Origin of the sequence: Pedobacter gandavensis (assembly GCF_032678465.1) — a bacterium.
Lineage (GTDB): Bacteria > Bacteroidota > Bacteroidia > Sphingobacteriales > Sphingobacteriaceae > Pedobacter > Pedobacter gandavensis_B.
Map to the genome: position 1 here is coordinate 57,672 of NZ_JAVTSK010000013.1, position 57,671 is coordinate 115,342.

The 57,671-nt window shown below is 39.4% G+C and carries 52 protein-coding genes and 2 tRNA genes (2 of these 54 cut by a window edge); 33 read left to right on the top strand and 21 right to left on the bottom strand.

Features of this window, described 5'->3' with window-relative positions:
• A protein-coding gene (locus R2Q94_RS19825) for a tRNA pseudouridine synthase A (RefSeq protein WP_316823227.1) crosses the window boundary here: on the top strand, window positions 1–53 show its end. 682 nt of this gene lie to the left of the window's left edge; only the last 53 of its 735 coding nucleotides appear in the window; the start codon falls outside the window, past its left edge; its stop codon occupies window positions 51–53.
• Here R2Q94_RS19825 and R2Q94_RS19830 read toward each other — a convergent pair.
• Window positions 46–705, bottom strand: a complete 660-nt coding sequence (locus tag R2Q94_RS19830; RefSeq protein ID WP_316823228.1) for a TetR/AcrR family transcriptional regulator — start codon at window positions 703–705, stop codon at window positions 46–48. The genes R2Q94_RS19825 and R2Q94_RS19830 overlap by 8 nt on opposite strands.
• A gap of 800 nt (window positions 706–1,505) precedes the next feature.
• On the opposite strand from R2Q94_RS19830, the gene R2Q94_RS19835 reads away from it, so the two are divergent.
• Both R2Q94_RS19835 and R2Q94_RS19840 read left to right on the top strand, forming a co-directional pair.
• Window positions 1,506–1,955: a DoxX family protein gene (locus R2Q94_RS19835; protein ID WP_316823229.1), complete on the top strand. Its 450-nt coding sequence runs from the start codon at window positions 1,506–1,508 to the stop codon at window positions 1,953–1,955.
• A gap of 90 nt (window positions 1,956–2,045) precedes the next feature.
• On the top strand, window positions 2,046–2,444 hold the full coding sequence (locus R2Q94_RS19840) for an acyl-CoA thioesterase (RefSeq protein WP_316823230.1): 399 nt from the start codon (window positions 2,046–2,048) through the stop codon (window positions 2,442–2,444).
• 16 nt (window positions 2,445–2,460) lie between these two features.
• Here R2Q94_RS19840 and R2Q94_RS19845 read toward each other — a convergent pair whose 3' ends face one another.
• The 4 genes from R2Q94_RS19845 to R2Q94_RS19860 are packed head-to-tail and all read right to left on the bottom strand — an operon-like array spanning window position 2,461 to window position 5,726.
• Window positions 2,461–2,967: a shikimate kinase gene (locus tag R2Q94_RS19845; RefSeq protein ID WP_316823231.1), complete on the bottom strand. Its 507-nt coding sequence runs from the start codon at window positions 2,965–2,967 to the stop codon at window positions 2,461–2,463.
• A gap of 3 nt (window positions 2,968–2,970) precedes the next feature.
• Entirely contained in the window at window positions 2,971–4,029 is a 1,059-nt protein-coding gene (locus R2Q94_RS19850) for an ABC transporter permease (protein ID WP_316823232.1), read from the bottom strand.
• Window positions 4,030–4,032: 3 nt separating this feature from the next.
• Window positions 4,033–5,184 (bottom strand): BT_3928 family protein, encoded by a 1,152-nt coding sequence (locus R2Q94_RS19855; RefSeq protein WP_316823233.1) that lies wholly within the window; start codon window positions 5,182–5,184, stop codon window positions 4,033–4,035.
• A complete protein-coding gene (locus R2Q94_RS19860) occupies window positions 5,184–5,726 on the bottom strand; it encodes a DUF1599 domain-containing protein (protein ID WP_316823234.1) in 543 nt (180 codons plus the stop codon). The genes R2Q94_RS19855 and R2Q94_RS19860 overlap by 1 nt, the downstream gene beginning before the upstream one ends.
• Before the next feature lie 56 nt (window positions 5,727–5,782).
• Here R2Q94_RS19860 and folP point away from each other — a divergent pair, with 56 nt between their 5' ends.
• Both folP and cdaA read left to right on the top strand, forming a co-directional pair.
• The gene (folP, locus tag R2Q94_RS19865) at window positions 5,783–6,640 is read left to right on the top strand and encodes a dihydropteroate synthase (protein ID WP_316823235.1); all 858 of its coding nucleotides are present in this window, start codon (window positions 5,783–5,785) and stop codon (window positions 6,638–6,640) included.
• Window positions 6,641–6,667: 27 nt separating this feature from the next.
• Window positions 6,668–7,459, top strand: coding sequence for a diadenylate cyclase CdaA (gene cdaA, locus R2Q94_RS19870; protein ID WP_265843151.1), 792 nt, complete (start codon window positions 6,668–6,670; stop codon window positions 7,457–7,459).
• Between the two features lie 71 nt (window positions 7,460–7,530).
• On the opposite strand, the gene R2Q94_RS19875 is transcribed toward cdaA, so the two are convergent.
• The gene (locus tag R2Q94_RS19875) at window positions 7,531–7,941 is read right to left on the bottom strand and encodes a BrxA/BrxB family bacilliredoxin (protein ID WP_316823236.1); all 411 of its coding nucleotides are present in this window, start codon (window positions 7,939–7,941) and stop codon (window positions 7,531–7,533) included.
• Window positions 7,942–8,262: 321 nt separating this feature from the next.
• On the opposite strand from R2Q94_RS19875, the gene R2Q94_RS19880 reads away from it, so the two are divergent.
• Window positions 8,263–8,336, top strand: a tRNA-Asn gene (locus tag R2Q94_RS19880).
• A gap of 581 nt (window positions 8,337–8,917) precedes the next feature.
• Entirely contained in the window at window positions 8,918–10,234 is a 1,317-nt protein-coding gene (gene ahcY / locus R2Q94_RS19885) for an adenosylhomocysteinase (RefSeq protein WP_316823237.1), read from the top strand.
• 112 nt (window positions 10,235–10,346) lie between these two features.
• Here ahcY and R2Q94_RS19890 read toward each other — a convergent pair whose 3' ends face one another.
• Entirely contained in the window at window positions 10,347–11,927 is a 1,581-nt protein-coding gene (locus tag R2Q94_RS19890) for a mechanosensitive ion channel family protein (RefSeq protein ID WP_316823238.1), read from the bottom strand.
• 69 nt (window positions 11,928–11,996) lie between these two features.
• Between R2Q94_RS19890 and R2Q94_RS19895 the strand changes: the two genes are divergently transcribed.
• From R2Q94_RS19895 to R2Q94_RS19915, 5 genes are all read left to right on the top strand, one after another.
• Complete coding sequence (locus tag R2Q94_RS19895; RefSeq protein ID WP_316823239.1) at window positions 11,997–12,716, top strand: pyridoxine 5'-phosphate synthase; 720 nt, start codon at window positions 11,997–11,999, stop codon at window positions 12,714–12,716.
• A gap of 12 nt (window positions 12,717–12,728) precedes the next feature.
• A complete protein-coding gene (locus R2Q94_RS19900; protein WP_316823240.1) occupies window positions 12,729–13,301 on the top strand; it encodes a hypothetical protein in 573 nt (190 codons plus the stop codon).
• A gap of 75 nt (window positions 13,302–13,376) precedes the next feature.
• Entirely contained in the window at window positions 13,377–16,253 is a 2,877-nt protein-coding gene (gene gcvP / locus R2Q94_RS19905) for an aminomethyl-transferring glycine dehydrogenase (protein ID WP_316823241.1), read from the top strand.
• A gap of 95 nt (window positions 16,254–16,348) precedes the next feature.
• Entirely contained in the window at window positions 16,349–16,939 is a 591-nt protein-coding gene (locus R2Q94_RS19910; RefSeq protein WP_316823242.1) for a YceI family protein, read from the top strand.
• A 145-nt stretch (window positions 16,940–17,084) separates the two neighbouring features.
• Window positions 17,085–17,501 carry a response regulator gene (locus R2Q94_RS19915; protein WP_316823243.1) on the top strand — a complete coding sequence of 139 codons (417 nt, stop codon included), beginning with the start codon at window positions 17,085–17,087 and terminating at the stop codon, window positions 17,499–17,501.
• On the opposite strand, the gene R2Q94_RS19920 is transcribed toward R2Q94_RS19915, so the two are convergent.
• Window positions 17,488–18,252 carry an MBL fold metallo-hydrolase gene (locus R2Q94_RS19920; protein ID WP_316823244.1) on the bottom strand — a complete coding sequence of 255 codons (765 nt, stop codon included), beginning with the start codon at window positions 18,250–18,252 and terminating at the stop codon, window positions 17,488–17,490. The genes R2Q94_RS19915 and R2Q94_RS19920 overlap by 14 nt on opposite strands.
• Window positions 18,253–18,424: 172 nt before the next feature.
• Between R2Q94_RS19920 and recJ the strand changes: the two genes are divergently transcribed.
• The 4 genes from recJ to R2Q94_RS19940 all read left to right on the top strand — a co-directional run bounded on the left by recJ (window position 18,425) and on the right by R2Q94_RS19940 (window position 22,933).
• Window positions 18,425–20,125 (top strand): single-stranded-DNA-specific exonuclease RecJ, encoded by a 1,701-nt coding sequence (recJ, locus tag R2Q94_RS19925; RefSeq protein ID WP_316823245.1) that lies wholly within the window; start codon window positions 18,425–18,427, stop codon window positions 20,123–20,125.
• A gap of 40 nt (window positions 20,126–20,165) precedes the next feature.
• Window positions 20,166–20,900 (top strand): LPS export ABC transporter ATP-binding protein, encoded by a 735-nt coding sequence (lptB, locus tag R2Q94_RS19930; protein WP_316823246.1) that lies wholly within the window; start codon window positions 20,166–20,168, stop codon window positions 20,898–20,900.
• 18 nt (window positions 20,901–20,918) lie between these two features.
• Window positions 20,919–22,433 (top strand): GH3 auxin-responsive promoter family protein, encoded by a 1,515-nt coding sequence (locus R2Q94_RS19935; protein ID WP_316823247.1) that lies wholly within the window; start codon window positions 20,919–20,921, stop codon window positions 22,431–22,433.
• A gap of 71 nt (window positions 22,434–22,504) precedes the next feature.
• Window positions 22,505–22,933, top strand: coding sequence for a CBS domain-containing protein (locus R2Q94_RS19940; protein WP_316823248.1), 429 nt, complete (start codon window positions 22,505–22,507; stop codon window positions 22,931–22,933).
• 85 nt (window positions 22,934–23,018) lie between these two features.
• Here the strand turns inward: R2Q94_RS19940 and R2Q94_RS19945 are convergent, their stop codons facing one another.
• Both R2Q94_RS19945 and R2Q94_RS19950 read right to left on the bottom strand, forming a co-directional pair.
• Window positions 23,019–25,061, bottom strand: coding sequence for a M13 family metallopeptidase (locus R2Q94_RS19945; RefSeq protein ID WP_316823249.1), 2,043 nt, complete (start codon window positions 25,059–25,061; stop codon window positions 23,019–23,021).
• A 67-nt stretch (window positions 25,062–25,128) separates the two neighbouring features.
• The gene (locus tag R2Q94_RS19950; RefSeq protein WP_316823250.1) at window positions 25,129–25,587 is read right to left on the bottom strand and encodes a GyrI-like domain-containing protein; all 459 of its coding nucleotides are present in this window, start codon (window positions 25,585–25,587) and stop codon (window positions 25,129–25,131) included.
• Window positions 25,588–25,779: 192 nt separating this feature from the next.
• Here R2Q94_RS19950 and R2Q94_RS19955 point away from each other — a divergent pair, with 192 nt between their 5' ends.
• From R2Q94_RS19955 to R2Q94_RS19985, 7 genes are all read left to right on the top strand, one after another.
• Window positions 25,780–26,910 carry a metallophosphoesterase family protein gene (locus tag R2Q94_RS19955; RefSeq protein ID WP_316823251.1) on the top strand — a complete coding sequence of 377 codons (1,131 nt, stop codon included), beginning with the start codon at window positions 25,780–25,782 and terminating at the stop codon, window positions 26,908–26,910.
• A 65-nt stretch (window positions 26,911–26,975) separates the two neighbouring features.
• Entirely contained in the window at window positions 26,976–27,584 is a 609-nt protein-coding gene (locus R2Q94_RS19960) for an RNA polymerase sigma-70 factor (RefSeq protein WP_316823252.1), read from the top strand.
• Window positions 27,585–27,619: 35 nt separating this feature from the next.
• On the top strand, window positions 27,620–28,690 hold the full coding sequence (locus tag R2Q94_RS19965) for a FecR family protein (RefSeq protein WP_316823253.1): 1,071 nt from the start codon (window positions 27,620–27,622) through the stop codon (window positions 28,688–28,690).
• Between the two features lie 105 nt (window positions 28,691–28,795).
• Window positions 28,796–31,441: a TonB-dependent receptor gene (locus tag R2Q94_RS19970; protein WP_316823254.1), complete on the top strand. Its 2,646-nt coding sequence runs from the start codon at window positions 28,796–28,798 to the stop codon at window positions 31,439–31,441.
• 21 nt (window positions 31,442–31,462) lie between these two features.
• Window positions 31,463–32,257, top strand: coding sequence for a DUF4249 domain-containing protein (locus R2Q94_RS19975; RefSeq protein WP_316823255.1), 795 nt, complete (start codon window positions 31,463–31,465; stop codon window positions 32,255–32,257).
• 2 nt (window positions 32,258–32,259) lie between these two features.
• Window positions 32,260–33,153, top strand: coding sequence for a sterol desaturase family protein (locus R2Q94_RS19980; RefSeq protein ID WP_316823256.1), 894 nt, complete (start codon window positions 32,260–32,262; stop codon window positions 33,151–33,153).
• A 145-nt stretch (window positions 33,154–33,298) separates the two neighbouring features.
• Window positions 33,299–34,579, top strand: coding sequence for an acetyl-CoA hydrolase/transferase family protein (locus R2Q94_RS19985; protein WP_316823257.1), 1,281 nt, complete (start codon window positions 33,299–33,301; stop codon window positions 34,577–34,579).
• Window positions 34,580–34,690: 111 nt separating this feature from the next.
• Here the strand turns inward: R2Q94_RS19985 and R2Q94_RS19990 are convergent, their stop codons facing one another.
• The 3 genes from R2Q94_RS19990 to R2Q94_RS20000 form a co-directional block, all read right to left on the bottom strand.
• Window positions 34,691–34,972 carry a GNAT family N-acetyltransferase gene (locus R2Q94_RS19990; RefSeq protein ID WP_316823258.1) on the bottom strand — a complete coding sequence of 94 codons (282 nt, stop codon included), beginning with the start codon at window positions 34,970–34,972 and terminating at the stop codon, window positions 34,691–34,693.
• A 62-nt stretch (window positions 34,973–35,034) separates the two neighbouring features.
• Window positions 35,035–35,925 carry a pirin family protein gene (locus tag R2Q94_RS19995; RefSeq protein ID WP_316823259.1) on the bottom strand — a complete coding sequence of 297 codons (891 nt, stop codon included), beginning with the start codon at window positions 35,923–35,925 and terminating at the stop codon, window positions 35,035–35,037.
• 130 nt (window positions 35,926–36,055) lie between these two features.
• Complete coding sequence (locus R2Q94_RS20000) at window positions 36,056–36,676, bottom strand: NAD(P)H-dependent oxidoreductase (RefSeq protein ID WP_316823260.1); 621 nt, start codon at window positions 36,674–36,676, stop codon at window positions 36,056–36,058.
• A 195-nt stretch (window positions 36,677–36,871) separates the two neighbouring features.
• On the opposite strand from R2Q94_RS20000, the gene R2Q94_RS20005 reads away from it, so the two are divergent.
• Entirely contained in the window at window positions 36,872–37,789 is a 918-nt protein-coding gene (locus R2Q94_RS20005) for a LysR family transcriptional regulator (RefSeq protein ID WP_316823261.1), read from the top strand.
• Between the two features lie 49 nt (window positions 37,790–37,838).
• On the opposite strand, the gene R2Q94_RS20010 is transcribed toward R2Q94_RS20005, so the two are convergent.
• Entirely contained in the window at window positions 37,839–38,168 is a 330-nt protein-coding gene (locus tag R2Q94_RS20010) for a multidrug efflux SMR transporter (RefSeq protein ID WP_316823262.1), read from the bottom strand.
• Window position 38,169: 1 nt separating this feature from the next.
• Window positions 38,170–39,057 carry a DUF3078 domain-containing protein gene (locus R2Q94_RS20015; RefSeq protein WP_316823263.1) on the bottom strand — a complete coding sequence of 296 codons (888 nt, stop codon included), beginning with the start codon at window positions 39,055–39,057 and terminating at the stop codon, window positions 38,170–38,172.
• Window positions 39,058–39,406: 349 nt separating this feature from the next.
• Here R2Q94_RS20015 and R2Q94_RS20020 point away from each other — a divergent pair, with 349 nt between their 5' ends.
• Entirely contained in the window at window positions 39,407–41,800 is a 2,394-nt protein-coding gene (locus tag R2Q94_RS20020; RefSeq protein ID WP_316823264.1) for a TonB-dependent receptor, read from the top strand.
• A 55-nt stretch (window positions 41,801–41,855) separates the two neighbouring features.
• Here R2Q94_RS20020 and R2Q94_RS20025 read toward each other — a convergent pair.
• Window positions 41,856–41,932: transfer RNA gene (locus R2Q94_RS20025), tRNA-Asn, on the bottom strand.
• Window positions 41,933–42,077: 145 nt separating this feature from the next.
• Here R2Q94_RS20025 and R2Q94_RS20030 point away from each other — a divergent pair.
• Entirely contained in the window at window positions 42,078–42,998 is a 921-nt protein-coding gene (locus R2Q94_RS20030; protein WP_316823265.1) for a PfkB family carbohydrate kinase, read from the top strand.
• A 127-nt stretch (window positions 42,999–43,125) separates the two neighbouring features.
• Here the strand turns inward: R2Q94_RS20030 and R2Q94_RS20035 are convergent, their stop codons facing one another.
• The 4 genes from R2Q94_RS20035 to murB all read right to left on the bottom strand — a co-directional run bounded on the left by R2Q94_RS20035 (window position 43,126) and on the right by murB (window position 45,868).
• Window positions 43,126–43,362 (bottom strand): cytochrome b5 domain-containing protein, encoded by a 237-nt coding sequence (locus R2Q94_RS20035; RefSeq protein WP_316823266.1) that lies wholly within the window; start codon window positions 43,360–43,362, stop codon window positions 43,126–43,128.
• Window positions 43,362–44,033 carry a lycopene cyclase domain-containing protein gene (locus R2Q94_RS20040; RefSeq protein ID WP_316823267.1) on the bottom strand — a complete coding sequence of 224 codons (672 nt, stop codon included), beginning with the start codon at window positions 44,031–44,033 and terminating at the stop codon, window positions 43,362–43,364. Before R2Q94_RS20040 ends, R2Q94_RS20035 begins: the two co-directional genes overlap by 1 nt.
• A gap of 118 nt (window positions 44,034–44,151) precedes the next feature.
• Complete coding sequence (locus R2Q94_RS20045; RefSeq protein WP_316823268.1) at window positions 44,152–44,682, bottom strand: RNA polymerase sigma factor; 531 nt, start codon at window positions 44,680–44,682, stop codon at window positions 44,152–44,154.
• 169 nt (window positions 44,683–44,851) lie between these two features.
• Window positions 44,852–45,868 carry a UDP-N-acetylmuramate dehydrogenase gene (murB, locus tag R2Q94_RS20050; RefSeq protein ID WP_316823269.1) on the bottom strand — a complete coding sequence of 339 codons (1,017 nt, stop codon included), beginning with the start codon at window positions 45,866–45,868 and terminating at the stop codon, window positions 44,852–44,854.
• Between the two features lie 153 nt (window positions 45,869–46,021).
• On the opposite strand from murB, the gene R2Q94_RS20055 reads away from it, so the two are divergent.
• From R2Q94_RS20055 to R2Q94_RS20075, 5 genes are all read left to right on the top strand, one after another.
• Complete coding sequence (locus R2Q94_RS20055; RefSeq protein WP_316823270.1) at window positions 46,022–46,633, top strand: TetR/AcrR family transcriptional regulator; 612 nt, start codon at window positions 46,022–46,024, stop codon at window positions 46,631–46,633.
• Window positions 46,634–46,745: 112 nt separating this feature from the next.
• Window positions 46,746–47,351, top strand: a complete 606-nt coding sequence (locus R2Q94_RS20060) for a TetR/AcrR family transcriptional regulator (protein ID WP_316823271.1) — start codon at window positions 46,746–46,748, stop codon at window positions 47,349–47,351.
• A 106-nt stretch (window positions 47,352–47,457) separates the two neighbouring features.
• Window positions 47,458–48,792 carry a TolC family protein gene (locus R2Q94_RS20065; RefSeq protein ID WP_316823272.1) on the top strand — a complete coding sequence of 445 codons (1,335 nt, stop codon included), beginning with the start codon at window positions 47,458–47,460 and terminating at the stop codon, window positions 48,790–48,792.
• Window positions 48,789–49,853 (top strand): efflux RND transporter periplasmic adaptor subunit, encoded by a 1,065-nt coding sequence (locus R2Q94_RS20070; RefSeq protein WP_316823273.1) that lies wholly within the window; start codon window positions 48,789–48,791, stop codon window positions 49,851–49,853. Before R2Q94_RS20065 ends, R2Q94_RS20070 begins: the two co-directional genes overlap by 4 nt.
• Window positions 49,854–49,940: 87 nt before the next feature.
• Window positions 49,941–53,132 (top strand): efflux RND transporter permease subunit, encoded by a 3,192-nt coding sequence (locus tag R2Q94_RS20075; protein WP_316823274.1) that lies wholly within the window; start codon window positions 49,941–49,943, stop codon window positions 53,130–53,132.
• Window positions 53,133–53,329: 197 nt separating this feature from the next.
• On the opposite strand, the gene lpdA is transcribed toward R2Q94_RS20075, so the two are convergent.
• Complete coding sequence (gene lpdA / locus R2Q94_RS20080; RefSeq protein ID WP_316823275.1) at window positions 53,330–54,736, bottom strand: dihydrolipoyl dehydrogenase; 1,407 nt, start codon at window positions 54,734–54,736, stop codon at window positions 53,330–53,332.
• 148 nt (window positions 54,737–54,884) lie between these two features.
• Here lpdA and R2Q94_RS20085 point away from each other — a divergent pair, with 148 nt between their 5' ends.
• Both R2Q94_RS20085 and R2Q94_RS20090 read left to right on the top strand, forming a co-directional pair.
• Window positions 54,885–56,762, top strand: a complete 1,878-nt coding sequence (locus tag R2Q94_RS20085; RefSeq protein ID WP_316823276.1) for a CocE/NonD family hydrolase — start codon at window positions 54,885–54,887, stop codon at window positions 56,760–56,762.
• Between the two features lie 7 nt (window positions 56,763–56,769).
• Window positions 56,770–57,671, top strand: partial view of a M1 family metallopeptidase gene (locus R2Q94_RS20090; protein ID WP_316823277.1) — the 5' portion only. The gene runs 757 nt beyond the window's last position; 902 of the gene's 1,659 nt are visible here — the first part of the coding sequence; the start codon lies at window positions 56,770–56,772; its stop codon lies off the right edge, out of view.

The following is a 57,671-nucleotide window of genomic DNA, read 5'->3' on the forward strand; positions in this document are numbered from 1 at the left end:
TAAGAACAACTTTTTCGGCCATTTTACAGCCTCAATTTGAAACCTTTAGATAGTTTTACTTTTAGTCTTTCCAGCCTGAAATGCCCATTCGATAATGTGTCGGATGGATTTCTGAACTTCCGCTCTTCCATCTGCTGAATTGATATCCAGTCCGCAGATGGTGCTATCATTTTTCTTGGCATGGAGCACCATGTAATAAATTCCGGAAACCAGTAATGCTGATACTCCCCTAAGGCTCACCAATGAGCCCTTAAAATGGGCATCAGAGATTTCGAACAATTCGGTTCCTACTTCTTCCCGAACTTTACATACACTATCTAGTAAATCAGTTCTTTCTGAGATTTCCCAAAGAATAATCTTTTGCATTTCTTCTTCGTTCCAAAAAAATTCCAGCTGTTTCTCCAGAAGAGAGGATAAAGTATTGATCAGCGTACTCTTTTTATGAAGATTTTCAATATCATTCGGCACAGTCATTTTATGAGATAACCAATAATCCTTTTCAATCACATACGTTTCAATCAAACCCTCGACATTTTCAAAATACCTGTAAATTAATTTCTTACTAACTTTAGCCTCTCTGGCAATTTCATTAACGCCAAGTGCACGATAGCCTTTGGATTTAATAATCGTACCAACTGCATCAATCAGCTTACGTTCCGTCAATAAACGGCTTTTAATTGCTTCTGTAGGTTCTTTTTTTACCATATAAATTAAGTTTCATGTAAGGGACAAATGGAAAATAGCTAAAACGAATGGCGAAGAAGAATATTTTAATACAATAAATAAGTATTAGGCTTAAATACAAAAACCATGCAACAAAAAAGAATTTTATTTAAAATCATCCTGAATTCTTCGGAAAAATAAGAATAATAAATTATTTATTTAGTTAAAATAAACATTAAAATCTAATAGAAACAAGGTTTAAGCCATCAAATAGCTGATTTTCATAATGGTATATTTATCATTGATTTTAAACATACTGACCATAATCTAATGCAAAAAGATAAAAACAAACTTCATGGCATTCTCCTGAATGCCATGAAGGGGGATAATTCAATATAGGGGGGACATATTGAATGTTTAATATGCGTTCTAATCACCCGATTTACAATAACGCACACTTGTAAATCGGCAAATCAACAAATAATTGAGAACGTCGATTATTGTATTAGAATCTCAAGATAATAGGGGATTACTTTTTAATTCATACCTGACAAATATAAACTACAAAATCTGTCGAAGTGGTGACATTGCAAATTATTTTATCGAACATTAATCACTATGAATCAGCACATTAAAATAATTACAAATAATAAAAAAACAAAATGGCTATAAAAAACCATTTTCAGAACAGAATTGTCATTTTAATTTCATTTCCGGGAAACAATTCATTTAGCGAAAAATAAACAACTGACAAACAATGAATTAACAGGAAAATCAACTTGATAATGTCGTTTATTCTGCTTAACTTCAAATAGCACTTTTTTAAACCAAGGAGGTATATCATGACTGTTATTCAAAGGATTGAACATTGGGGAGACTTGCACCATGCTAAATGGCTGGATGGAGTTCGGATCATTTTAGGTTTATTGATATTTGGCAAAGGCATTGCGATTGTGAGCAATACTGCTGCTTTGCAGGATTTGCTCTTGCAAAACAATGTATACAGCTTTTCAGGAATGATGGCGAGCTTATTGATACACATCGTCGGATTTGTTCACCTTGTGGGTGGCTTGCTGATCATGCTTGGACTACTTACGCGGTTTGCAGTAGTTATCCAGATTCCAATTTTACTTGGTGCCGTCTTCTTCGTGAACCTATCCAGGGGTTTTTCATTTTTAAATTCAGAATTATGGCTTTCGCTAATTGTTCTGGCATTATTAATCTTATTCTGGGTAATAGGTTCAGGTCCCTACTCTGTAGACTACCAGATGAAGAAAAAAGCACGGTGGTAAACTTGATCTCAAAGTATTAGAAAAGATTCTTTTACACCGATCTGAGATTCATAAAGTCTTAAATGATTAATTTTGAACAAAATAAGGCTTATGAATTTTCATACTAGAAAATGGGTAAAACCAGAAGACCTAAATCCTAATGGGACTTTATTTGGCGGTAGCTTGCTCCGTTGGATCGATGAAGAAGCTGCGATTTATGCGATTGTGCAATTGGGTAATCCGAGAGTGGTAACGAAATACATTTCAGAAATCAACTTTGTGAGTTCTGCCAGACAGGGCGACATTATAGAGATGGGCATCACGGCTACCGATTTCGGAAACACCTCTTTAACCATGCGTTGTGAAGTGCGGAATAAGATCACCAGAAAGAGCATCCTGACCATTGACAAAATGGTTTTTGTTAATGTAGATGAAGATGGAAACCCTACTCCTCATGGCAGAACACATATTAAGTACATTGAGGAACAGTTTGAAAAAGAAGACCTCTAGTCCCAGAAGTTTGCTTTTATACCTCAGATAAGATCAATACCCTTAAGGCATCGGGCGTAAGACTGATGCCATTTACAATCTTGTGGGCCTGTTGATAAAAAGGATTGCGTTCTTCCAGTTTATGACTGATGAAAGTAATCAGTTCTTCTTCGTTCATGTCTTTTAGCAGGGGTCTTTTATCCTTTCCACTTTCTAAACGTTTCGCGAGCGCGGCTGGGGTCATTTCTATATAGATGGAGATTCCATGATCATTGATCCATTGCATATTGTCAAAATAACAGGGTGCCCCTCCCCCGGTAGCGACTACACAATTATCCGGATAACTGAAGTCTTTTAAAGTCTTGCTTTCAAATATTCTGAAGCCTGATTCTCCATTTGCGGCAAAATACTCAGTGATTGGCATCCCCGCCAACCTTTCAATCTGGTGATCCAAATCCACAAAATCATACCCTAGTTTAGTGGCTAGTCTTTTACCTATGGTACTTTTACCACAACCCATAAATCCAATCAGAAATATCTTCATTTTTTATTCAGCAAGTTTAACTCTGGGATCAATAGCAGCATACAATAGGTCTACCAGAATATTGATCAGTACAAATATAAAGGCAATAAAAAGAATTGAGCCCATCACCACAGGAAAATCTGACATTTCCAATGCGGTGACAGTAGTTCTTCCCAAACCATTGTATCCAAAGATGTATTCCACAAAAAAAGAACCGGCAAGCAGGCCGGCAAACCAACCAGAAATTGCAGTAATGACTGGATTTAATGCATTTTTAAGCGCATGTTTATAAATAATGGCATTTCTGCTGAGACCTTTTGCTTTGGCAGTTCTGATGTAATCCTGAGCAAGCACATCGAGCATAGCACTCCGGGTTAGCTGGACAATAATCGCCAGAGGTCTTAGGCCCAGGGTTAACATCGGCAACCAAAGATTCCTCAGGGTCATCATTTCTCCTTTAAATGGATCATAACTATAAAGACTTCCAGACATACTTAAGCCTGTATAATCACTCCAGACAAAACCAAATAACCATGCGATGATGATTCCTGCAAAGAATGATGGGGCAGAAATCCCCAGAATAGCAAAAGTGTTTGCGGCCTTATCGATCCAGGTATCCTTGTTTACCGCAGAAACTACCCCAAGAAAAACACCAATTACCGTGGCAAAAATCATAGCAGATAAAGCGAGAACAAAGGTATTTGGAACAGTTTCTTTTAAAATGCTGGTCACCTCTCTTTTGGTTTGATAAGACCTGCGGAGGTAAGGCCATTTTAAAACTATCGCTTCGTCTCCGATATTTAGCAATTTCACAAAATGATATTTTGCTTTGTTTTCGGCATTATCCTCATGAATACTAATGGGAGAAAGGTCGTTCAGGTATAGAAAAAACTGAACTGGCCTGGATTTATCCAGGCCAAATTCTTTACGGACAGCTTCCAGCGACTGTACATCGGAGCGTTGCCCCATGGTCATTCTGGCCGGATCGCCCGGTAAAACATTAAATAATAAAAAGACCACTGTCAACACACCCAGCAACACCGCCAGTCCGTAAAAAAACTTCTTGAGGGCGTAAACCAGCATGACCTATTTACTAAAATATTTTTCAGAGAGTACTTCAAAAGAAGGCAGGTTATTGTAGTGCCATTTGTTGATCACTACACCATTCTTAAGCAATAAGACCCCTGGATTAGCTCTCACCATACTTTTTAAAGGAACCGCATCTGCATAAAAAATTTCCGTAAACAGTTTCAATTTTTTACTAAAAGCCAATGCATCCTGAGCAGAGTTGGAAGTCAGCAATACCGTTCTAATGTTAAATTGCTCCGCAGCATTGAGTGCCAATGCATTCAACCTGGCCATCGCCTCCTCATCTGTATCTTTTAGATTATAGGCCACATATACCAGATTATAATAAGGATTTTCAATCAGTTCTTTGGTATAATCCGTACCGGAAGCATCACTGATTAACAAATCCTTAATTTTTGGTTCATACCCTTTTTTAATCAGTTTCTTTTCAGGTGTACCAACGATCTCCCAGTTTTCGTCCTTCCAGATCTCTGTTTTCAGATAATCCTTATCACTCATCACCTTTTTCTCTTTTGTTTTCTTATTGCTCAGATTATACATGATCAGGAACTCATCAGGCACTGCCCCAGGAGGCGTCGACATCAGTTCGGGAAGGTTCGCTCCTACTTTATAAGGCAGGAAGTCGAGGATCGGTAGTCTGCTGTAAGTATATTGACTAAACAATAAGGATCCGGCCAGTACAATGGCGAGTGAAGCACTTTGCCAGCTGCGATTAGTACTGATTGGCTGGATTAAATTTCTATTGATGAAAAGATAAACGATTAGTACCAGCAGTAGTAAATCTTTGGAAAAGGACTGCCAGGGCGTTAAAGGAATTGCATCTCCAAAGCAACCACAGGAAGTCACCACTTTAAAAAATGCCGACACAAAGGTGAGGAAAGTGAAGAAAATGATAACTGCCAATAAGCCAGAAGTCACTTTTTTAGCCCAGAAGCCAAAAAGTAATAAGGCGCCCAATACAATCTCCATCACACAAAGTAAAATGGCAATTCCAGTAGCGATACCACTTAAAAAAGGGAGGTGAAAAACTTCAAAATACTCCTGCAACTTATATCCGAAGCCCAATGGGTCATTCGCCTTGATCAGTCCGGAGAAAATAAACAGGACACCAACAAATATTCTGGCAAAATTTAAGGCAATTTTCTTCATTATTTTACTCCAAGTTTAATCAATGCAAAAACCGAATAGTTGAGCATATCCTGGTAATTGGCATCTACCCCTTCCGAGGCTAAAGTTTGACCAGCATTATCCTCAATCTGTTTTACTCTTAAAATTTTCATCAGGATCAGATCGGTAAAGGAACTGATACGTAAATCTCTCCAGGCTTCACCATAATCATGGTTTTTAGCAAACATCAAATCTTTGGTGAACTTTACTTTTTCATCATACAGCCCTTCCACTTGTTCCAGCGGTAGGTCATAGGAATCATCAGTACTTAATTCCAGCTGTAACATGCCCATCACACAGTAATTGATGATACCAATATATTCAGGAATAATTCCTTCATCCACCATAGATACTTTTTTCTCTTCCAAGGTACGAATACGCTGGGCCTTAATGAAAATCTGATCTGTAATGGAGGACGGTCTAAGTATACGCCAGGCCGTTCCGTAGTCCTTTGTTTTCTTTATAAAAAGCGATTTACAAACCGCAATTACTGAATCGAATTCTTGAGATGTGTTTGTTGCCAAAACAATTAAAATATTTAGTTTAAAGCTATTTAAATACCGTATTTTTGTTTTATACGATGGCTAAAGATACATTTTTAAACCGAAAGACCACACTTAACCTCAATGGAAGACTTGCAGATATCAGCAAGCCAACAGTGATGGGAATCCTCAATCTCACTCCGGATTCATTTTACAATAATAGCAGAATTGACAATGCAGATGATGCATTAAAGCGAACGGAAGCTTTTCTGAATGAGGGGGCTAAGTTCATAGATATTGGCGCCTATTCATCACGTCCGGGAGCGGCGGAAGTGAGTCAGGATGAAGAATTGAAGCGGATGCTGCCCATTGTGGAGCTCATCAGTAAAAAATTTCCGGAGGCATGGCTTTCTATTGACACCTTTCGTGCGAGGGTAGCAAAGGAAAGTGTAGCAGCGGGGGCTCATCTGATCAACGACATTTCCGGAGGGGAATTAGATGAGGACATGTTCCAGACCATTGCAGAATTACAGGTACCCTATATCCTGATGCACATGAGGGGAACGCCACAAAATATGCAGCAACAAACCGGATATTCGAATATTGGATTGGACCTGATCAATTATTTTTCTGAAAAAATAGCCAGACTTAGAACGATGGGTGTTAAAGATATCATTCTTGATCCAGGTTTTGGTTTTGCAAAAACAACCGATGAAAATTATCAGTTGCTGAACCAGCTGGAAGGGCTTGATATATTCGAATTACCAATTTTAGTTGGTTTCTCAAGAAAATCGATGATCTATAATTTTTTAGGGAATGATCCACAGCAGGCTTTAAATGGGACCTCTATCCTGAATACGATTGCCTTGATGAAGGGTGCCGGAATTCTAAGGGTGCATGACGTTAAAGCTGCAGCAGAATGTATTGCGCTGGTGGAGAAGACCAGATCGCATTAATCTCAAAAAATACCTAACTTGGGCATAATGAAAGGATTTGATTTCGATTTTCTAAGGGTATCATTAACGGATGTGGTAGACATTATATTTGTCGCACTCCTTATTTATTATATCTATAACCTGATTAAAAATACGCTGGCAGTAAACTTATTGCTCGGAATGCTGATCATTCTGATCATTTGGTTTGCAGTAGAACAACTCAACATGAGGTTGCTTTCTACCATTATCAACAAATTCATGAGCGTAGGGATCATCGCTTTGATTGTGATCTTTCAGCCGGAAATCCGGCGTTTTCTCTTATTGATAGGAAAAAACACCTTTCTTCAGCAGAATAAAGCCTGGTGGGGTTATCTTTTCGGCAGTAAAAACATAGAAAGGGACAATTTGGTGAGGATTAAACCCATCATTGATGCTTGTAAAAGCATGAAAAAATCACGTACAGGCGCTTTAATCGTCTTTGTGAAATTCTATGATGATCAACTTTTTGCCAATAGCTGTGAAATCATTGATTCTAAAATATCCAAAAGATTGCTGGAAAGCATCTTTCAGAAATACAGTCCGCTGCACGATGGTGCGGTAGTGATTGCAGAAAACAAAATTAAAAGTGCCAGCTGTATTTTACCTTTAACAGATAACGATAAACTTCCACCCCAATTTGGATTACGCCACAGAGCAGGAATTGGGGTTTCTGAAACGACAGATGCGGTAGCAGTGATCATTTCGGAGGAAACCGGAGAAATCGCTTATGCGAAACAAGGAAGAGTCCGCATGAATGTTTCTTTCGGAGAACTGGAGAAATTGCTGAACAAAGATTTTTAACCTGTAAAATAAAGAAGGGCTGATTTCGATGAAATCAGCCCTTCTTTTATAAGGTCTTTCTCGCTTACCAATTAGCAGTATTGTTCAAAAGCACCGATCAGGCTATCAGCAATCATTTGCGCTGGTCTGCCTTCAATTTGGTGACGTTCGATCATGTGAACCAATTTACCATCTTTGAATAAAGCCATCGATGGAGAAGATGGAGGGAAAGGCAACATATAACCTCTTGCTCTATCCACTGCTTCTTTTTCCATACCTGCAAATACAGTAATCAATTTATCAGGATGTTTTTCATTTGCTGCTGCCATTCTTGCTGCAGGACGCGCGTTTGCTGCTGCACAACCACAAACAGAGTTCACTACTACAAATACGGTACCCTCAGAGCTGATGGCACTATCCACATCTGCTGCAGTTTTCATCTCTTCAAAACCTACTTTAGTAAGTTCAGCACGCATTGGTTCTACTAAATATTCAGGATACATATTTTCTATTTTTTATTCGTTAATCCATACAAATGTACAGCAACAGGCCGTAGCATCAAAGAAATACCTGGATCCTGGGCCTGATTTTACCTTTAAATTACTTTGATTTTATCCATTTAATGGAGTTCTACCTCATTTTACAGCTTTTTTGAAAATAAAAAACAAATTTTAATTCACACAGAATTAGGGTCTTAATTTAAAATCTAAAAAAAACTTGCGCTACTACTTTTATAATCGGGATAAAACTCCTAATATTGCACACCGAAAAAAAGGGAATTATTTGAGTCTTCAAAAACAAAAATAATCTCTTCATCGAAGGATTCCCGAGTAGCTCAGCTGGTTAGAGCATCTGACTGTTAATCAGAGGGTCACTGGTTCGAGCCCAGTCTCGGGAGCATCGATCTGCAAGTCGGCAGATCAATAAAAACCCCGTTTTCTTTATTGAAAACGGGGTTTTTTATTTCTACACCAGCACAGCCCCCAAGCCCCCTAAAAAGGCGGTAATTTTAAGCTTTAATTCCATTAGGAACTTTCTCATTTTACAGTCAATTTAAAATACATATCCATTCCGGAATGAGTAGGGAAAGTGTTCGGGAAGAGATGCGGGTTCCGTAGGGGTTCAGCAGGAGTTCAGTAGGAGTTCGGCAGGGGTTGATGTAGGGTTTAGCTAACTGAACTCCTGCTGAACTCCTATTCAACCCCTACCGAACATAAGGCTCTTCGCAAGCATTTCCATTATTTTTTTACAGCTGCATCTTAGGAAAAAGCTGCTGTAAAAACCATGAATAAATTACCATTGCAAGACGATATGATTATTCTTGAATTCTTTAAGTTTCAAGCTTTTGAAATTGGCCAAACTATTGTGTAATTTTGTCGCGTAATTAGCCTGTTTTCGGAAAAGGCCGGTGTCATCCGCATCGAAACCCCAAAAAAAACACGGTAACTAGTTAGCATTTAATCATTTAAATATAGAAATATGTCATCAGTAGAGACAACTTATGTGCCTTATAAAGTTAAGGACATTTCACTGGCAGAATGGGGTCGTAAAGAAATTGGATTAGCAGAAGCAGAAATGCCAGGACTAATGTCCTTACGCGAAGAATTCGGTCCTTCGAAACCATTAAAAGGTGCACTCATTGCAGGATGTTTACACATGACGATCCAAACAGCTGTTTTGATCGAAACATTGGTTGAACTTGGTGCAGAAGTAACCTGGTCATCATGTAACATCTTCTCCACACAAGATCACGCTGCTGCTGCAATTGCTGCTGCAGGTATCCAGGTTTATGCATGGAAAGGTCTTAATGAAGTAGATTTCGACTGGTGTATTGAGCAAACTTTACATTTCGGCCCGGAGCGTCAGCCACTAAACATGATCTTAGACGATGGTGGTGATTTAACCAATATGGTTTTCGATAAATACCCGGAGCTAATTGCGGCCATCAAAGGTCTTTCTGAAGAAACCACCACTGGTGTTCACCGTTTATATGAGCGCATGAAAAATGGTACATTACATTTACCTGCGATCAATGTGAATGACTCAGTAACTAAATCTAAGTTTGACAACAAATACGGTTGTCGTGAGTCATTAGTTGATGCGATTCGTCGTGCAACTGATGTCATGATGGCTGGTAAAGTTGCTGTTGTTGCAGGTTACGGTGATGTGGGTAAAGGTTCAGCAGAATCATTAAGTTCACAAGGTGTACGTGTAATCGTTTCTGAAATTGATCCGATTTGTGCATTACAGGCTGCAATGGAAGGTTATGAAGTGAAGAAATTCGCTACAGCTGTTAAAGAAGCTGATATTATCGTGACTACAACTGGTAACTGTGATATCGTTCGTGCAGAACACTTCAAAGCAATGAAAGATAAAGCAATTGTTTGTAACATTGGCCACTTTGACAATGAAATCGACGTTGCCTGGTTGAACAAAAACTATGGTGATACTAAAGTTGAGATCAAACCACAGGTTGATAAATATACTATTGATGGTAAAGACATCATCCTATTGGCTGAAGGACGTTTGGTTAACTTAGGTTGTGCTACTGGCCACCCAAGTTTCGTAATGTCTAACTCTTTCACTAACCAGACTTTAGCTCAATTAGAACTGTGGACTAACACAGATAAATATGAGAACAAAGTCTATGTGCTTCCTAAATACCTTGATGAGAAAGTAGCACGTTTACACTTAGCTAAAATCGGTGTAGAATTAGACGTTTTAGATCAGCACCAGGCAGATTATATTGGTGTTCCTGTAGAAGGTCCATTCAAACCTGAAGCTTACAGATACTAGGCAAAAACTATATTTAGCGGGATTAAAACCGCTGAATACTGGAAATAAAAAAAGGATGTTGTTCAGAAACAACATCCTTTTTTTTGGATCAACGTTCCGTAATGAACGAAATTTATTCCCCAACACCTTTTACTGGTTTTTGCGGTAAAGTACTGGCATTACCATCCCTTATCGCCTGGTAGTGTGGCGACATAATTTCAACTCCTGCCTCATCAAAAGCCTCATGGATATTTTTATGCAATTCAGAGTAAATCACTGCCATCATATCTGGTCTGGAAACATAAGTATTGAGCTGATAGGATACGTACCAGTCGTCCAGGCTCGTTTGTAATACAAATGGCTGTTTTTCTTTGATCACCCCTTCAGTTGCCAATGCAGCATTGATCAATAGTTCATGTATTTTAGTCCAGGGGATATCATAACCCAGGGTCAATGTCGTATGTATAATCAAGCCATCTGCGATACATAAACTGGTGTAATTGACCGTATTTCCATTCAGGATCGCACTATTTGGAATCGTAATGATCTCGTTCTTTATGGTCTTTAACCTGGTCACCAGCAAGGATTTTTCCAATACAGCACCGGTCGTATCCCCTATCTTCACCACATCCCCAACTTTGAAAGGTCGCATATACGTGATCACCATCCCCGCTACCCCATTGCTAATGGCAGAGGAAGAACCAAAGGAAATCAGTAAACCCAAGAATACCGAAACCCCTTTAAAAATTTCTGAATTCGAACCCGGAATAAAGGGCCAGATCACCACCAGCATAAAGGCATTTAAAACAATCTTGATGATATTGTATGTAGGTTTTGCCCAGTCCGGATAAAAACCATTGATTTTCAATTTTTCGCTTTCAATCTCCCCGGCTAAAAACTTAATCAACTTCTTCACATAATGAAATACAAAGAAAATAACCAGGATCGTGATCAGGTTAGGAATAAAATTAATCAGCGATGAAAAGATGTTCTTTAGTGGATTGAGTACAAAATTCATCAAATGATCTCCCAAAGGTTTTGTCCATGGAAAAAGACGGAACACCAATGGTAAGGTCAGGTACACCAATAAAAACATCAGTATAAATTTCAGCAGATTCAGGCCTTTATTGATCAATGCCAATTCGTTTTTACGATTGATCAGTTCATAATCTTTGATTCTCAGTTTACTCAGTTTCTGGTGTAGTTTTTTACTGAACCAACCCCGAAAACGATTGAAAAATTTATTCAGGTAAAACAGACAGGCCCCAAGTATAGAAAGAATTAAAACCCCCAATCCGGCACGCTTTAGCAGCTCTACCACATCTGTTTCCTTTTTATATTCCATTACATTATCAACGATAATCTGTTGATAGGTTTTAGCCAAAACCTCTTTATCCATCCGTACAGAATCTGCATCTAATTGAGACAAACTCAATAGAATATCACCTTTGTAAGCAATATCCATCACCAGAGAATCTTTGTGAATCTTTACAGAATCAGCCACAAACAATAAGTCATCTGCCAGTTTGGTCACTTTTTCAGATGTTCTTTCGGCCCGCTCATTTGCAGACAAAGATCCTAACCTATTCTTAATAAAAAACAAGGTATCCATATGTGCAATTACAGGATATCCTCTATGATCGATTTTAGCTTCCTGCGCCTGAACCAGACTTTGAAAACTCAACAGGCATAAAAATGTAAAAAGAAACTTCATGTAAAATGGCTTAAGAAATTAGGGCATTGCTTAGAACAAAATAAGGAAATAATCCACTATTTTTACCTCATGGCAAATTTATCTGTAAACATCAATAAAATTGCGACTTTAAGAAACAGTCGCGGGGGAAATAATCCGGATTTAGTAAAGGTTGCGCTGGATTGTGAGCGCTTTGGAGCAGAGGGCATCACGGTACACCCGCGCCCTGACGAAAGACACATCCATTACCAGGATGTCTTCGATTTAAAATCGGTAATAGCTACAGAATTCAATATTGAAGGCAATTGTAAAGAACAGAAATTTGTAGACCTGGTTCTGGCCAACAAACCGGCTCAGGTAACATTAGTCCCTGATACAGAAGGTCAAATCACCTCAAACCATGGTTGGGACACCATCAAACACCAGGATTACCTCAAGGAAATGGTGCAACTTTTTAAAGGGGCAGGTATCCGTGTTTCCATTTTTGTTGATCCGGTAAAAGAAATGGTTAAAGCAGCAGCCGAAAGTGGGACTGATCGTATTGAACTTTACACCGAAGACTATGCGCGTCATTACCATCAGGATCGCGGGCAGGCCATCAAACCTTATATCGCCGCTGCAGAAATTGCGAATGAATTAGGTTTAGGTATCAATGCCGGTCATGACCTGGACTTACAAAATCTTAAATATTTCTCAGAAAATATCCCAGGCTTACTGGAAGTTAGTATCGGCCATGCTTTAATCAGTGATGCCCTTTACCTTGGATTAGAGAATACCATTCAAATGTACCTCCGTCAATTACAACACTAACCTATCCATCTTATGAAAAACCTGAATTTACTGACACTATCCGCATTGTTTCTTTTGTTTATCGCTGGCTGCAAAGGTGCTGCTGAAAATTTAGATGAAAGCACCGCAGCAGAAGTCATTGAAACTTACCTTAAAGCCAACCCGCTTTATGAAGAAGTAAAAATGGAAGTCGGAGAAATCAGGTTTAAAAGTAAAAATGATAAGTTGGCATTAGAAAAATACAAGAGCCTGCAGGAGAAAGGCTGGTTGACACTTGACCTGCAGGATCAGAAAAAGAAGTTCTTGTCGAAAGACAGCGTTTTCATTTACAAAATCTCCTTAACTGACAAGAGCAAACCCTACATTTTGAAACAGAATGTATCACAGGCCGTCCTTCGTGCACTGGACTACGTCATGGATTCCGAAAAACCGATTACAATGATCAAAGGGGATTCGAAAGTAGCCCGTGTAACCGTCTCCTTAAAAAAGGAACCTAATGATTTCGCTATCTGGCTGAAAGACAAAGGAACAGCTAGTAACTTCATCACTAAATCTTATAAATTAAAGTATAAAAAAGATACTGGCTGGATACTCGTTGGAGAATAGCGATATATGATGAATTCCGCTTAGAGCTAAGGGTATTTTTTATTACCTTTGCGGAACTTTTTATATATAGATTTCATGAGCTTAAATATTCATTACAAAGAAGACTTTAAAGATCGTCACATTGCCCCTAATACAGAGGACACCAGTGCCATGTTAGACACCCTTGGTTTGGGTTCTGTTGACGAATTAATAGAACAAACGGTTCCTCAATCGATCCGGTTAAAACAGCCATTAAACCTGCCAAAGGCGAAATCTGAAAAGGATTACCTAAGCAGCTTAAAGAAAACAGCTTCCTTAAATAAAGTATTTAAGTCTTATATCGGTCAGGGATATTATGACACCACTACGCCAGGAGTAATCTTACGTAACGTGATGGAAAATCCAGGATGGTATACACAATATACCCCTTATCAGGCAGAGATTGCACAAGGTCGTTTACAAGCCTTGTTAAATTTCCAGACTTTAGTAATTGACCTTACTGGAATGGAAATTGCAAATGCTTCTCTTTTGGATGAAGGTACTGCTGCTGCTGAAGCGATGTTCATGCAATTCAGCTTGCGCAAAAACACAAAAGCAACAAAATTCTTTGTTTCGGAATTGATCTTCCCACAAACTATTGACATTTTAAAAACCCGTGCCAATCCTTTTGGAATTGAGTTAGTGATCGGCGATCACCAGACAGTTGAACTGAACGAAGAATTCTTCGGGGCAGTGATTCAATACCCAGCTGGTAATGGTGAGGTTTTCGATTATACAGGTTTCGCTCAAACCGCTCACAATGTAAATGTAAAAGTTACTGTTATTGCAGATCTTTTAAGCTTGACTTTATTGACGCCTCCAGGTGAATGGGGTGCTGATGTAGTGGTAGGTACTACCCAACGTTTTGGTGTACCAATGGGCTTTGGTGGTCCACACGCTGCTTATTTCGCTACTAAAGATGAGTACAAACGTTCTATTCCAGGACGTATCATCGGCGTAACGATCGATAGCAACAACAACTATGCATTACGTATGGCTTTGCAAACCAGGGAACAACATATCCGTAGAGATAAAGCAACTTCCAACATCTGTACTGCACAAGCGCTATTGGCGATTATGGCAAGTTTTTACGCAGTTTACCACGGTCCAAAAGGATTGAAACTGATCGCAGAACGTACCCATGGATTGGCTGTAACTTTAGCTGAATCATTAGAAAAAGCCGGTTATACCCAACTAAATAAATCTTACTTTGATACCATCCAGTTAGACCTTGGTCACCTTGTTGATTCTATCCACAGAGAATGTATCGACAATGAGATCAACTTAAACTACAATGGTAGTGTAGTGACCATCTCTGTTGATGAGACGACTGACCTTGAGGACATCAAATTATTGGTTAAAATCTTCGCTAAAGTAAAAGGCATTGCTGCTGATAGCGTTGAAATGTCAGAAGAAAACCCAGCAACGGTAATTCCTACTGCATTACAACGTACTTCTGATTATTTAACACACCCGTTATTTAATTCACACCATTCTGAGCATGAAATGTTACGTTACATCAAATCATTAGAGGCAAAAGATCTTTCTCTTTGTCACTCTATGATTGCTTTAGGTTCATGTACCATGAAACTGAATGCAACTACGGAAATGATTCCTGTAACCTGGCCAGAATTCGGTAAAATCCACCCATTCGCTCCTGCAGATCAGGTAGCTGGTTATTATACTGTTTTCAATGAACTAGACAAATGGTTAAGTGAAATCACTGGATTTGCAGCGATGAGCTTACAACCAAACTCTGGTGCTCAAGGTGAATATGCTGGTCTGATGGTGATCAGAGCATACCACCAGGATCGTGGTGATCATCACCGTAATGTTGCTTTAATTCCTTCTTCTGCTCATGGAACCAACCCGGCTTCTGCAGCAATGGCTGGAATGAAAATCATCATCGTTAAATCTCTTGAAAACGGAAATATTGATGTGGTAGATTTAAAAGCAAAAGCAGAAGAGCATAAAGAAAACCTTTCCTGCTTAATGGTAACTTATCCATCTACACATGGTGTATTTGAGGAAAGTATCATCGACATCTGTAACATCATCCATGAGAATGGCGGACAAGTTTACATGGATGGCGCAAACATGAATGCTCAGGTAGGATTAACCAGCCCAGGTAACATCGGTGCTGACGTTTGTCACCTTAACTTACATAAAACTTTCTGTATCCCTCACGGTGGTGGTGGTCCTGGTATGGGTCCAATCGGTGTTGCTAAACACCTGGTTCCTTACCTTCCTGCTCACGCTGTAGTAGACATCAACAAAGAAAAATCTATCCCTGCAGTATCATCTGCTCCATGGGGTTCTGCTTCAATCTTAGTGATCTCTCATGCGTATATCGCAATGATGGGTGGAGAGGGATTAATGAATGCAACTAAAAATGCCATTCTTAACGCAAACTATATGAAAGCGCGTTTAGAAAATCATTACCCGGTATTGTATTCTGGTGCAAACGGTCGTTGTGCCCACGAAATGATCCTGGATTGCAGAGGCTTCAAAAACTTCGGTATTGAAGTTGTTGACATCGCAAAACGTTTAATGGACTATGGTTTCCACGCACCAACAGTATCTTTCCCAGTAGCAGGAACGCTAATGGTTGAGCCTACTGAAAGTGAGCCGAAACATGAGCTGGATAGATTCTGTGATGCTTTAATTGCCATCAGAAAAGAGGTGACTGCAGTAGAAAATGGAGATTTAGATAAATCTGATAACCCATTAAAAAATGCACCACATACGGCTTCGATTGTAACTGCTGACGAATGGAACCATGGTTACAGCAGACAAACTGCTGCTTTCCCACTTCCTTATGTTGCTGCTTTTAAATTCTGGCCTTCAGTAGGTAGAGTAAACGATTCCTTTGGCGACAGGTCATTGGTATGTGCTTGCCCTCCAATTGAAAGCTACATGGAAGAATCTGTTTAAATATTTACACGTCTGGTTAAACCTTTTAATATATTTAGGTCTTAAATGTATTAAAAGGTCTTAACTGGCCTGTACCTAAATCATTAAACAAGTATATGAAATTAAAATTAACCTCATTAGCGCTACTTTTAGTAGTGATGACTACCTCAGCATTTATTGCTCCGGTATTTAAAGCTGATACCTACAAGGTGGATGCTGCAAAATCTACCATCACCTGGATTGGGAAAAAAGTTACTGGTGGTCATAATGGCACCATTAATTTACAGTCGGGCGCACTATCTTTCAATGGAAAGAAATTAGCAGGTGGTAATTTTGTGTTGGACATGAACAGCATCAAAGATGCCGACAATAGTGCCAACCTCGAAAAACACCTGAAAGCTGATGATTTCTTTGGTGCAGACAAGTTCCCAACTTCTAATTTTGTCATCAAAAGTGTATCAGGAACTGGTGATAAAGTTACCGTAACAGGTGATTTAACCATCAAAGGTATTACAAAACCGATCAGCTTCCCTGCTACTTTGGCCTGGAATTCGGATGGTTCGGTAACTGCTACTGCCGACAAAATCATTGTAGACAGAACAAAGTATGACATCAAATTCAGGTCAGGTACCATTTTCCCTGAAATTGGAAACAAAATGATCAATGATGAGTTTGAACTTGCTGTTAAACTGGTAGCTAAAAAATAATTTCATTTATTTCATACAAAAAAGGCCGCTATCTTTATAGTGGCCTTTTTTTTGTAACATAACCGATACCCCTTCTACGATAGCTACATATTGCTTAACTTTATACATTACACCCAACAATTTCCACAGATACCTATTGAAATTTATGATAACCTCAAAAATTAAACTACTTGTTATTGATGATGACGACATTAACATCTTCATTATAAAGAAAATAGTAGAAAAAACGGGGTACAATGTAGAAATGGTCGCCAAAACAAATGGTCAGATGGCGATTGATTATATCAATATGACCATTTCTTTGCAAGAGTCCTTACCGCAATTGGTGCTGATAGATATTAATATGCCAGTACTCAATGGATGGGAATTCTTAGATGCATTTGGCCTCTTGAACATACCCAATAAAATAGACATGTATATGTTGTCCTCTTCTGTCTACGAGAATGACATTGAAAAAGCGAAAACCTACCAAAGCGTGAAAGGGTTTATTTCTAAACCACTTTCTATTGAACGCCTGACAGAGTTATTTAAGATGGTGGAACAACAGACTACTGAATCCTAAACTGACCATCTGTTAAAGTGACAAAACCAGTAGCCCTGGATTTACCATGATAAAACAAGCAGTTCCAGTTTTCTGAAGCTGCTTTCTCCCCAAAAATCTCCCTTAGCTCCATTGCTTTTCTGCCATCAAAATCATATTTGGCGATGAACTTCCTCAACAACTCTTCCGGCTCCGGTAAAACATCACCTCCAAAAAACACCTTATCTGTTCCATCATCCAATAGGAAAGTCTGATGAAAAGGAGTGTGAGCCCCAGTCAGTTCATAACTGATTTCTGAAGTTAATTGTCCGGATCCTTCAATAAATACCAATTGTGCATTGCGTTGTAGAAACTCGAAAATATCGGTGTGGTAAGAAGAAGAGGCATTGCTAAAAGCACTTTCCCATTCACCACGTTGAATCACATAAACTGCATTTGGAAAACTCAATTCTACTTTCTCCCCTACCTGATGAATCATACCACCAGAATGATCGAAATGCAAATGTGACATCAATACCATCGTCACATCTTCAGGATGAAAACCTGCTTTTTTGATGTTTTCATGCAAAATCAACTGCCCATCTTCGTTGCTATAACCTAAACCTGTATCCAGTAAAATCAATTGATCTTCCATTTGTACTAAAAATGGCTGTACATTGATAAACAGAGAAGCAGGACGGTCTTTTGGCTGATCTACAGCAGGATTAAATGGCAGAAACTTTTTAGTAGCATCTACAGAGTAGGTTCCTTCGAACAAAGTGAATACTTGCAATGGCGTAGTTATTTTAAGAAGAAATAATTAAATGATATATTTACGATTCATTGCAAAGATAGGGAACCTGACTGAAATCCGGTTCATAACAGCGTCAAAACCGCTCGGCGGATCTGAATAATCCAGGCACCTGTACAGTAATCGATAATTTGAAAAAAGACAAGAGACACTAATGGAAAAAATATGGGTGCAGGCAGTTAATGAAGATTTTGAAACCATCAACTCGCTTGCACAACAATTAAATATAGACCAGAGTTTAGCAGAAATACTTGTTAAAAGAGGAGTCTGCTCTTTCGACACAGCAAAAGATTATTTCAGGCCATCAATGGCCAAATTACATGACCCCTTCCTCATGAAGGACATGGACAAGGCAATCGGCAGGATCGACCTCGCCATAAGCCAACAGGAAAAAATTATGGTTTATGGTGATTATGATGTAGATGGCACCACTTCTGTTGCCCTAACCTATAGTTTCTTTAGTCAGTTTACTGACCATATTGAATATTACATCCCTGACCGACATAAAGAAGGATACGGGATCTCTACCCAAGGCATTGATTATGCAAAATCACAAGGGATTAGCCTGATTATTGCCCTTGATTGTGGCATTAAATCAGTAGATAAAATTGCTTATGCCAATGATTTGGGAATAGATTTTATCATCTGCGACCATCATCTTCCAGGAGATGAATTACCTGCAGCAGTAGCAGTATTAGACCCAAAACGTCTGGATTGCAGCTACCCTTTTAAGGAACTTGCTGGCTGCGGTATTGGATTTAAACTGGCCCAGGCCTACAGTATGGTACATCAGTTACCCGCAGCGGGATATGAACAATACCTGGACCTGGTGATGGTGAGCATTGGTGCGGATATTGTTCCAATTGAAGATGAAAACAGGATCCTGGCTTATCACGGATTGATCAAGCTGAATTCCAACCCAGGTATGGGATTAAAAGCCCTGATGAAAATCTCAGGAAAAAACAAAGATTATACGCTCACAGATGTCATCTTCTCATTGGCACCAAGAATTAATGCGGCCGGAAGAATGGACCATGCCAACCAGGCCGTGAAAATGTTACTCTGCACAGAAGACGACATGGCATTGGAGCAAAGTGAGTTCATCAACCTCCAGAATACAGATCGTAAAACCACCGATCATACCATCACTGCTGAAGCACTCGCATTAATTGCAGGTTGTGATATTTTAATGCAAAAAAAAACCACTGTGGTTTACCATGAAAGCTGGAATAAAGGAGTAATTGGAATTGTGGCCTCAAGACTGACGGAAAAATATTTCCGCCCAACCATCGTTCTTACTTTATCAAATGGTTTACTCACCGGATCAGCAAGATCAGTACCTGGTTTTGACCTTTACGAAGCCTTGTTGGGATGCGAAGACTTACTAATTCAGTTTGGTGGCCATAAGTTTGCTGCAGGATTGACCATGAGACCGGAAAACATAGATGTTTTTGCTGATAGATTTGAGAAAATTGTTTCTTCTACCATTACAGAAGATATGTTATCTCCCAAAATTAAGATTGATACAGAGATAGAATTGGCTCAGATTGATGGCAAGTTTCATCGGATTATTTCGCAAATGGCTCCTTTCGGACCACATAATCATGCCCCTGTTTTTGTGAGTCATGGATTAACTTTAGCAGGTCCAGCACAAGTTGTTGCCACAAAACATTTAAAATTAAATATAAAACAACAAAATTCAGTTATTTTTGAAAGCATTGGTTTTGGCTTAGCAGAGTTCGAAACTCTTTTACAGCCAGACAAGTCTTTTTCCATTTGTTATACGATTGAAGAAAACATCTGGAGAGATCAAAGGCGTTTGCAGTTAAACATTAAAGGAATAAAAATTAATTAGCGATCATTCGTACCATATAAACACTGAGATTAAGATATAAATGATATTAAGAGCTGAGAATCTAATCAAAAAGTACAAACAGAGAACCGTTGTAAATGACGTTTCCTTCTCTGTGAGCCAGGGAGAAATTGTGGGTTTACTTGGGCCTAACGGAGCGGGAAAAACCACCTCATTCTATATGATTGTGGGTTTGATCAAACCTAATGAAGGTAGTATTTTTTTAGATGACGAAGACATTACCACTGATGCCATGTACAGAAGGGCACAGAAAGGGATTGGTTATCTGGCTCAGGAAGCCTCCGTATTCAGGAAGTTATCTGTTGAAGATAACATTATGGCCATCCTGGAGATGACCAAAATGAATAAAGAAGAGCGCCATGAAAAACTGGAAGAACTGATTAACGAATTCAGCTTGCATAAAGTGCGTAAAAACCGTGGTGATTTACTTTCCGGCGGAGAACGCCGTAGAACGGAAATCGCAAGGGCATTAGCCGCAAACCCCAATTTTATCTTACTCGATGAACCATTTGCAGGGGTCGACCCCATCGCTGTGGAAGAAATTCAAAGCATCGTCCATAAATTAAAAAAGAAAAATATAGGTATCTTAATTACTGACCACAACGTGCAGGAAACACTTTCCATCACCGACAGGGCCTATTTACTGTTTGAAGGTAAAATATTAGAATCCGGAACACCAGAAGTACTCGCCGCCAATGAGATGGTGAGACGCGTATACCTGGGCTCAAACTTCGTGCTCCGTACTAAAAAATTATAACCCTTATTCCAACAACAGATGGCTATAGTAAATTCAATTTTTACCTGGTATATGAAAAAGCGCGTCCACCAGATTGAGCTTTTTATTAAATACCCACATGATGTTCAGGAGGAATGGTTTCAGAAACTGATTTCCAGTGCCGCCGATACAGAATGGGGAACAAAATATGATTACCGTTCTATTCTCTCTCCCAGACAGTTTAAGCAAAGGGTACCCATACAAACTTATGAAAGCCTAAAACCATTCATAGAAAGGATGCTCAAAGGTGAGCAAAATATCCTTTGGCCTACAGAAATTAAGTGGTTTGCCAAATCTTCCGGCACAACCAGTGACCGGAGCAAATTCATTCCGGTATCCGAAGAGTCCTTACAGGAATGCCATTTTAAAGGTGGAAAAGATTTACTTTCTATCTTTTGCAATAACCGGCCAGACAACCAGATCTTGACCGGAAAAGGATTGGTGCTCGGTGGTAGTCACCAGATCAACCAGCTCAATGAAGATTCCTTTTATGGAGATTTATCGGCTGTATTGATTAAAAATCTTCCCATGTGGGCCGAATATTACCGGACGCCAAATATTTCCATTGCCCTAATGGATAATTACGAGGAGAAAATGGAAAAGATGGCCGAAGCCACCATTAAAGAAAATGTAACCAATATTGCGGGTGTCCCTACCTGGACCATCGTGCTGGCTAAAAAAGTATTGGAAATCACCGGCAAAAAAAACCTGCTGGAAGTATGGCCAAATCTGGAGCTGTATATTCATGGGGCTGTAAACTTCAAGCCTTACAGAGAGCAATTCAAAGAATTGATTCCTTGCAACCAGATGTATTATCTGGAAACTTATAACGCTTCTGAAGGTTTCTTCGGAATCCAGGATGAAGTAAATTCCGATGAACTGCTTTTAATGCTGGACTATGGCATTTATTATGAGTTTCTGCCGATTGAATTGCTTGATACTGAAAATCCAGAAACCTTATCCTTAGATCAGGTACAACTCCATAAAAATTACGCCATCATCATTTCTACCAATGGTGGGCTTTGGCGCTACATGATTGGTGATACTGTGCAGTTTACCAGCCTTTCCCCTTATCGAATCAAAATTACCGGACGTACCAAACATTTCATCAACGCATTTGGAGAAGAGGTCATCATCGACAATGCAGAACAAGCGATTTGCAAGGCCTGTACTGAAACGAATGCGGTGTTCAAGGATTATACAGCCTGCCCTATTTATTTTAAGGGAGAGGAAGTTGGAGGCCATGAATGGATCATAGAATTTGATCAGCAACCCAATGATTTTGAGAAATTTGTAGACATTTTAGATGCCACCTTAAGGGAAGTGAATTCAGACTATGATGCGAAACGATTTAAAGACATGGCTTTACGCCGTCCTAAGGTTCATAACGCACCATACAATACCTTTTATAATTGGTTAAAATCTAAGGGAAAATTAGGTGGACAGCATAAAGTTCCCCGATTGGCAAATGAGCGTACCTATGTTGAAGAAATTTTGCCCATGATGACTAAATAATTTTTTCGGCTGGACTTATTGGAAATTAGCTTTTATTTCATTAAATTTAATTAGCTAACTATTAATGTGTTATGAAAACCGTAAAGCAATTACTCAGCACTAAATCACCTCAGATTTTCTCCGTTTCTGCCGATGTATCCGTGTTAGAAGGACTTCAGGTGATGATGGAAAAAAACATCAGTGCCCTCCTCATTATGGAGGGGCCTAAACTATTAGGGATTTTTACGGAAAGGGATTATGCCCGAAAGATCATTTTACAGGGGAAGACATCCATTGATACCCCTATTAATGAGGTCATGACCTCTACGCCGATCACCGTAGCACCAGGAGATAGTTTGGATCATTGTATGCAAACGATGACCAATAAACACATTCGCCATTTGCCGGTGATTGAAGCTGGGGAATTGATGGGTATGGTCTCTATTGGTGACGTGGTGAAATTCATCATTGAAGATCAAAAACAAACCATTTCTCAATTAGAGAGTTATATCAGCAGCTAAAATTTAAAACCTGACTTTAATACAAAAGCCGGTTCTGATTAAACAGAACCGGCTTTTATATTATTGGGATCATCGTTGTTAGAAATTACCAGATTTTAACACGCTTTTCTGGTGCCAGATATAACGAATCCTTTGGCGTCACCTTAAAGGCAGTGTACCAGTCAGGAATATTCCTTACCACACCATTTACCCTGAACTGAGCAGGAGAATGCGGATCTGTACCTACCTGATTTCTCAGTGATTCATTATTGGATTTGTTTAACCAAACTTGTCCCCAACCAAGAAATACCCTTTGCTCTCCTGTAAAACCATCCATTACTGGTGCTGGTTTACCATTTAAGCTGGCTTTGTAGGCTTTCAATGCGATACTTAAACCACCTAGGTCGCCGATATTCTCTCCTAAAGTAAATGCACCATTTACATTTAAATCCGGAAATACTTTAAAAGCACTATACTGTGCAATCAAAGCCTGAGTTCTTTTTTTGAATTCTTCATTGTCTTTTGGAGTCCACCAGTTGCGCATCACACCATCGCCGTCAAAAGTACTGCCCTGATCATCAAAACCATGTCCTACTTCATGACCGATCACCGCTCCGATACCACCGTAATTAACGGCATCTTCTGCGTTCATATCAAAGAAAGGAGGTTGTAAGATCGCTGCAGGAAACACAATTTCATTCAATGTAGGGTTGTAATAAGCATTCACCGTTTGTGGAGTCATACCCCACTCAGAGCGGTCCACTGGTTTACCCAATTTATTCAGATTGCGGTTATACTCGAACTCAGCAGAACGTTTCTCATTTCCATAAAGGTCATGTTTAACTACTTTTAGAGAAGAATAATCTCTCCATTTATCAGGATAACCAATTTTAGGAGTAAACTTACTGATTTTCACTAAAGCTTGTTTTTTAGTCTCAGGACTCATCCAATCCAATTCTTTAATGCTGGCTTCGTAAGATTTCAATAAGTTCTCCACCAATTTCAACATGCGCTCTTTTGCTGCAGGTGGAAAATGTTTTTCTACATATAATTTACCTACCATCTCGCCCAGGCTATTGTTCACTACATCCACTGCCCTGCGCCATCTCGGTTTTTGCTCTTTAACACCATACAATGTTTTAGCATAAAAATCAAAGTTTTCCTCATCGATAGCAGTAGTCAGTGCCGAACCTGCACCTGTCAACGCACTCCACTTTAAATAGGTTTTCCAGGTATCCAATGGTGTATTTTTGAAAATAGAATTCAGGTCTTTGGTATAGGCTACCTGAGTAATCACTATACTGTCCTGATTTTTAACACCAGCTTCAGCTAATAAGGTAGTCCAGTCGAAATCAGGGGTCAGTTTACCTAAATCCTTAATCGCATATTTATTATAAAGGCCGGCCATATTTCTCGTTTCCTCCTTTTTCATATGCTTAGAAGCCAATAAAGTCTCCAATGCCATGATCTGAGCCGCTTTAGCTTTTCCGTCCGGAACACCTGCAAGACCTAACATCTTTTCAATGTGAACCTGGTATTTTGCACGAATTTCTTTTGATTTGGCATCCTGAAGTGAGTAATATTCTCTCTCCGGTAAACCTAACCCACCTTGCCAGGTGTATAGCATGTATTTTTTTGGATCTTTAAAATCTTCAATAATGCCTACACTAAAAGGAATATAGTTTCCGATCTTATTCGCATATGCGAAATACGCAGCAAGATCTTTATTGGAAGCAATGCCATCAATTTTTTGAAATTCCGACTGCATTGGGGCTAAACCGATAGAATCGCGAACTTTCATATTCATATAAGAATCATAAAAATCGCCAATCTTCTGTTGATCAGAGCCTTCTGCAGATTTATCCTTAGCCGCATTTTCGATAATGGCCTTTACATCTTCCTGTGCTTTGTCGTTGACAATAGCTCCGGCGCCATAAGAAGATTTATCTGCGGGAATCTTCGTGTTTTTAATCCAGGTTCCATTCACATACTCCATGAAATTGTTACCCGGAGCTACAGTGGTATCCATGTTTTTAAGGAAGATTCCTGAGTGTAATTCCGCATTTTTGTCGGAATTACTACAAGCAGACAGCAGCAGCATTGATCCTGCAACCACCTGAATTCCAATTGATTTTTTGATATTTATCATATATAAATAATATAGGTATAACTCAAATTTAACAAAAGATATGGAATCGGTGGTTAGCCGGATAAAATTAGCTTACTGCAATAAAAATATGAACTTCTGCAGCTTCCCGGTTCTGGGCTTTTTCACCGTAGACTTCGAAATCAGCAGTATATGCACGTGATACGTCTGACTTCCAAATGTCTAGCCAGGCATTATAAACCAAACCTTCGTTCATATTTCCTTTTAAGGTATGCTTTTGATAAGGTCCGCCAGTAATGGCTATTCCTTGCATTCCTTCAGGGATTTGCCCGAGGTTTTCAACGGCATACCCGATCACAGTAGTGTAAGGCTGCGTATAATCTCCTTCATAATCAGTGTATACACTATAGACCTCATCTCCAAGTCGATTCTTAAGTTTTGCTGCAATATTTTCGGTGCTGAATTTTGCCCATAATTCAGGAATGTCTATTGCCGACTTGCCAGCTGCATTACTGGTTCTTACCGAAACGCCAACGATATAGAAAGGACTTAATGTAACTTGTTCCATTTTTCAGATTGTTTAATGATTTTGATTGCAAATTTAAATGCACAGATGACAACAGTATGTCAGTGGTCAGCAGATATTTTCAATTCCGACATTTTAAATGATCCCTTCTTTAAATTTACGTTAAATAACCAGTCCTTAATCTCCACTTAACATAAAGCCCTTAACTTCATCATAAATCAAAAACACCCGACGATGATCAGTACAAAGATTCTTTATAAAGCAGTATTAAAAAAAGATCAGGTAGATGACAGTCATACTTTCCAACCATTGCCATCTCCAACAGGAAGCTACCCTTATCGCTTAGATTTGAAGCCAAAACCTGATAACCCTAATCCCCAGGCAATGGTATTCCATATGGTAGGTGATACTGGTGGATTTAAACAACCTCAGTTACAAAAAGAAATTGCCAGTCAGATGGCACAACAATATTTACAAGCCAGTTGTCCGGAAGAACGTCCTTCTTTTCTATACCATTTAGGAGATCTCGTTTATCATTTTGGTGAAGCAGGACAGTACGAGGATCAGTTTTTGAAACCCTATGAAAGCTATCCTGGCCCCATTTACGCCATCGCTGGAAACCACGACACAGACGTTAACCCAAATTCAGCAGAGCACTATGAGCCACTTGAGGCTTTTTATACGGCATTCTGCAATACCTGCCCTGCAACAATACACTTTGGGACAGAGATCAAAAGAAAAAGCCAGGTTCAACCCAATGTTTATTGGACTATGGAAAGTCCGCTGGCTACGATTATCGGACTCCATACCAATGTACCGAAGTTTGGTTGTATCAAAAAAGAACAACAGGACTGGTTTATTAAAGAGTTAAAGCATGCCGCAAAGTACAGTTCTGAAAAGGCGATCATTATATGCATGCACCATGCTCCATACTCTGCAGATGTAAATCATGGTTCCAGCAAAGCTATGGTTGAATTTTTAGAAGCTTCATTTGCTGCAGCAGGCGTAAAACCAGACCTGATTTTTAGTGGCCATGTCCACAATTACCAGCGTTTTACCAGGCATTTTCCCGATGGCAAAACCTTACCTTTTGTGGTTGCGGGAGCCGGAGGATTTGATGAGCTACATGCTTTAGCTGATCCCGAGGAACCAGGCTACCAAACAGAAAATGAATTATTTGACCAGGTGATTTTGGAAAACTATTGCGACAACAAACATGGCTTCCTTAAAATTGCCATTGAAAAAACACCATTTAAATTTACCATAAAAGGTCAATATTATACCATTTCCAGGGAAAACCATGAAAATAATGATCAGGAAGCCCGGTTATTTGATGAATTTACTGTTGATCTGACTGGCAGGTAGTTGTCAATTGTCTGTCCCCCCTTCTGTTTTCTTGTTTATTTTTTATAACATTGGGTCGGATATTCATGGAGAAACAAAGATTGGAGCAACTGGAGGACAAGGAACTACTCATAAAATTGAAAGAGGGAGATGAGCTTGCATTTGTAAAAATCTACAACCAATACCGAAACAAAGTCTACAGTTATGCTTTTCAATTGAGTAAATCTGCAGATACGGCCGAAGAAATTGTACAGGAAGTATTCATCAGACTCTGGCAAAAAAAGGAGCAAATCAATACGGATTTTTCTTTTCAAGGCTACATCAAAAAAATCACATTGCATCATGTACTGAACCACCTGAAGAAGGTTGCCCGCGAAAAGGCTTTACAGGATGAGGTATTCCAGCGTATTTCAACGAATACGAGTCGGGCAGAAGATCATTTACTCGAAAAAGAACTTAGGAAAGTTTATGAAGAAGCAATTGCACAGCTACCTGCGCAAAAGAAACTCATCTATCAAATGGTACGATCTGAAGAGCTTAGTCACGAGGAAATTTCAATAAAACTGAGCATTTCCAAAAATACCGTAAAAAACCACATGGTGGAAGCCAGTAAGTTTGTGCGGGAATATGTCCGCAAAAATGGTGGAGTCATCTGTTTTATTCTTGCTTCTTCAAATTATTTTCATTCCAACTAGTCCTACCTCTGCTTACAGTTGTATAGTAAGTAGTCATGGAAGAAAAAGAAGAACTAAATCATCTGTATCAACTGTATTTATACAACCGCTGTAACCCGGAAGAGTTGAACCGTTTCTTTGTTCTGATCAACGAAGGAAAAGACGAAGAAAACCTGGTACAACTGTTATCCCTTACCTGGGACCAAATTCCTATGGCTCCGGCAACTGGTTTGTTCCCAAGTTTTCTCCCCCTGAAAAATCAACCGGAGAATTCATCTATTATAAATTCAGATTTACACCCGGCAGATCTTACTATTCCAGATACAGCTGCTCCAAATGTCCCTCAGCATTCAGACTTCCCTACCCGGAAATCGTACCCAATGTTCAGGTACATCTCTGCAGTTGCCGCAATGCTCCTGATTTTTTGCAGCATTTATTTGTATCGTGCCGAATTGTGGACCGCCTTTGAAATTTCGCCAAAGATGGAAATCGCCAGCGTAAATAACAGTCGCCGGCAATTACAACTTTCAGATGGTACAAAAGTATGGTTAAGTCCACATAGTAAACTAACTTACCCAGCCAGCTTTAAAGGGAATCATCGTCTGGTCAGCCTGGATGGTGAAGCATTTTTTGAAGTCGCGCATGATGCCAGCCACCCTTTTATCATCAAAACAGGGAAAGTAAGCACACGGGTTCTAGGTACCAGCTTTAGCCTATCCGCCTATTCAAATGAAGAAAACGTGAATATCACCTTGCTCAATGGAAAAGTTGCCGTATCACTTGATGCTGCAGGTAAGAGAAAAGAAGCCATTATTACAGCCAACCAACGTGTGTCTGTCGACAAAGAGCAGCAAACGATCAGCACCATAAATTTCCCGGATGCACAGGATTTTCTGGAAAGACGTTTAGGATTGTTTGATTACAAAGGAACAGCACTCCAGGAAGTAGTCGAAGATCTGGAAATGCAATACCAGGTACAAATCAAGCTCTCCCCTGAATTGCAAAAACACCGATTTTATGGTCATTTAGACATGAATACCCCTTTAAAGCAAAGCCTGCAAAAATTATGTACAGTAATGGAAACCGAATGGAAAGAAGATGGAGGGCAGTATGTAATTCTAAAATAAATGTCCGGTTTCCAGGAAAGAAACCGGACAAATACCAAATTCATTTAAAAATGCCCGAGCCTTGAGAACTTAAGGGCAGATCAAATCAATATTTAATATAAAGTTATGAAAAAATACGAACCTGTAAGGTTCCTGGCATTAATTGCCTTCATGTTGCTATTTATACTCCTGATGCAACTAAAAGCCCATGCACAATCCCCATTAGACAAACATCTAAGCATCAATATAAAAGAAGAACCCTTAAAAACAGCATTGGATAAAATCAGCAAATCTGCTCAGGTAAAGTTCACCTATAATGAACAGGTTGCCAATAGTACTGCCAAAGTAAGTGTGGAAGTCAAAAATAAAAGCCTGAATGAAGTGCTGACCATTGTGCTTTCAGGTCATCCTTTCAAATTTAAAACATTGGGTCAGGAAATTCTTGTACAATATGACCCGGCTAAAGTAAAAAAGCCGATGGCCGAGCCGGCGGCAAATCCGGCAAAGAGCGCCGACAAGTACAATTTAAGTGGTACGATCTCTTCTTCCAAAACCGGAGAAACACTCATTGCGGCAACGCTGCGACTAGTTGGAACTAAAGTGGCCACCCTGAGCAATGAATATGGCTTTTACACCATCAGTTTACCCTCAGGTCCACAACAAATAGAGATTTCTGCCATTGGATTTCGTAGCCTGACCAGGTCCATAGACCTCCATGCTGCTCAGCGTTTAAATATTGCTTTGGATGAAGATGCGAATGAACTGGAAACGGTGACCATCACATCCAGCAGCGCAAAAAGAAATATAGATAATCCGCAAATGGGCATGGAACGCATCAATCTTACGGAGACGAAGAACATTCCAATGGTACTTGGCGAGCGTGATGTGATCAAAACCTTACAGCTGCTGCCTGGTGTAAAATCATCTGGTGAAGGTTCCGGGGGATTTTTTGTTCGCGGTGGAAGTGCAGACCAGAATATGATTCTTTTAGATGAAGCCCCAGTATATAGCGCTTCTCACCTGCTCGGCTTCTTTTCTACATTCAACTCAGACGCCATCAAAAATGTAACGCTTTATAAAAGCGGTATGCCAGCACAATATGGTGGTGGTCTTTCTTCTGTAATGGATGTAAAAATGAATGATGGAAATCTTCAGAAATTTGGCCTAAGTGGTGGTGTAGGAATGATTGCGGCAAGATTAAATTTAGAAGGACCAATACAAAAAGAAAAGTCATCCTTTCTGATTTCCGCCCGCAGAACCTATTTGGATGCTTTTCTTAAATTATCTGAAGATTCTACCATTAACAGCAGCAGTTTATACTTCTATGATGTTAATGCCAAAGCTAATTATATCCTGGGCGACAAAGATCGACTTTTTATATCCGGATATTTTGGTAGAGATGTCCTTGCAGCAGATCAGGTAGCCGGAATCAATTGGGGGAATGCAACAGCCACCTTACGCTGGAACCACTTGTTTAGCGGCAAATTATTTTCTAATACTTCCCTGATTTTCAGCAATTACAATTATAAAATCAGTTCGGAAGAAGAAGAAAGTTCCCTCAGCTTATTTTCTCAAATCAGGGATTGGAACTTTAAAGAGGATCTTCAATGGTATATAAATGATAAAAACACACTTAGCTTTGGGTTGAATTCCATATTCCATACCATAAAGCCAGGAGAAGTAAGGGCAGCGGGTAATTCAGGTATGGTTTCCCAGGATCTGGAAAACCGCTTCTCTCTGGATAATGCAATTTATGCAAGCAATACCTGGAAAGTAAGTGAAGGTCTGAGTCTAACCTATGGCCTCCGTTTATCGACTTTTAGCATACTTGGTAAAGGCACTTATTATCAGATCAATGATGCGGGTCAGGTCACTGGAGAAAGAACCTATAAAAGCGGAGAAATCGTAAAGACTTATTTGAATCTGGAACCTAGAATCGCTGCTTCCCTCCAGCTTTCTGAATCGGCAGCAATTAAAGCATCCTATGTTCGCAATGCGCAGAATTTACACCTGATTTCTAATTCGAATTCCGCCTCTCCCGTAGACCGATGGACCGCCAGTACCAATATCATTAAACCAGAACTGAGCGACCAGGTTTCTGTAGGTTATTATAAAAATCTGGCGGGTGATCGCTATGAATTCACTGTAGAAACCTATTATAAAGATCTAAAAAACCAGATCGATTACCGCAACGGTGCCGATATCTACACCAACAAACCTATAGAAACACAGTTACTTTATGGGAAAGGCCGTGCTTATGGGATAGAGTGGCTATTGAAGAAGAAAACAGGAAAACTGAGTGGTTGGCTGGCTTATACACTTTCCAAATCAGAGAGACAGGTAGATGGGATCAACAACAACCAATGGTACAATACCCGTCAGGACCGTACACATGATATTTCTATTGTAGCCTTGTATGAGCTGAGCAAAAAATGGTCATTATCGGCGAACTGGGTATTCGCAACAGGAAATGCTGTTACTTATCCCAATGGGAAATACACCTTACTCGGTGAAAGCTATTTTTATTATTCTCAGCGGAATGCAGATCGTATGCCCGCCTATCACCGTCTGGATTTAGGCGCTACACACATCCTGAAAAAGAGAAAGAACTTTTCTTCGGAACTGAGCTTTAGCTTATACAACGCATATGGCAGAGCGAATGCCTATAGAATCAGCTTCCGGGAAAATGAAAATGATCCCAATGTAACAGAAGCGGTAAAAACTACCCTTTTTAGATTTGTTCCTTCCATCTCTTATGACTTTAAATTTTAAAACTCCCTACAAGAATAACCCATGAAAAATATATCCTGCTTATTATTATTCATCCCAATATTATTTGGTTCCTGTGAAAAGGTAATCGATTTAAAATACAAGGATAACGAAGTAAAATATGTAATTGAAGGAACGTTGACCAATGAACCGGGCAGCTGTAGCATCCTCCTCAGTAAAACCAGAAACTTTATAGATAGTAATCCTTTTAATGGGTTGAGTGGAGGTATGGTGAAAATTGAAAATAATGGCACCGTTTATACCATTCCGGAAACCAGTCCTGGGGTTTATAAACTACCCTCCTTAACCGGGATTCCCGGACAAACATACCAGCTCAGTGTTTCTATAGAAGGAGAAACTTTTACCGCTACCAGCACCATGCCACAGCCGGTTCCTTTTGAAGACTTTTACATGAAACCGAAAGATTTTGACAGCCTGAAAGTCACTACATATGTGAAGTACAAAGACCCGGCAAATCAAACAAACTTTTATTGGTTTGAGCTGTTTGTCAATGGTAAAAGGCAACGGAATTTCAGCCTGATGAACGACCAATTCACTCCAGGTCAGGAAGTAAACACCCCGGTCATTTTTGAGAATAAAACCGATGATTTGTCAAGGAACTTTAAAAAAGGTGATAAACTGAGTTTAGAAATGCACAGTATTGACGCTTCTGTTTACCTTTACCTTTTCAGTTTATCTGGTGCAGAAGGTTCTGACAATGGTGCAGCACCGGCTAATCCGAAAAGTAATTTAACAGGTGGCGCTCTTGGCTTCTTCAGTGCGCAAACCACAGAAAAAAGAACATTAGTGATCCCTTAAAAATGAATGAGTTATTAGACAAGAACCTGAGCATTGTTACTCTCTTTGGATTTGTTGTAATCCTAACCCTGGTTGAAATGTACTTTAGCTACGCCCATGACAAAAAAGTGTATCATGGGCGTGATACTTTAACCAATGTATACCTGATGGTGGCCGCTTTTGTGGTGAACCTGACCATGAAAACAGCAACTTTCTTTTTACTCGATTATTGCTATGAACACTACCGTCTTTTTGAAATTTCGAATGTTTGGTTGTACTGGATTGTATTGATCCTGGCACAGGATCTTTTATATTGGATGTTACATACTACCGGGCATTATGTACGTTTATTCTGGGCGATGCATGTGACCCACCATTCATCAGAATTTTTCAATCTGACTACTGGCTTTAGGTCTACTGTATTTGAGCCTTTATATCGTGTATTTTTCTATTTACCATTGGCTTTTATGGGTTTCAATGCCTTCGATATTCTTTTTGCCTATCTGATCACACAGATTTATGGCAATCTGGTACATACACAAGCGATAGGAAAACTACACCCATGGATTGAGTATATCTTCGTGACCCCTTCTCATCATCGGGTTCACCATGCCAGCAATATTCGTTATCTGGATAAAAACATGGGAATGGTGCTGATTTTATGGGATCGTTGGTTTGGGACATTTCAGGAAGAAATCCCAGAAGAAGAGATTCATTATGGATTAACCTCACAGCCGGAAGGACATGGCGCAGTCAATATCATCTTTCATGAGCTATTTGCACTTTCAAATGATGTTAAAAAAGCACCGGGTTGGAAGAACAAACTGAAATACCTGTTTAATCCTCCTGGATGGAATCATGATGGGACTGGAAAAACCTCAAAAGCACTTCAAAAAGAGTTAATGGATCAACCTTAAAGCTTACTGATGAAGGTCAGGTATTAAAATGATGATGATCACCTGATTTATGTCGATTTGTCAGCAGATTTAGCACACAAAATCCTTACCTTTTTGTTAGGTATAGAATTGAACGCTAAAATTTCCTTAAAGCTGATTAAAATCTATGAACATCCCCAACTATAGTACTGCAGAACAAGCCTTAAAAGTCATTAAATCAGGTGATCGCGTATTTATTCATGGTAGCGCGGCCACACCGGTTCACCTGATTAAAACCTTACAAAACCGACATCAGGAATTAAAGAATGTAGAAATTACCAGCATCACCACACTTGGTGATGTTGATTTTAACCAATCACCTTACAGGGAAAGCTTTTTCTTTAATTCCCTATTTGTTTCTGCAAATACCAGAGCGGTCGCAAATAGCATGAATGGTGATTACATTCCCATTTTTCTGAGCCAGATTCCTAAATTATTTAAGGAAGGATTCTTACCCATAGACGTAGCACTGATCCAGGTATCTGAACCGGATGTTCATGGCTATTGTTCATTAGGGACCTCCGTTGATATTGCCAGAGCAGCAGTAGATACCGCAAAGCACATTATTGCACAGGTAAATCCCAAAATGCCAAGAACACATGGTGATGGTTTTATCCATATCCGGGAAATCCATGCGCTCGTTTATTTTGAACAGGAATTACCGGAAGTCGATTATTCCGCAAAAACCAGTGAAGCTACCGTGACCATCGGTGCCCACATCGCCTCTTTAGTAGAAGATGGGGCAACGCTACAGTTGGGGATCGGCGGAATTCCTGATCAGGTATTGAAAAACCTCAGCGGACATAAGAACCTGGGCTTACATACTGAAATGCTGTCGGACGGGGTAATCCCTTTAATCCAAAGCGGGGTCATCAATAATAGTCTTAAAAAAATCAACCGCGGAAAATCCATTACTTCTTTTATGATTGGCACCCGGAAGTTATATGATTTTGTAAATGACAACCCTATCATCCGCGTGATGGATATCTCTTATGCAAATGATACGAGTATCATTAGAAAAAATCCTAAGGTAACCGCCATTAATTCTGCCATTGAACTGGACCTGACCGGACAAATTTGTGCAGACTCTATGGGTACTTATCAATATTCTGGTATTGGAGGGCAAATGGACTTCATCCATGGGGCTTCGCTTTCCGAAGGTGGAAAACCAATTATTGCGCTCCCTTCGGTAACCTCAAAAGGGATTTCCAGAATTGTTCCATTTCTGAAACAAGGAGCCGGGGTGGTCACCACAAGGGGACATGTACACTGGATTGTGACGGAATATGGAAAAGTCAATCTCTTTGGAATGAGTTTAAAGCAAAGAGCAAAAGCATTAATCAACCTGGCACATCCCATGCACAGGGAAGAATTGGAACGTGCTTTCCATGACCGGTTTAATCACTAAATATCAGGGAATGCCAGATAAGAATACCTAAACCAGGATGGTTTAACATTGCATGAACCATGCATCGTTGTAATGGTTCATGCAATCAATGGTAAACTACTAGAGTTTTTCTTAAAAAAGGACATCATTTAAAGTTTCGTCCTTATTAAATATGCTTTTAGCAAATGGGCATAAAGGAAGGATCTTCACTTTTTGAGCTCTGGCATAATCAACTGCTGCTAAAACCAACATTTTTCCCAAGCCCTGCCCGGAATAATCAGGTTTTACCTCTGTATGTTCTATGACAATTTTTAACGGACCAGCCCAGGCATAATTCATCATCGCTGCTATCTTGTCCTCATTTACAGCTTTAAAATAGCCACCTTTATTTTCGTTGAGATGTTCAATTTTCATAAGAATAAATTAGTTGGTTTCACAGTATGAAGATTCCCAAATGGAAGTTTTCAATTCTATTGTTAATTTTTAATGCTTCTCCCTTGTACTGGCAAGGGTACAAAGTCGGTCTCTCCTGGCACCTTTTCAAAGGACTGTTCCAGCCACTTGTTTTTTGCTTCTTCTATAATATCTTTTGAAGTAGCTACAAAGTTCCAGTAAATGAATCGCTCTTCTGGAAAAGCAGCTCCCCCAAAAATGTACACGGTGGTATCTTCCTGCATCACAAATTCACATAACTTGCTATCATTGGCCACCAAAAGTTGCTTAGGCTCATAGGTATATCCTTCGCTTTCAATAGCACCTTCTAAAATATACAAACCACTTTCACCAAATAAATCTTCACCGATTTTAACCGTTTTACGCTCCTTTGTTTTTATTTCCAGAAAATAAAGAGGGCTATAAACAGGTACAGGTGATTCTTTTCCAAAGGCAGTTCCTGCAATCAGCTTAAAGGAAACCCCATCAATTTCCCAGGCAGGAATATCAGTTGCCTCAACATGAAAAAACTCGGGTTCCATCAGCTCCAATTCTTTAGGCAAAGCCACCCAGATTTGTAATCCATGTAACATTTTATCAGAATCACGCAAATAAGCGGGCGTACGTTCAGAATGCACAATGCCCTTTCCGGCCGTCATCCAGTTAACTTGTCCCGGTTGGATCTCGACCTCATTTCCCAGACTATCTTTATGCATAATACTACCTTCAAAAAGATAAGTAAGCGTAGAAAGACCAATATGGGGATGCGGAGCAACATCAAGATTCTCATGATCACTTAAACAAACCGGGCCCATGTGGTCGATAAAAGCAAATGGGCCAACCATGCGTTTTTCACGGAAGGGCAATAATCTGCCAACCATAAAATTGCCAATATTACTTGCTCTTTCTTCAATAATCAGTTTAATATTCGACATACGGAATTAATCTTTTATTCTAAGTTACCATTAAAAGGGGGCCAATTAAAGAAATAATTATATTTTAACCTATAACTAAGAAAAGCCCCATTCCATCGCGGAATAGGGCCCTTTTCTTATGATCAAGTCATTAATTTTCCTGCAATTCTAAGGTTTCCTGCTGCGGGATAAAATGCGCTGCCAAATGCGATTGATATCTTTTAAGGTCAGTTGCTATATCGGCATTCTTCTCTACATCATGAAAGTGAATACCCGGTATTGGTTTCATACCCGTAAAAGCATTCATACGATGGAATCCGAACAATACGCCATCATCCACAGATTTTTCATTGAAAAATTCTCCTGGTAGAGTAAAAGCTTCTTTGGGCGCATTCCATGAGGTCGTTAACATGTATTTTTTACCTGTTAACAATCCACCGGTACCATAGTTAATCTTTGGATTTTCTGCTGAACGACCATCACTTTTATAAATCCCTCTGTTATGTCCGGCAGTAAAAACGACATCAATATATTTTTTTAACCCATGTGGTACCTGAAACCACCAGATTGGTGTATGATAAATCACTACATCCGCCCAATTGTACTTCTCTACTTCCTCCATTGGATCATAATCTTTGTTCACATCTGTTGTTTTAACTTCAAAACCAGGCAGGCCTTGGAAATAGCCTATCGTTTCCTTAGTAACCGTTGCATTAAAACGACCTCCTGAATGACCAAAAACCTGTCCACCATTTATTACAAATATTTTCATTTTTTATCTTTATTTTTTTGTTAATCAGAACCCTCAGTACTTTTTGATTCAGGAATATACTTTAACACTTAATCACCTTATAATCTGAACCATCTACATTCCATTTATTTGTATGACACAAAATTAAGTAGCTTTTTAGCATAATTAAAATCACATAAATCATATCTTTGTATCATAATTATAATAGAACAGCTGATGGTAAATTTAGAGTGGTTTAGAACATTTAAAGCGATTTATGAAACCGGCACACTAACTGGCGCTGCTGAAGTCTTGTATATTTCTCAACCGGGTGTAAGTTTACATCTGAACTCTTTGGAGGCCTATGTTGGCTATAAACTGTTTGATAGAACTTCCAGAAAAATGGTCTCTACGGAAAGAGGTAAAGTACTGTATAACTATATCCTGGATGCCATTACAAAATTAGAAAGGGCGGAACATCATTTTCATAAAAGCACCGAAAAAGATACTCCAACTATCAGCATCGGGATGTGTTTTGAAACTTTTCAGTTTACCCTGGAATCCTACCTGCCAGCTCTTCCGTTTAATGTCATCATCAAATTTGGAGATTATCCGGAAATGCTGAGTGACCTCGACAATGGTATCCTCGACTTAATCATCACCCCACAAAAGGGCGATTCTAATAATATCAATTACCTGCCATTCTCAAAGGAGAAAATCGTATTGGTTGGTGGTAATCAAACCGAAACCAGTCAATTTGAGGAACTCCTGTTAAAAGGCGACATGAACGAGGTACATTCCTGGCTTAAGCAACAAACCTGGTATGGCACTACTGCCGACATGGAGCATTTAAGGCGCTTCTGGCACCTTAACTTCAATAAGCGTCCAGATTTTAAGCCCAATTACATTGTGCCAAACCTGAGCTCTATAGTGCGTTGTATCAGCGGACAAAATGGTGTAGCCATCATCCCTGACTTTTTATGCAGAAAAGAAATAGAAAGTGGTCAAATGAAAGTGATCTGGGAAGGAAACGATGTTATTGAAAATACACTCTATTTTTCAACCCGAAAAAAGACCATTTATGCAGAAGAAATCAAAATTATAGAAGAGATCTTTATCAAAGAAATGGCAGGAGAAGCAATAAACGGGAAATAAAAGATGGACTGATCCTTTTTATAGATCAGTCCATTTCAAGTTCAGAGCATTAATGCGAAACGGTTTTTGAAAATACATTAATGACAATCACCCCGATGATGATCAGTCCGATGCCTAGTAATGCAGGCAGATCCAGTGTCTGTTGATATAGAAAATAACCTACTGTAGAAACCAAAACAATTCCTACCCCCGACCAAAGTGCGTAAGCAATGCCCACAGGAATGGTTTTTAAGGTTAAACTAAGAAAGTAAAATGCCACCAAATAACCCACTACTACAATAATAGAAGGAATAGGCTTTGAAAACTGCTCTGAGGCTTTCAATGCACTAGTAGCAATAACTTCTGCAATAATCGCAATGAACAAAAAAAGAAACTTCATATTAGAATTTATAAGTTAAACCAGCCCCAAAGATCTGTTTTATTTGCAAGACTGAACGAGATGTTCCAGATCCATCATTCCGGGCAATTTTAGTCTTATCATCATAAATGAATTGAGCTCCTGCGTTTACAGAGATGAACTTATTGACTTTCATGAATAAATTAGCCGTATAATCAGTGTATACATTTTGTGGATTATCCAGATAATTGGAATATAATTTCAGAATGTTCTCAAAAGCGATGTTCTCCATCAGATTTATCTTGTAATAAGCATCCAGCGAAGCACCGAATTGGAAATCACTTTTCTTACCTGGATCTACACCATAAGCACCCGCATCAGAAAGCTCTTTATTAGTCACCATCACAATTCTGGCCGCCGCCGGAGAGATATTCACCCGAAAGTTATCAGATCGCTTATAGGCAAACCCTGGTCCGAAAGTTAAATACGCAGGTGCAAAAGCAGCAGAAATCAAGGTTCTTCCAGATGCAGGATAGGTATACCCATTTGCAAACTGGGTTTGAAAATTAGCATAAAAAGTATACATCCAGTACTTGGCGGCTTGATAACCAACTAAACTATTCAAAATAATCTTGTCATCATTTTTACGAACGCCAATATCTTGCTGCTTGCTCAATCCATAGCCAAGAATTACTTTATTATCCCAGCTCCACTTTTCCTTTTTATAGTTGAAGTCGTAATTAAACAACAAATTCCCGGCAAAGGCATTTACACCTCCACCTGCCCAGTTTGAAAAGGAACTCTGGCTAATTAAAAAGGTATTTTCCCCATGTATCGTCCAGCGTTTGGCAGTATCAATAGCTGCTGGCTCCTGACTATAGCCATACAGACTGAAACCTGAAATAAAGAATAGTAGTAATAATCTTTTCATAGCAGTAGTTTTAATATATTGAAAATTAGACAGCTACCCAACAAAATACAAATAATATGCCTGAAACCCAATTGTCTCTGCATGTTCATTTGGGAAATAACAATCTCAATAAAGCTCTCATTAGCACAACTGATCTTTAGAGGTTTTCCTCCATGCTGAGGCTTTGCATCATGCTTCTACCATTTCTGAAACCATGGATTAGCAGCAGCAGAAAACGGCCATTGATAAATCAAACATTGCTTTTTAGAGGAAATTCACATCGTACTGACATCAAGCAACTTGAAATGATGATCGGCATAGGGGTAAAACCGAATCTGGTTGTCCTTATGAAAAACCAATTCTCAGAAATATGAAAATTCTCTCAATTCTTATCCTGGCATTACTGTTACAGGAAATGCATGCTCAGGCTCAGCATAAAGATTCAACAAATTTAAATAATCGGGTACTCAGCGAATCCATTAAAGGTACTGTATTAGATAAAGGCAGCCGACTACCTTTAGCCGGCGTAACCATCAAACTTATTGCAAATGCAGCGATTAAAACATCGATCACTGATCAAAATGGGACATTTCGCTTAACCGGTGTGCCATTAGGCCGTCAGACATTGCAAGCTAGCATGACAGGCTATAAACCACTGGTACTTTCGGAAATTCTCGTTACCAGCGGTAAAGAAAACATATTGAGTATGGAAATGGAGCCACAAACCAACAATTTAAATGAAGTAGTTGTAAATTCCAATTCTGGAAAAAAACCTTTGAACCAAATGGCCATGACCAGTGGAAGATCTTTTTCACCAGAAGAGACCAACCGTTACGCAGGTGCATTTTTTGACCCCGCCAGAATGGCCCAAAGTTTCCCTGGCGTAGTTGCCGGAGGTGATGATAACGAAATTATTGTGAGAGGGAATTCTCCTAAAAGCCTGCAATGGAGACTGGAGGGAATAGAAATTGTAAATCCGAACCATTTTGGGGCTGAGGGTGCTGCAGGTGGTGGAATCAGCATGCTCAATACTACCGTATTGAGTACATCAGATTTTTACACAGGCGGTTTGGCCGCTGAATATGGCAATGCAATTTCTGGTGTTTTTGACTTGAAGTTTAGAAAAGGAAATACAGATAAACGAGAATATGCTTTTAACATCGGGGTGTTAGGTGCAGGAGCCACACTCGAAGGTCCCTTTAAAAAAGGCGGTGCTGCCTCCTATCTGATCAGTTATCGGTATTCTTCCTTAAGCCTATTGGAAAAGGCAGGTGTAGAGGTTTCTGACGCCGGAACGCCAAAATACCAAGATTTGTCCTTTAATTTTGTATTCCCGACAAAAAAAACAGGAACCTTTAGTTTGTTTGGAATCGGGGGACTAGGTAAAGTCGATCAGATAGCCGAAAGAGACCATACAAAATGGGAAGAAAGAATGGATGGTTATGATATGCGTATGAGCTTTAATGCTGGCAGCACAGGATTAAAACATGTCTATATTGCCAATAACAAACTTTACTTTAACAATATCATTTCTATATCGGCTAGCCAGAGTTCCAACACCACAGACACACTGAACACCAGCTATCTGCCCGCACTAGAGCATAAAGATAAGTACACCAATATCGCCCTGAGGTATGCGGGAAGTTTAAATTATAAATTGAACCATAGTAATACCATTAGAACTGGTGTAAACGCCAGTTTATTAAAATATAACCTGTTTGCCATAAATTACGACAAAGAACAGCAGGGTTTGAAGGAACTGATCAATCAAAAGGGCAATACAAGCACCTATGATGCATTTATTCAACTAAAATCAGAATTGACCAGTACCTTGACCTTAAACACAGGTCTGCATACCAACTATTTTGTCCTCAGTAAAAGCTGGAGTGTTGAACCCCGCCTGGGCTTGAACTGGCAGTTGACTCCCGATCAAACTTTATCTTTAGGAACCGGCCTATACAGTCGACTGGAACCTCTCTCCTACTATTTCGCGAATGATGAAAGCACTTCAAAACCAGGGAAACACACAAAACCTTTGTCCCCAACAAAATCTGCCCAGGCAGTATTGGGTTATGAAAAATTATTTGGAGCCAATTTCAAGTTTAAAACAGAAGTATATTATCAGCACTTATATGATGTTCCGGTATCCGCAGACCCCAGTATTAACTTCTCATTACTTAATGTATCCGACAACTCTGCAATAAGCTCAACTGACTATCGTCAACTGGTCAATAAAGGAACAGGTAAAAACTATGGAATTGAGTTTTCTATAGAAAAATCATTAAGCAAGGGCTATTATTTTATTGCCAGCTCTTCTTTATTTGATTCTAAATTTAAGGCATTAAGTGGGAAAGAGTTTAATACCACTTTTAATACACGCTATGTTGGAAATCTATTAGCAGGAAAAGAGTGGACTACCGGAAAGAAGAAAAACAACCTATTTGGATTAAATGCAAAACTGATCTATGCCGGCGGAAGAAAATATTCTCCAATCCTTGTTGAGGAGTCCTTCCGGCTGGATGAAGAAGTGATTGATCAGAATAAAATCAACACCCTGACCGCTGAGCCTTACATTAGGGTTGATTTTTCTTCCAGCTATCGTATTAACAGCAAAAAAGTAAGTCATTTGATCATCCTCGATATTCAGAACCTTTTAAACAGAGAAAATACGGTCGGAATGCATTACAACTTTAGCAAAAGGGTAATCGAAGCACAAAAATGGACGGGTATTATTCCAACTATAAACTATAGAATAGAATTTTAGGCTTTTATTTGAAACCAAAAAAGCCTCTCAGTTTTCACTGAAAGGCTTTGCAATTTGGCTCCCGAGACTGGGCTCGAACCAGTGACCCTCTGATTAACAGTCAGATGCTCTAACCAGCTGAGCTACTCGGGAGTACTGGTTAACCAAGATAAACGGCTTTTTGAAGTCTTAAACAACATTAAGTTTCGTTCGTTTTGGGAATGCAATATTAGGGGTTTTAATTTATTTATGCAATATTTGTAGCGAAATATTTTAAAATAATTTTAAAAAAATATCTATGAGCCTGATAATCATAGGGACTGTAGCATTTGATGCTATAGAAACTCCCTTCGGAAAAACAGATAAGATAGTCGGAGGAGCCGCTACTTACGCAAGTTTAGCTGCATCTTACTTTTATGATAAGGTAAAAATCGTTGCAGTTGTAGGTGATGACTTCCATAAAGAAGACATTGATACATTTACTGAACACGGAATTGATACCGAAGGATTGCAAATCAAAGAAGGAGAAAAATCTTTCTTCTGGTCAGGAAAGTACCACAATGATATGAACAGCAGAGACACTTTAGTCACTGAATTAAATGTATTGGCGGATTTCGACCCGATCATTCCTGAAAATTATCAGGACTGTGAATACCTGATGCTGGGTAACCTTACTCCAGTGATTCAACGTACCGTAATTGAAAGACTAAAAAACAGACCAAAACTAATCGTTTTGGATACGATGAATTTCTGGATGGACATTATGATGGACGATCTGTTAGAAACCATCAAATTAGTAGATGTTCTGACCATTAATGATGAAGAAGCCCGTCAACTTTCAGGAGAATATTCCTTAGTAAAAGCTGCGGAGAAAATTCTTAAAATGGGTCCTAAATACCTGATCATTAAAAAAGGAGAACATGGTGCTTTACTTTTCCATGAAGATAAAATATTCTCTGCACCAGCATTACCATTAGCAGAAGTATTTGATCCAACAGGAGCTGGAGATACATTCGCTGGTGGCTTCATTGGCTATTTGGCAAAAGTAGGAAGCATAAACTTCAATAATATGAAGAATGCCATCATCTTTGGTTCTGCCTTGGCTTCATTCTGCGTAGAGAAATTCGGAACTGAAAAGATCCTTAACCTAACAGAGGAGGAAGTTGCTGCACGTATTCAGGAATTTGTAAAATTAAGTTCTTTTACGATTGAAGCTTAAAACAAAGTTGTATATCCTAAAACCTGATACCTCTGAATAGAGGTCTGGAAAATGGTTCAAAAAAAATGGAGTGTTGTATTAACACTCCATTTTTTTTATCCGATCAGACATACAAGGATTTGAATATTTACGATTTTAATTTCCCAACTGCCCTAAACTTTTCAAAAACACCCGCAGTATGTGGGGCATCAGACAATTCATCCGTCAGATCTTGTCCTGCCCAATGTTCATAATGCTTTCCATTGCGCCATAAACGACTTTCCGTCACATCATAAATCAGTCCCTGAAAAGCAACCCAAATCTGAGGTTTATCCTGTCCATTACGCAAAGCCAGTTGTTGTTTCGTATAATCCTGCAACTCCATTATGCTATAGCTCTACTTTTAAACCTCTCGAAGAGATATACGCTCAACAGGAACATTACCATAAAATAAAAGTGACTTTCAAAAGGAATCGCCCCAATTTTCAAATCAAGAGTGTCCTTATAAACGATCACCGGCAGCACTGAAATGAGCCCATAAGCAATGTAAAACAGCAGTAAAGAAACCAGGAAAGCGCGATAAAAACGATAGCTAAAGCGCAACTTATTCAGGTACTCAATAAAAAATATTAAGACGAATAAGGCTCCAAAAGAAAGCGTACTATACCATTTCATATGCGCAAAAAAGAGCATTGCAATGCAAATGCCCAACATCAGGTTGCTAAAAGAAAGGCTGAACTTATCTAGCGCATTATTTTTAAAAAACGCATTTAAAGACTCATAAATTGCTATTCCAGCTAAACAGCTTGTCATATAAAATATAGGTTCTTCTATAGGAATAAGCCAAAGAGCCTGGCCTGATAAATACGCCGGATTGAACACCCATGCACCAAAAATCACCAATAAGGTGGCAAAAACAGCACATACCACCCCGGTTATGAGCACTGCTGGAATGGCAAATTTTATGGTTTGATTAAAGTTTGTTTTTTTAACAAAGAGCAGCAGAACAGGAATCAACAGCATGCCCAATGCCAACAACAGATATGTAAAGTTCATTTATTTGATTAGTTAAGCTCAAAAATATGATTTTGACCCCATTTACCAATTTTCTTTTTTGAGCAAAAAAAAATGCCTTAACATGGAGTCAAGGCATTTTAAAAGCTGAAAAGAAGGACTAAATAATTTCAGCACCTAAAATTTCTTTAGAATAAGTCTTCAAATATTTTTTAAGTATCTGACGGGCTACATGGATTCTTGTTTTTACTGTACCAATTGGAATATCTAGAATTTCAGCAATTTCATGATACTTATATCCTTCAAAATATTTGATAAATGGCACATAATACTCTGGTTGAAGGGTAGCTAAGGCTTTATTAATATCACCTATAATAAACTTACTATCGCTCGTATTTTTAGAAGCACTATAGTGCAAATTAGCAGAAGAAATATCGTCAGACTTGGTGATTAATGCATTCGTTTTCACCAAACGTCTATAATTATTAATGAAGGTATTTTTCATGATGGTAAACAACCAGCCTTTTAAATTTGTCCCTTCTTTAAATTTGCTGTAGTAAGTTACAGCCTTCAACATTGTGTCCTGGACTAAGTCATTTGCATCTTCAATATCTTTTGTAAAATTTAAAGCGAATGACTGCAACGAAACAGAATGATCGTTTAGTTGGAGGTTGAATTCAGTTTTTGTCATAATGTTTTAAGTTTTAAGGTTAAAAAGGCAAACAAACAAAGATTTATGAGTGGCGCTCGCTAGTTTGTTTAATCTTACACACCAAATGCTATACAACATTAGTACCAAAAAATCAACCCCAATATTAAGAAATTGTTTTTCGGCGTTGGCTATGACAAAGAGCCCTGTGTCACAAAATATTTACTTCTCTTTCTAATCTTACACCAAACTTGGCCTCCACAGTATTTATAATATTTTCTGAAAAACTGTACACTTCCTGTCCAGTAGCCTGTCCATGGTTTACAAGTACTAAAGCTTGATTTTTCCAGGTCCCAGTCTGACCAACCACCATTCCTTTGAAACCACATTGCTCTATCAGCCAACCTGCCGCCAACTTCACCTTACCAGGAGAAACCTGATAATGAACAACTTCAGGAAAAGATTTATGAATTCCCTCAAAATCAGAAGCTGCAATTACAGGGTTTTTAAAGAAACTTCCTGCATTCCCTATAGTAGAGGGATCTGGTAATTTACTCACCCGAATGTGTGCCACCACAGCAGATACATCGGCGATATTGGGTTTGGTTATGCCACGTTTAGCCAGCTCTTCCTGAATCGCTCCGTATTGCGTGTTAATTTTCGCAATACGATTTAATCGAAAACGCACCTCAGTAATCAGGTATTGTCCTTTCAGCTCATTTTTAAAAATACTATCGCGATAGCCAAACTTACAATCCGCATGACTAAAGCTTCTGGAAATACCCGTATTTAGCTCCAATGCTACACAAGATTCAAATACATCTTTCAATTCTACTCCGTAAGCCCCAATATTTTGTATTGGTGAGGCACCCACCGTACCGGGAATCAAGCTCAGGTTCTCTACGCCTGCATAACCATGTTGCACACAATAGTTAACAAAATCGTTCCATACCACTCCTGCCCCTGCTGTTACCAATACCTCATCACCATCCGTCGTTTCGGAAACACCTGGAATGCTGACTTTTACCACCAATCCTTCAAAATCTTTAGTAAACAACAAATTGCTCCCTCCTCCTAAAATCAATAGAGGCTGGGTTTTGATCAGGTCTGATGCCAATAATTCCTGCAAATCTGAAGTACTGGAAACCTCGGCAAAATAACGGGCATTAACAGGGATGCCAAATGTATTATAAGGCTTCAATGAAGTGTTTTGTTGGAAGATGGTCATAGTTTAAATGAACTGATTTGCTATAGGCTACAAATGTAATTGTTCGCGGGGGGAATCAACATGATTAAATAGATATTTAAAAAAAATGACTATTTTTCGTCTCTATTGTATAAATAACAGTATTTATTGCAGAAAGGAGAACAAAAAATTTAAATGGAAAATCAGGATAAAAAGAGAATCTTAATTATTGAGGCGGCCTTAAAGCGTTTTGCCCATTATGGTTTAGCAAAAACGACCATGACCGAAATCGCAAAAGACATCTCTTTCTCAAAAGCATTACTCTATTACTATTTTCCTGACAAACTCAGTCTTTATGTAAGTGCAATTGAGCACCTCATGCAAATCATCAGCAGAGATCTGGTCAAGTCTATCGACAAAACAAAAACAGCAAGCGAAGGTGTCCTTAAATTATTACAAAAGCGACAGGCCTTTATCCAAAAATACTACAACATATTAGAATCCAGCCAAATCATAGGAAATGAACTCCCAGAAAATCTGGCAGAAAAATTCCACAAAGCAAGAACCTTCGAATTCATCATCATTGGATCGTTGTTTAGCCGCGGTGTAGCAAGTAAGGAGTTTTTTATCTCAGATACCAAACTCGCTACGGAGATTTTTATCGACTGCTTATCAGGCATTCACTTCAATATCCTCTCCAAGGATAAGAACATGTTTCCCGGAAAAGAACAATTCAAACTCATTTTTCAAAAAGAAAAAATGTTTGCCGATGTCTTTTTAGCCGGCTTAAAAGCCAAACCAGAATAATTTGTCATAACCACGTCAGTTTAATCAGATTTTCAGAACAAAGTCTGAGTTAGAGAATTATGGTAGTATTTTTGACTGTACAAATAAAAAAGTCAGAAAGTAAAAAAGTAGAATGGTAGAGACAGATAAAAAAAGGGAACTGATCATCGAGGGTGCGATAAAGCGATTCATTCATTATGGGATCAACAAAACTACAATGAACGAAATAGCGGACGATTTATCCGTATCCAAACCCTCTTTATACTATTATTTCCCCGACAAAAGCAGCCTCGTTCTCGGTGTTATTCTTAAAATATTCAACGACTATTTCGAGGCCCTTGAAAAAGACAAGATCTCCAAAAATACTGCTGAAGAGTGCTTAGCAGCCTTTGTGGAGACCAGACATCGTTTTTTTCAGAAATACTACATGCTGCACCTCTCTGGTGGAAGTCCGGATGCTTCACTTAATTCCGATAGCTTAAGAACATCCTTCCTCGAAATGAAAGCAAAGAACGAAGATTTCCACGCGCAGATCTTACAACGCGCCATAGATAATGCTGAAATCTCCCCGGTAGACCCTCATAAAATAGCGGAACTTTATCTGGACAGTCAGGCAGGAATCACTTCTTTATGTCTACTTCATGGAAATAAAGAATTATTCCCAAGTAAAAAAGAAATGAAAAGCATATTGGAGAAACAACACCAGCTATCAAAAATATTTATCAAAGGATTAAAGTAACTGGGCTGAGGTTAAAACGATAGAACCAAATGCTAAAATTAAATGTGCAATACCCACAAAATAACAGAAGGATTTAAATAATAATAGACCACAAATTATAATAAACATGAATACTATAATTAAACAGGTAAGACTGATTCCCCTACTACTGCTGGGATTAGTATTATCTAATGTAGCAAGCGCACAGCAAACGCTGGTTCTTAAAGACGCCTTAAACTACGCCATCCAAAACAGCGCAAATACGCGTAAAGCGAAATTGGACATCGAAGGAGGTCGTTATAAGACTGAGGAAGTTAGAGCACAGGCACTCCCAACAGTAACTGGAAATGCTGGCCTAACTTACAATCCAATCATTGGACAACTAGTAGTTGGACCTGATTTAGCTTTTAAAATGGGTAGAGCATGGAATTCAAGCGCTGGTGTTCAATTAAATCAGCAACTCTTCAACCAACAGGTTTTTACTGGCTTAAAAGCAGCCAGAACCAGTGAAAATTATTACAATGCAAGCGCTGAATTAACAGATGAACAGATCATAGAACAGGTTGCCAACAACTATTACCAGGTATTGGTGAACAGACAGCAACTAAATGTAATTGATACCAACATCAAAAACGTAAAGGTGGTCGAAAACATCATTGGTAACCAATACAAAAACGGTCTGGCCAGAAAAATTGATGTAGATAGAATCAAGGTAAACCTGACCAACCTGGAAAACAGACGTGAGCAAACCTTAAATGCCATCGTTCAATTAGAAAATCAGCTAAAATTCTCCATGGGTATGCCGGTAGAAACTGTCATTAACCTCCCAAAATCGGAATTAGACCACAATCCTGTCCTTCCTAGCTTCGCTGATTCTGTCAACGTGGAGAACAGAACAGAAATGAAATTGCTAAACATTCAAAAAGACCTGCTGACTTTACAACGTAAGGCTTATGTAGCAGAATACTACCCTACCCTGGCTTTAGCAGCAAACTATTCCTACACCGGACAAAGTGATAAATTTGATTTATTCAAGAAAAATGGTGAAGCTTTCTGGTATGGTGCTTCAGCAGTTGGTGTAACTTTAAAAGTACCTATTTTCAATGGTTTCGCGACACGTTCCAGAGTTCGTCAGGCAGATGTTGACCTGAAAAAAGCAACGGAAGACAGAAGAGAAACACGTAATGCATTAAATCTTGCATATGAGAATGCAAAAATCCAATTGAAGAACAGTGTGAACACCATCAATTCTCAACGCGCAAACGTATTGCTTGCTCAGGAGATTTACAACAGCACTCAAAACAATTACAACAATGGTCTTGCTGCATTAACAGACTTATTAGATACTGAAAACGCTCTCACAGAAGCACAAAACAGTTATACCCAGGCCCTATTAAACTATAAAATCGCCGAAATTCAATTAATCAAATCAAACGGAAATATAAAATCACTACTACAATGAAAAAAGGAATTATTACAGCCTTAGTAATCATACTTGCCATAGCCGGGATTGCCCTGGTGTTGAAAAACAACAAGAAGAAAAATGCGGAGAAAACGGCAATTGTTGCGCAAGGTAGCGGTGCAATTTCTGTTCGTACTGAAATAGCAAAAAAAGAACCCATTAACCTTGATTTTAGTGTAAACGGAGTTTTCGCCCCGATTCAGGAATTGAATTATATGGCGGAAATTGCAGGTCGCGTTACTAAAATTTATGTGAAAGAAGGCGATAGAGTAACTAAAGGTCAGCCTTTGGCACGTATTGATGCAGAAATATTAAATACAGATAAAGAAACTGCAGAAGCAAATTTGCAAAATGCAATCAGAGATGAGGCAAGATATGCGAGCTCCTTCCAAACTGGTGGAGTAACACAACAACAATTAGATCAGGCAAAACTGGCCGTTAAAAATGCCAAATTAAGATTACAAAGCGCACAAAAGAGAGTAAGTGATGCCGATATGAGGTCTCCTATCAATGGTATTGTGAACAAAAAATATGTGGAAGTGGGTGCCTATGCAAATGCTCAGGGTACACAATTGTTTGAATTGGTGGATGTATCTAAATTGAAATTAAAAGTAAATGTAGATGAATCACAAGTTGCCAACTTAAAAATTGGTGACCAGGTACCAATTAAGGCAAATGTTTTTCCTACAGATAATTTTGAAGGAAAAATCACTTTTATCGCACCAAAAGCAGACGCTTCGTTAAATTTCCCGGTTGAACTATTGGTAGAAAACAACAAGAAAAACACACTAAAAGCTGGTATGTATGGTACGGCAGTATTTAAATTCCCACACCTTGCCCCTACAATTATCATCCCTCGTGGTGCATTCTTCGGTAGTGTAAGTAGCAACCAGATCTTTGTATTAGGTGAAGGAAATAAAGCCGTATTGCGTAAAGTGGTAGCAGGTAGAATCCTTGGAGAAAACGTTGAAGTACTGGAAGGCCTGAAAGAAGGTGAAACAGTAATTACCAGCGGACAAATCAACTTAGTTGATGGAACGCCGGTTGTTCCTGTAAAATAACCGGACATGAATATATAACAAAACTATTCTGATGAAACCTGCATCCCGATGTAAGCTTCATAACCATTGAACAACAATTATATTCTGATGAAAATAACAGAAATTTCTATAAAGCGCCCATCGCTCGTAATCGTGGTTTTTACCGCGCTAACGCTGATGGGGCTATTGAGCTACTTTAGTCTGAGCTATGAATTATTACCAAAGTTCTCTAATAACGTAGTCTCTATTTCTACGGTATACCCAGGTGCTTCACCTAATGAGGTAGAAAATACCGTGACCAAGAAAATTGAAGATGCCGTCTCCTCCATGGAGAACATTAAGAAGCTGAATGCAGTATCTTATGAGAGTTTATCCGTAGTGACCATCACCTTAAACGATAAAGCCAATGTGGATTTATCATTAAACGAAGCACAACGTAAAGTAAACTCTATCCTTGCGGATTTACCAACAGATGTGAAACAACCATCCCTGAATAAATTCTCTCTGGATGACTTACCGGTAATCACCATGTCTGCATCTGCAAAGATGGACGATGCAGCTTTTTACGACCTGATCGATAAACGTATCGCCCCGATCCTTTCCAGGGTGACAGGTGTGGCACAAGTCAACCTCGTAGGTGGTTCTGAACGCGAAATTGTTGTTGGATTAAATGCAGATAAGATTGAAGGTTACAACCTTTCCATCCCTCAAATTCAACAAGCGATCCTGACTTCCAACCTTGACTTTCCTACCGGAAGTGTGAAAACAGAGAATCAGGACGTATTGATCCGTCTTTCTGGTAAATTCAAGTCAGTTGATGAATTGAGAAATCTGGTGGTTGCCACCAGCAAAACTGGTGCACAGATCAGATTAAGTGATGTGGCTGACGTTCAGGATTCACAAAAAGAAGTAGAAAAAATCGCCCGTATTGACAGAAAAGGAGCCATTGCGATCCAGATCATCAAACAGTCAGATGCAAATGCCGTAGAGGTAAGTAAAGGCATGCACAAAATTGTAGCTAGCCTTGAAAAAGACTATAAAGCTGTTGACTTAAAGATCATCATTGCAAACGACAGTTCGATCTTTACACTCGAATCAGCTGATGCAGTAATCCACGATCTAATCATGGCGATTATCCTTGTAGCTTTTGTGATGCTGTTCTTCCTGCACAGTTTACGTAATGCGGCAATTGTAATGGTATCCATCCCGGCCTCATTAATTGCTACTTTTATAGGAATGAGCTTATTTGGCTATACTTTAAACCTCATGTCCCTTTTAGGACTTTCCCTGGTGGTAGGTATCCTGGTAGATGATGCGATTGTGGTATTGGAAAACATTTACAGACACATGGAGATGGGTAAAAACCGTGTTCGTGCCGCCTATGATGCAACTGCAGAAATTGGATTTACGGTAGTTTCCATTACCCTGGTAATTGTGGTGGTGTTCTTTCCGATTGCGATCAGTTCAGGATTAGTTTCCAATATCCTACGCCAGTTCTGTGTGGTGGTAATTATTGCCACCTTACTATCATTGGTAACTTCATTCACCATCGTTCCATTATTATCATCACGTTTTGGTAAACTGGAAAAAATTGAAGGCAAAAATGCTTTCGGTCGTTTCATTTTATGGTTCGAAAAACAATTACATAAATTCACAGTATGGGTAACTGGTATTTTGGAGTGGACCTTACGTCATAAAGCCATTACTACTATCGGTGTTTTCATGCTCTTGTTAAGTTCATGTGGATTAACAATTGGTGGTTTCATTGGTTCAGAATTCTTCCCTAAAAGTGATAAAGGAGAGTTCCTCGTACAGATCGAACTTCCTAAAGATGCATCATTAGAAAAAACAAACCAATTCACACAAAGAGCAGAGGCATACCTGGCGAAAAAACCAGAGATCACACAAATGATTACCACCGTTGGACAATCCAGTGGTGATATGGGCTCTTCACAGGCAACAGCTTACAAATCTGAGATCAACGTAAAATTAGTTGAACGTAAAGATCGTACAGATGCATCAGATATCTATGCCACAAAAGTGAGTCGTGAACTGGCAAAAACTTTGGTTGGTGCAAAAGTAAAAACCGTACCGATCAGTATTTTAGGTATCGCAGAAAACGCCCCAATTGACCTTGTCGTAATGGGTTCTGATCTGGATAGTGCCATGAGATATGCAGAAGGCGCAATGGAAGTTTTAAGAGGCATCCCAGGTTCTGCAGAGGTAAAATTATCAGTAGAAAAAGGTAGTCCGGAGATTAATGTTCAGGTAGACCGTGATAAAATGGCTGCTCTGGGATTAACCTTACAAACTGTTGGTATGACAATGCAAACTGCATTCAGTGGTAATACAGATGGTAAATACCGTAAAGGTGAGTACGAATACGACATCAATATCCAGTTCCAGAGTTTCGACCGCCGTAATATAGACGATGTAAGAAACCTGACTTTTATAAACGATAAAGGTGAAAAAGTAAAACTGATTCAATTCGCCGATATTAAAGAAGGTTCAGGTCCAAGTCAGCTGGAACGTAGAGATAAGAGTACTTCTGTTTCTGTAAAAGCACAGTCTATTGGTAGACCTACCGGTACGATCGTAGAGGAATTCAGGGTAAAACTAGAAGAACTTGAAGCAAATGGCAAACTTAAAAAACCAGTAGGTGTAAGCTATGTATGGGGTGGTGACCAGGAAAACCAAAGTGAAGGTTTTGGTACTTTGGGTATCGCCATGATGGCTTCCATCATTTTAGTATACCTGATCATGGTTGCCTTGTACGACAGTTTCGTTTATCCTTTTGTGGTGATGTTCTCCATTCCGCTATCGGTAATCGGGGCCTTACTTGCACTCGCATTAACCAACAATTCACTAGGTATCTTCACCATCTTAGGCTTAATCATGCTGATTGGTCTGGTAGCCAAAAATGCGATCATCCTGGTCGATTTTACCAATCAGATGAAAGCGGAAGGTAAAACTACACATGAGGCACTTATTCTAGCCAACCATGCACGTTTACGTCCGATCCTGATGACCACCATCGCCATGGTAATTGGTATGCTTCCTATCGCATTGGCCAGTGGTGCAGGTGCGGAATGGAAAAATGGTCTGGCATGGGTAATCGTAGGTGGATTAACCAGTTCCCTATTCCTGACGCTGATCGTAGTGCCGGTAATGTATCAGATTTTTGATAACATCTTAACCAGGTTTGGTTTCAACAAACCAGGTAAATCGATGGATGAGCTAATCGCAGAACCATATGATCATAAAGATGTGAAAGAATACGACCTGGACGGTAAACACTAAACCGCCCGGATCATTATAAAAAAAGAGGAATTTGCATTTAGCAAATTCCTCTTTTTTTATGTTCATCATCGTAAGACATCCATTTTTAAAATGAGCAAAGAATCAAATCTTTCAGCCCATCAATCGGAATCATTACCCTTATGAACAAAGAAACCCCACATTACTGTGAGGTTTCTTTATAATATCAAAGCAATATCCTAGATGTGGATTGCTCTGTTTTCAGTTGCAGCCATAGCTGCTTCTTTTAATGCTTCTGTGAATGTTGGGTGTGCATGGCAAATTCTCGCGATATCCTCAGCTGAAGCACGGAATTCCATAGCTACCACTGCCTCAGCGATCATATCTGCTGCGCGTGGGCCAATCATGTGTACCCCTAAAATCTCATCCGTAGCTGCATCTGCCAATACTTTTACAAAACCATCCGTATCCATACTCGCTTTTGCACGTCCACTTGCTTTGAAAGGGAATGAACCTGCTTTGTAAGCTGTACCTTTTTCTTTCAATTGCTCTTCAGTATAACCTACTGAAGCAACTTCCGGCCAGGTATATACAACACCTGGAATCAGGTTGTAGTTGATGTGTGGTTTTTGTCCGGCTAAAGTTTCCGCAACATAAATCCCTTCATCTTCTGCTTTATGGGCAAGCATTGCACCTTTAATTACGTCACCAATTGCATAAACACCAGGAACCGAAGTCTCCAAATGCTCATTCACAGGGATCTTGTTGCCACGATCTTCTGTTTTGATGCCAATATTTTCTAATCCTAATCCTTCTGTATAAGCCGTACGACCCACTGCAACGATACAATAATCAGCTTCAATACTCACAGCAGCGCCTTTTGAATTTTCAGCAGTTACCGTTACACGTTTGCCTTTAGCCGTTGCACCTGTTACTTTATGACCCATAAAGAATTCCATGCCTAAAGATTTCTTCAACACACGTTGCAATTCTTTTCCTAAGCCCGCATCCATTGTACCAATGATAGAGGGCATGAATTCAACTACAGATACTTTAGTACCTAAACGTGCATAAACAGAACCCAACTCTAAACCGATCACACCACCACCAATTACGACCATTTCTTTTGGTACTTCCTTGATGTTTAATGCTTCTGTTGAAGTAATGATTCTCTTTTTATCGATTGGTAAAAATGGAAGTGCTGTTGGTTTAGAACCTGAAGCAATGATCACATTTTTAGCCGTAATGGTTTCTGTACTTCCGTCTTCTTTAGTGATTTTAATCGTGTTCTTGTCTACGAAAGAACCCAATCCCTGGAAAGAGTCAATTTTATTTTTTTTGAAGAGGTATTGAATTCCGGCAGTATTCTGAGCAACTACATCATCCTTACGTGCGATCATTTGTGGCATGTCCACTTTCAAATCTTTCAGGTTAATTCCATGAGTCTGGAAGGTATGTGCAGCATTGTGATAATGCTCTGAAGAGTCTAACAATGCTTTCGAAGGAATACATCCCACGTTTAAGCAGGTTCCACCAAAAGTTTTATATTTTTCTATCACTGCCGTTTTTAAGCCAAGTTGAGCACATCTGATTGCGCCAACATAACCGCCCGGGCCCGAGCCAATAACAACTACATCGTATTGCATATTAAGGATTTTTTTTGTGCAACAAAGTTAATAATCCTATCCTAATTATCCCTCTAAAAGCAATTCTTTCCTCATCTTTAATGTTACATTCTCCAAAATGAAGCCCTGATTTCTGTATATTTAAGCTTCCATAAAAACAATACCTAACATGACCCGCTTAAAATTTTCCTGGCTAGCCATCCTGCTGCTCTTTACAGGAACCTCCGGCTTTGCCCAGCTGTCAGATTCTGCGTATGTACGCCAGAATTACACCAAAATCGAACGCAATATTCCAATGCGCGACGGCATTAAATTGTTTACTGCCATTTATATCCCCAGGGATACAAAAAATAAATACCCCTTCATGATCAACCGAACGCCCTATACGGTTGCTCCTTACGGACCAGATAAATTCAAAACCACTCTTGGCCCCTCTCCATTATTCCTGAGAGAAGGCTTTATTTTTGTATACCAGGATGTCCGCGGAAAATGGATGAGCGAAGGCGAATTTGTGGATGTGAGGCCACATCATGATCAGAAGAAAGGAAAGAAAGACATTGATGAAAGTTCTGACACTTATGATACCATCGATTGGTTGTTAAAAAACATTCCCAACAATAATGGTAAAGCAGGAATGTATGGCACCTCCTATCCTGGGTTTTATTCCTCGGCAGCATTGCCAGGCGCTCATAAAGCTTTAAAGGCTGTATCACCGCAGGCACCCGTTACCGACTGGTTTTTGGGAGATGACTTTCACCACAATGGTGCTTTTATGCTGGCAGATGCCTTCAGCTTCTATTCTTCTTTTGGTGTGCCAAGACCTCAACCCATTACTCCCGACAAAGGTCCTAAGCCTTTCAAATACCCTATTATAGATAATTACCGCTTCTACCTGAGCCTAGGTGCATTGAAAAACGTAAAGGAAAAATATTTTGCCGATAGCATCCAGTTCTGGAATGACCTCATGGCACACGGCAACTACGATGAATTCTGGAAATCCAGAAACATCAGACCACATTTAAAAGGTGTAAAACCAGCGGTACTGGTAGTTGGGGGATTATTTGACGCTGAAGACGCATATGGCGCATTACATACCTATAAGGCCATAGAGGATCAAAATCCTGGCGCAAAAAACAACCTTGTGATGGGCCCATGGTTTCATGGCGGATGGTCAAGAAGTACCGGTGAAAGCTTCGGAGACATTAACTTCGGACAAGCGACCAGCACTGATTATCAGAAAAATCTGGAGTTCCCTTTCTTTATGCAATACCTGAAAAATGGCACAGATGCGAAACTGGCAGAAGCCAATATCTTCCTGACCGGTAGCAATGAATGGAAAGGATTTGAAACCTGGCCACCAAAAAATACAGAAACAAAAATGCTTTACTTTCAACCAGAAGGCAAGCTCAGTTTTGAAAAACCAACAACCACCAATAGTTTCGAACAATACGAAAGTGATCCAAACGCCCCAGTTCCTTATCAGGATGGTGTACAGGCGAGAAGAACCAGAGAATATATGATCGATGACCAGCGTTTTGCTGCCCGCCGACCAGATGTACAGGTTTTCCAAACTTCCGTATTAACAGAAGACATGACCCTGGCAGGTCCCTTAATGGCAAATCTGGTGGTTTCTACTACAGGAACTGATGCCGATTATGTAGTTAAACTGATCGACGTGTATCCGGAAGATGCCCTTCCAATGGAACCAAACCCTAAAAATATCATTATGGGTGGTTACCAGATGCTGGTACGCGGGGAAGTGATGCGCGGGAAGTTCAGAAACAGCTTTGAAAAACCAGAACCATTTATTCCCGGACAAATCACCAAAGTAAATTACAACATTCCGGATGTGGCACATACTTTCAAAAAAGGACACAGAATTATGATCCAGGTCCAGAATTCCTGGTTCCCATTGGTGGATCGAAATCCACAGATATTCACAGACATTTACCATGCGGCAGATAGCGATTTCCAGAAAGCTACTCACCGCATTTATCATGATGTCAACAACGCCTCAGCGGTATCCATTACCCTGTTAAAGCCTTAATTTAAAAATGAAGAAGATTATATTTCTATTATTCACTTTACTTGGCAGTCATCAGCTAAGTAAGGCCCAATTGCTCAAAGCAAAACATGAATTCAACCGCGCAGATACCTTAAGAGGTACATTGAGTACTTTGCGCAGCTGTTATGATATCAATTACTACCACCTGAATGTGAAAGTAGACATTGACCAGAAATTCATTAGCGGCAGCAATGAATTCCAATTTACTGCCACACAAGATTTCAACAAGCTGCAGTTCGACTTATTTGCCAACCTGAAAGTGGAAAAAGTGCTCTATAAAAACCAGGAACTCCCTTTCAGCAGAGAATTCAATGCGGTATTTGTGAGCTTTCCTCAAACCATAAAAAAAGGTAGCAAAGAAAGTTTCACCGTATTTTACGCCGGAAATCCCATCATTGCCAAAACCCCACCATGGGATGGCGGATTCATTTTCAGCAAAGACAAATCAGGAAACCCATGGGTATCGATGGCCTGTCAGGGATTGGGAGCTAGCAGCTGGTGGCCCACCAAAGACCATCAAAGCGATGAAGTAGACAGTATGATGATCAGCATCAGTGTACCCAAAGGACTCCAGGACGTGTCCAATGGCCGTTTAAGAAGCATCGTTGAACAGCCTGATGGCTATACCCAATACAATTGGTTTGTCAACAACCCTATCAACAACTATAATGTTGCCCTGTATATTGGTAAATATGCCCATTGGTCTGATGAGTTCGATGGTGAAAAAGGAAAGCTCAGCATCGATTACTGGTCGCTAAAAGAAGACAGCACCAAGGCCCGCCCACATTGGGATGCAGATGTGAAACCCATGCTCAAATCATTTGAACACTGGTTTGGCCCCTACCCCTTTTATGAAGATGGTTATAAACTCGTTCAGGCCCCTCATCTGGG

Bases quoted from the DNA above. Each gene is read 5' to 3' on its own strand.
- R2Q94_RS19960 (WP_316823252.1), top strand. From the start codon at position 26,976: ATGGAGAAACAAAGATTGGAGCAACTGGAGGACAAGGAACTACTCATA.
- R2Q94_RS20070 (WP_316823273.1), top strand. From the start codon at position 48,789: ATGAAAAAAGGAATTATTACAGCCTTAGTAATCATACTTGCCATAGCC.
- gcvP (WP_316823241.1), top strand. From the start codon at position 13,377: ATGAGCTTAAATATTCATTACAAAGAAGACTTTAAAGATCGTCACATT.
- R2Q94_RS20000 (WP_316823260.1), bottom strand. From the start codon at position 36,676: ATGAAAATATTTGTAATAAATGGTGGACAGGTTTTTGGTCATTCAGGA.
- R2Q94_RS19830 (WP_316823228.1), bottom strand. From the start codon at position 705: ATGGTAAAAAAAGAACCTACAGAAGCAATTAAAAGCCGTTTATTGACG.
- murB (WP_316823269.1), bottom strand. From the start codon at position 45,868: ATGACCATCTTCCAACAAAACACTTCATTGAAGCCTTATAATACATTT.
- R2Q94_RS20030 (WP_316823265.1), top strand. From the start codon at position 42,078: ATGAGCCTGATAATCATAGGGACTGTAGCATTTGATGCTATAGAAACT.
- folP (WP_316823235.1), top strand. From the start codon at position 5,783: ATGGCTAAAGATACATTTTTAAACCGAAAGACCACACTTAACCTCAAT.
- R2Q94_RS20010 (WP_316823262.1), bottom strand. From the start codon at position 38,168: ATGAAGTTTCTTTTTTTGTTCATTGCGATTATTGCAGAAGTTATTGCT.
- R2Q94_RS19945 (WP_316823249.1), bottom strand. From the start codon at position 25,061: ATGATAAATATCAAAAAATCAATTGGAATTCAGGTGGTTGCAGGATCA.
- lptB (WP_316823246.1), top strand. From the start codon at position 20,166: ATGATATTAAGAGCTGAGAATCTAATCAAAAAGTACAAACAGAGAACC.
- R2Q94_RS19845 (WP_316823231.1), bottom strand. From the start codon at position 2,967: ATGAAGATATTTCTGATTGGATTTATGGGTTGTGGTAAAAGTACCATA.
- R2Q94_RS20020 (WP_316823264.1), top strand. From the start codon at position 39,407: ATGAAAATTCTCTCAATTCTTATCCTGGCATTACTGTTACAGGAAATG.
- R2Q94_RS20065 (WP_316823272.1), top strand. From the start codon at position 47,458: ATGAATACTATAATTAAACAGGTAAGACTGATTCCCCTACTACTGCTG.
- R2Q94_RS19910 (WP_316823242.1), top strand. From the start codon at position 16,349: ATGAAATTAAAATTAACCTCATTAGCGCTACTTTTAGTAGTGATGACT.
- R2Q94_RS19855 (WP_316823233.1), bottom strand. From the start codon at position 5,184: ATGAAGAAAATTGCCTTAAATTTTGCCAGAATATTTGTTGGTGTCCTG.
- R2Q94_RS19975 (WP_316823255.1), top strand. From the start codon at position 31,463: ATGAAAAATATATCCTGCTTATTATTATTCATCCCAATATTATTTGGT.
- R2Q94_RS19840 (WP_316823230.1), top strand. From the start codon at position 2,046: ATGAATTTTCATACTAGAAAATGGGTAAAACCAGAAGACCTAAATCCT.
- recJ (WP_316823245.1), top strand. From the start codon at position 18,425: ATGGAAAAAATATGGGTGCAGGCAGTTAATGAAGATTTTGAAACCATC.
- R2Q94_RS19965 (WP_316823253.1), top strand. From the start codon at position 27,620: ATGGAAGAAAAAGAAGAACTAAATCATCTGTATCAACTGTATTTATAC.
- R2Q94_RS19950 (WP_316823250.1), bottom strand. From the start codon at position 25,587: ATGGAACAAGTTACATTAAGTCCTTTCTATATCGTTGGCGTTTCGGTA.
- R2Q94_RS20005 (WP_316823261.1), top strand. From the start codon at position 36,872: ATGGTAAATTTAGAGTGGTTTAGAACATTTAAAGCGATTTATGAAACC.
- lpdA (WP_316823275.1), bottom strand. From the start codon at position 54,736: ATGCAATACGATGTAGTTGTTATTGGCTCGGGCCCGGGCGGTTATGTT.
- R2Q94_RS19970 (WP_316823254.1), top strand. From the start codon at position 28,796: ATGAAAAAATACGAACCTGTAAGGTTCCTGGCATTAATTGCCTTCATG.
- R2Q94_RS20085 (WP_316823276.1), top strand. From the start codon at position 54,885: ATGACCCGCTTAAAATTTTCCTGGCTAGCCATCCTGCTGCTCTTTACA.
- R2Q94_RS19985 (WP_316823257.1), top strand. From the start codon at position 33,299: ATGAACATCCCCAACTATAGTACTGCAGAACAAGCCTTAAAAGTCATT.
- R2Q94_RS19895 (WP_316823239.1), top strand. From the start codon at position 11,997: ATGGCAAATTTATCTGTAAACATCAATAAAATTGCGACTTTAAGAAAC.
- R2Q94_RS19900 (WP_316823240.1), top strand. From the start codon at position 12,729: ATGAAAAACCTGAATTTACTGACACTATCCGCATTGTTTCTTTTGTTT.
- R2Q94_RS20075 (WP_316823274.1), top strand. From the start codon at position 49,941: ATGAAAATAACAGAAATTTCTATAAAGCGCCCATCGCTCGTAATCGTG.
- ahcY (WP_316823237.1), top strand. From the start codon at position 8,918: ATGTCATCAGTAGAGACAACTTATGTGCCTTATAAAGTTAAGGACATT.
- R2Q94_RS20035 (WP_316823266.1), bottom strand. From the start codon at position 43,362: ATGGAGTTGCAGGATTATACGAAACAACAACTGGCTTTGCGTAATGGA.
- R2Q94_RS19955 (WP_316823251.1), top strand. From the start codon at position 25,780: ATGATCAGTACAAAGATTCTTTATAAAGCAGTATTAAAAAAAGATCAG.
- cdaA (WP_265843151.1), top strand. From the start codon at position 6,668: ATGAAAGGATTTGATTTCGATTTTCTAAGGGTATCATTAACGGATGTG.
- R2Q94_RS19980 (WP_316823256.1), top strand. From the start codon at position 32,260: ATGAATGAGTTATTAGACAAGAACCTGAGCATTGTTACTCTCTTTGGA.
- R2Q94_RS19940 (WP_316823248.1), top strand. From the start codon at position 22,505: ATGAAAACCGTAAAGCAATTACTCAGCACTAAATCACCTCAGATTTTC.
- R2Q94_RS20055 (WP_316823270.1), top strand. From the start codon at position 46,022: ATGGAAAATCAGGATAAAAAGAGAATCTTAATTATTGAGGCGGCCTTA.
- R2Q94_RS19990 (WP_316823258.1), bottom strand. From the start codon at position 34,972: ATGAAAATTGAACATCTCAACGAAAATAAAGGTGGCTATTTTAAAGCT.
- R2Q94_RS19875 (WP_316823236.1), bottom strand. From the start codon at position 7,941: ATGTATCCTGAATATTTAGTAGAACCAATGCGTGCTGAACTTACTAAA.
- R2Q94_RS20015 (WP_316823263.1), bottom strand. From the start codon at position 39,057: ATGAAAAGATTATTACTACTATTCTTTATTTCAGGTTTCAGTCTGTAT.
- R2Q94_RS19915 (WP_316823243.1), top strand. From the start codon at position 17,085: ATGATAACCTCAAAAATTAAACTACTTGTTATTGATGATGACGACATT.
- R2Q94_RS19935 (WP_316823247.1), top strand. From the start codon at position 20,919: ATGGCTATAGTAAATTCAATTTTTACCTGGTATATGAAAAAGCGCGTC.
- R2Q94_RS19850 (WP_316823232.1), bottom strand. From the start codon at position 4,029: ATGCTGGTTTACGCCCTCAAGAAGTTTTTTTACGGACTGGCGGTGTTG.
- R2Q94_RS19890 (WP_316823238.1), bottom strand. From the start codon at position 11,927: ATGAAGTTTCTTTTTACATTTTTATGCCTGTTGAGTTTTCAAAGTCTG.
- R2Q94_RS20060 (WP_316823271.1), top strand. From the start codon at position 46,746: ATGGTAGAGACAGATAAAAAAAGGGAACTGATCATCGAGGGTGCGATA.
- R2Q94_RS20045 (WP_316823268.1), bottom strand. From the start codon at position 44,682: ATGACAAAAACTGAATTCAACCTCCAACTAAACGATCATTCTGTTTCG.
- R2Q94_RS19835 (WP_316823229.1), top strand. From the start codon at position 1,506: ATGACTGTTATTCAAAGGATTGAACATTGGGGAGACTTGCACCATGCT.
- R2Q94_RS19995 (WP_316823259.1), bottom strand. From the start codon at position 35,925: ATGTCGAATATTAAACTGATTATTGAAGAAAGAGCAAGTAATATTGGC.
- R2Q94_RS20040 (WP_316823267.1), bottom strand. From the start codon at position 44,033: ATGAACTTTACATATCTGTTGTTGGCATTGGGCATGCTGTTGATTCCT.